Below are 57,671 nucleotides of genomic sequence, written 5' to 3' on the forward strand. Positions count from 1 at the left end.
GGGTGGGTTTTTGTTTATATTTGTTAGAATTTTGAAAAAACTTGTATTTTTTTTAGAGAAACAATTATAGACAAATGGGTTGTTTTTCTATAAAGTATATAAGTACTTTTTTAGGGATAATTACGTTTATTGAAACGAAAGGAGTTTTATTATGGTTTCAAAAGTAGTTAAGGTTACAAACGAGCAGGGTATGCACATGCGTCCAGCTACAGTTTTCAGCGCAGCTGTTACACCATTCGAGTCAGATGTTAAGATTGGTTACAATGGTATGCAGTACGATGGAAAGAGCGTTATGATGCTTATGGCAGCTTGCATCAAGTGTGGTGCTGAGATCGAGATCATCTGCGATGGTTCTGATGAAGAAGCAGCACTTGCTAAGGCTGTTGAGCTCGTTGAGAGCGGTTTAGGAGACTAATCGTTACACTATTCATATTTAGAGGGAGGAACATCTATGTACAAGGGCATAGAAGCATCTAGAGGAATAGGTATTGGAAGTATCTGCCTCATCGTAGAGCGCGACTTATCTTTTGAGTCAAAGCACATTGATGACACAGATGCAGAAAAAGCAAGATTTAACTCAGCTATCGATAAGTTCAAGGCTGAGACAGCCGAGATGGCTGAAAATATTAGAAAGAACATCGGTCCTAAAGAGGCTGAAATTATGGAAGGTCACTTAGCTATGATCAACGATCCAACAATGGCTGGTGAAATGACAAAGATGATTGAGGCTGGTCAGTGTGCAGAAGCTGCAGTTACAGCTGTATGCGACATGTTCATTGGCATGTTCTCTAAGATGGAAGATGATATGATGCGTCAGCGTGCATCAGACATTTCTGATATTAAGATTAGCTTGCTTAAGATTTTACTTGGGGTTGAAGATGTTGATATTAGTAAGGTTGCACCAGGCACAGTTTTAGTTGCCCACGATCTGACACCTTCTATGACATCTCAAATTGTAAAAGAGAATGTTGTTGGTATTATCACAGAGGTTGGAGGTAAGACTTCACATTCTGCTATTCTTGCAAGAGCCTTAGAGATACCTGCTGTTCTTTCAGTTCCTGGTATTACAGAGCTTGTTAAGGACAAGGATACTGCTATCGTCGACGGTACAGAGGGTGATGTATATATCAATCCAGACGGTGACGTAGTTTCGAAGTACGTCATCAAGCGTGAGGAGTTTATCCGCGCACAGGCTGAGCTTAAGAACTTCTTTGGTAAGGAGACAGTTACAGCTGATGGCGACAGAGTAGAGCTCTTCTGCAACATTGGAACACCTAAGGACGCTAAGAAGGCTATCGAATGTGATGGCGAAGGTATCGGCCTTTTCCGTTCAGAGTTCTTATTTATGGACAAGCCACATCTTCCAACAGAGGATGAGCAGTTCGAGGCTTACAAGGAAGCCGTTGAGACAATGAGTGGAAAGACAGTTATCATCCGTACTCTTGATATTGGTGGTGATAAGGATATCCCATATCTCGGTCTCGAGAAAGAGGAGAATCCATTCTTAGGATACAGAGCAGTTCGTTACTGCTTAGCTAATAAGGATATTTACAAGACACAGCTTAGAGGTCTCCTCAGAGCTAGTGCTTATGGAAAAGTTAAGATCATGGTACCACTTGTTACTTGTGTTGATGAGGTTCGTGCTGTTAAGGCTCTCGTTGAGGAGTGCAAGCAGGAGCTTAAGGCAGAGGGTATCAAGTATGATGAGAACATTGAGGTTGGTTGCATGGTAGAGACAGCTGCAGCTTCTCTTATTGCAGATCTTCTTGCAAAGGAAGCAGACTTCTTCTCAATCGGTACAAACGACTTAACTCAGTATACAATGAGTGTTGATAGAGGAAATGCTAACGTTGCATACCTTTACTCAGCATTCCAGCCAGCAGTTCTTCGTTCAATCAAGAACATCATTCAGGCTGGTAACGCAGCTGGTATTCCAGTTGGTATGTGTGGTGAGGCAGCAGCAGATCCACTCATGATTCCACTTCTTATGTCATTCGGTCTTGATGAGTACTCAGTGAACCCAGTTCTCGTACTCACAGCCCGCAGCATTATTTCTAAGTGGTCTAAGGCTGAGGCAGACGCTTTAGCTGAGAAGGCTCTTAGCCTTTCAACAGAGGCTGAGGTTGTAGCTCTTCTTAAGGCTTCAGCAAAATAATGTGAATTAAATCAAGAAATGGTATAATAAACCTTGAGCAATTTAGTTGCTCAAGGTTTTTTTATTATAAAAAGCCTTCCCCTTGAGGGGAAGGTGGCCCATAGGGCCGGATGAGGTGAATATGAAAAATACAAACATGAATGTAGCAGACGCAGTAGATAATCGTAACCATGTTATTGTTAGAACAAGTATCATAGGAATCGTGGCTAATCTTTTATTGGCAGGATTTAAGGCATTGGTAGGATTATTATCTGGTTCGATCGCCATTATTCTTGATGCAGTTAATAACTTATCAGATGCCCTTTCATCTGTAGTTACAATTATAGGAACCAAGCTGGCAGGTAAAATGCCTGACAAGGAACATCCTATGGGGCACGGACGCGCAGAATATTTGAGTGCTCTTTTGGTGTCGGCTATTATTATTTATGCAGGTCTTACATCTTTAAATGAGTCAATTTTGAAAATCATTCATCCTTCAGAGGTTCAGTACGAGACACTTACACTAGTAGTTTTGATAGCTGCTATTTTTGTAAAATTCTTCCTTGGAAGATATGTAAAAGCAACAGGTGAAAAGGTAAATTCTAGTGCACTTATAGCTTCAGGTGCAGATGCAAGCTTTGATGCTATAATTTCTACCTCTGTTTTGGCATCAGCTATAATCTATCTTGTTTTTGGTGTATCTCTAGAAGCATGGGTTGGTGTGCTTATTTCTGTAATCATCGTTAAGGCTGGTTGGGAAATGATGTCAGATACACTTGATGATATTCTTGGACGACGCCCAGACAGAGAGCTTACTGTTGGAATAAAGAGATTAATTTGCGAGGAGCCAGAGGTTCGTGGAGCTTATGATTTAGTTCTAAATAACTATGGTCCTAATAAGTTTTTTGGTTCTGTTCATGTAGAGCTTCCTGATACCATGACGGTAGAAGAGGTAGATGTCATAACACGTCGAATTCAGGCAAAGGTTTTCAAGGAGACAGGAGTAGTATTGTCTGGTGTAGGTGTTTATTCATATAATACAAAGGATGATGAGGCTGCCAGAATCAGAAATCGTGTGCTAGAGATTGTAAAACAGCATGATTGGGCGCTACAGCTTCATGGCTTTTATGTAAATACAGAGACAAAAGAAATGCGTTTTGACGTAGTACTTAGCTTTGAAATCAATCACACAGAAGGTGTTGAAATAATACATAACCAGGTATTGGTAGAATATCCAGAATACGATATCCAGATTGCCGCTGATGTAGATGTGGCAGACTAGGATAGGACAGGAGAATGGCGTAATGAAACAGACACAGGATAAAGAAAGAAATCTTACCATGATGATGGATGAGTATGAGCTTACCATGGCTAATGCTTATTTTAATGATCCATCTATCGACCCTAATACAAAGGTAAGCTTTGATGTATTTTACAGAAAGAATCCTGATGGAGGCGGTTTTGCAATCTTTGCAGGACTTCAGCAGATTAAGGATTATCTTTTAAATATGCACTTCACTGATGAGGATATTGCATATCTTAGAAGTGTAGGTCATTTTACAGAGGACTTTTTAAAGTACCTTAAGAATTTCAAATTTACAGGTGATGTGGATGCATTCCCAGAGGGAACTATCATGTATCCAAACGAGCCAATTATTACAGTTACAGCCCCTATTATTGAGGCTCAGCTTGTGGAAACAGAGATTCTCGCTCAGGTAAATCATCAGTCCCTTATAGCTACAAAGACCAGCCGTATCGTAAGAGCTGCAGCAGGTCGCCCTGTTTCAGATTTCGGAGCAAGACGTGCCCACAATAATGATGCAGCTATTTACGGCGCAAGAGCAGCTTACATCGGTGGTGCAGCAGGTACAGCTACAGTTTCAGCTGGACAGTATTTTGATATTCCTATTGGCGGAACAATGGCCCACAGCTATGTAATGTATTTTACAAGTGATAATAATGATTATAGTAAGTCTGAGCTTCAGGCATTCCGAAGCTTTGCAAAGAGCTATCCTAACAACTGTATTCTTCTAGTGGATACTTACAATGTTCTTAAGTGTGGTGTGCCAAACGCTATAAAAGTATTCCAGGAGATGAAGGATGCTGGTATCCAGTCAAAGAGCTTTGGAATCAGAATCGATTCAGGTGACTTGGCATATCTTACAAAGAAGTCCCGTCAGATGCTTGATGCAGCAGGGTTTACAGATGCAAAGATTATCGTAAGTAACTCACTTGATGAGTACACAATCACATCTATCCTTCAGCAGGGAGGACAGGTTAATTCATTCGGCGTTGGTGAGCGTCTTATTACAGCTAAGTCTGAGCCTGTATTTGGTGCGGTTTACAAGCTTTGCGCTGTCACTGATGCAAAGACAGGAAAGACTATTCCAAAGATTAAGATTTCTGAGACAGTGGAAAAGATTACAAATCCAGGCCTCAAGGATGTATATCGAATCAAGGATGAGCACGGTAGAGCTGTTGCAGATATGCTTGCAATCAAAGGCGAGCAGGTAGATATGTCTGTGGCAGGTGGATATAAGTTTGTAGATCCAGAGCAGCCATGGAAGAGTACACATGTATTTGATAATTGCACTGCAGAGCTTCTTCAGAAGCCTCTTATCAGAGGTGGTAAGGCCGCATGTGAGGATGAGGATATTCAGATAATTCGTGCTAGAGTAAAGGAACAGCTGGAGACCAGTGTATGGCCTGAAGAGCAGCGTTTCGAGAATCCTCATAAGCACTATTTGGATATGACTCCAGCATATTACAACATGAAGATGGAACTCTTACGTGAAGAGGATAAATAATATTGATATCAGATTTACAGATTAAAGAATATAATAAAAAGCTTGCGCAGCATGATTTAGCCCTTGTGTTTTCGGACCAAGGGCTTTGCCTTACTGATGGCAAGCTTCAAATAATGGCAGATTTCAGGGAAATGCTTCCTAGATTAAAACAGAGTAATCTTCAAAGAGAAATGCTTGTGAAGGCTGCAAGGATAAAGGGGCAGGAGATGCCTCAGACTCTAGTGGATGCCACGGCAGGCTTTGGAGAGGATTCCCTTATATTGGCGGCCGCTGGATTTCAGGTTCGTCTATATGAATTTGATGAAATAATCGCAGTGTTGCTGCAGGATTGCATGGAAAGAGCAGCGGAAATTCCAGAGCTAAAGGCGGCAGTAGGTCGCATGGAGCTTATTTGTGGAGACAGTGTGGAGGGCATGAAGAATCTGGATTATACGCCGGATATTGTTCTTCTTGACCCAATGTTTCCAGCACGTCAGAAGAGCGGGCTGATTAAAAAGAAATTCCAGCTGATTCAAAGGCTTGAAAGTCCATGTAGCACTGAAAATGAGCTGTTAGAAGCAGCTGAGATGGCTGGACCTAAGCGAATAGTAATCAAACGTCCTCTCAAGGGACCATATCTGGCTGACAGAAAGCCAAGCTACAGTTTAGAGGGGAAAGCTATTAGGTACGATTGCATGGTTTACGCAAGATAAAGGGCCGTTGAGTATAATTCATCAAATGGCATTTTTTGTTCACGGAATACCCTTATTTTTATACTAAAATCAATGATATATAACACAAGTAGTGTGCGTGTCTTTAAAAAGAGGGTAAAAATGAAAAAGAATAAGCGTACAACAGTCAGAAGAAGAATAACTAGGCATGTAGTAATTGCAATTGCAATTACTATCACGGTTATGACTATTGTTAATCTTATATATTTGTCTCGACGAATTATCGAGCAGCAGGAGATGAAGCTGGAGCTTGCTACTCAAATGAGTGCTAGCGAAGTGCAGAATTGGATTAGGGACATGTCTACTGTTACAGAAGATATGGCAAGTTCTCTTACTGCTTTAGGTGATTTGAATGAGGTTACCGTGCGAGCCGTCGTAGACAGAGTGGCATTGAATCATCCTGAGTTCTATTATGTATATTTCTCAGACAGACTGGGTAATGCGACTATGGCTAGAGGAGTTCAGTTTGTTGAAGGGGTAGACCCTAGAGAACGAGTTTGGTATAAGACTGCAGAAGCGCTAGGCCATACGGTAGTAATAGATCCTTATTCCAGCGCATCGCGACCAGACATTATGATGGTAACAGTTGCCACCCCTGTTTATTGGGGAACAATGCTAGTTGGAGTTGTTGCTGTTGATGCAGATATTGCAACTGTTCAGGATTTTATTAATTCGATAGATTTTGAAAATGGTTCCTATGGGTTCCTTTTAGATAGCAAAAATAATATAATCGCTCATCCAAACGCCGATTTTAATCCAAAGAAAGGAAACATAACATCAGCAGTAGATGTTATGCCTGAACTGGATGATATTTTATCCACTTCAAAGCAGGATAAATATATAACAGCTCCTGACTATACAGGTAAAAGAATGGTATATTCAGCTCAAACGCTTGAGGGTAGCAGGTGGACAGTGGCTGTGGCCTATCCAGAGTCTAACTTTCTTTCGCATGTGGATCGAGGAATTCGAATTAGTTTGTTTGTGGCAATACTGTGTGCAATTCTAGCAGTTGGTGATATTACAGTTACAGTTAGAAGAGTACTGAAGCCTCTAGGTAAGATTAATCCGGCAATGCAAAAAATCGTGGAAGGCGATTTCTCTACCAAGCTAAATTTCGCTGAAGCAAATGATGAGATTGGTGATTTACAGGATGAACTAGCTGTTGTGTTAGAGGCTTTGTCAAAGGTAATTGACAAGCAGGCTTATGTGCTTTCTGAGATGGAAAATGGAAATCTTATTGTGGAGGATATTGAGAACTTCCCAGGAGAATTGAATCAGATTGCCAAGTCAGTTAATTCAATCAAGGAAACCTTCAACGATATTATTTCAGATATTCAGTTCTCAGCAATCAATTTACAAAGCTATGCTATGGGTATTAATGAGACAACTGATATGGATGAAATGAGGATGATATTTGAGGAGCTTTCTGCGGAAGCAAACGCATTAATGGATAAGACATCAAAGTTCATCACAATGCCAGGTGGACCAAAGACTACAGACTATGATTCAACTGGTGCATATAGCAGTCAGAATGATTTTCGTGATGATTTTTAATTATTGACAGAAATGGAATAAGAAACAGATTTAGAGTCTCTGACGAAAATCAGAGGCTCTTTTTGTGTTGTTTTTACAAAAATAGCGCAACCGATTGCAACGTGGAGTTTGATGTGCTAAGGTGTGTACTGAGGTGGAAAATATATGGGACATACATTAGATTCAATAGCAAAAGAGCTTGGACTTTCTAAAACAACAGTAAGCCGAGCAATATCTGGAAAAGGTCGTATTTCTGAGGAAACAAGACAAAAGGTTAATGCGTATATCAATGAGATAAACTACAGACCAAGCGCTGTAGCGCGCTCTCTAGCGGCTAATCGCACCTTCAATGTGGGGCTTGTTGTGCCTGCAGATTCGGCTTTGGGAGAAATGCCATATTTCCAAACACTTATGACAGGTGTTTGCGATAGAGCTATGGAATATGATTATGATGTCCTTATTTTGCTTGCAGATAACGACGGGATTACTCCATTAAAACATGCGGTAGAGAACAAGAAAATAGATGCTGTAATTGTCAGTCGATGTGAGAAGGATTCTAAGGTTATAGGCTTTTTGAGGGAGTCTAATATTCCCTATGTAGTAGTGGGAGACCCTATAGATGAATCAGTTTTACACGTGGACCATGACAATCAAGGAGCAGCAGCTAGAATGATTGAAACCCTTATAGATAAAGGGATTAATCGCATGGCACTTATCGGTGGTGGTGAGAATATTAACGTTACTCACAGTCGTTTAGCAGGCTTCAGAGAAGGGTTTAAAAACAAAGGCCTTAAAGCAGACGAAAGTCTGATTTTCTTAAATATGCACAAGAGCGCAAGAATGGATTCAGTGCTGAGGGAAGCAATTTCAGAAGGAGCAGAGTGTATTGTTTGTATGGACGATATGCTTTGTAATTCTGCGTTAAATTGCCTTCACAATGACGGAATTGCTGTCCCAGATGACGTAAAGCTGTGCTCTTTCTACGATTCAAATTTATTGTCTACATCAAAACCATCTATTACTAGTCTTTATTTTGATGCAAAGAAACTAGGAGCAGAGTGTATAGAGCTTCTTATGCGCAACTTAGATGGAAAAAGTGTCACAAATTTATTGCTCACAGATTTTAATATCCAAATGCGTGATAGCACAACTTAGTAAAAATTCATAAATATTTCGCACAATACTCGTACAAATTGCTGTGTTGACGAAAAACGCCACAAGGGATAGGATTATGTATGTAGAACAACCGGTTGCACAATGACGACAACCTGGGAGTATAAATAACATGTAAAAAATGGAGGAATAATCATGAAGAAAAAGTTAGTTTCAGCACTTCTTGTTTCTACAATGGCAGTTTCTGCATTCGTAGGATGTGGTGCAGCAGCTGAGGAAACACCAGCAGCAGATTCAACAGAGACTACAGAGGAGACAGCAGAGGCATCTACAGAGGATGCAATCGCAAATCTTATTGCAGCAACAGAGGGAACAGTAAACATTGACCTTTGGTGCTCAGAGACAGAAGAATATCAGACAGTTATGAAGAAGCTTTGCGATGATTTCGCAGCTCAGTATCCAGATGTAGATTTCAACATCACACTTGGTGCTGTTTCAGAAGCTGATATGAAAGATAGAGTTTTAGAGGATGTTGAGGCAGCAGCTGATGTATTCATATTCCCAGATGATCAGCTTGAGGCACTTGTTAAGGCAGGCGCTCTTAACGAGGTAGCTGCTCAGTATACTTATGATATGAACGAGACAGATACTCCAGCAACAGTTGAGGCTGCTCAGTACGATGGAAAGCAGTATGGCTATCCATTCACAGCTTCTAATGGATATTTCTTATACTATGATAAGAACCAGTTATCTGATGAGGATGTAGCTTCTTGGGAAGCACTTACAGCTAAGGCTGAGGAGCTTGGCAAGGAAGTTGGTTGTGAGACAGCAAACGGCTGGTACTTATATGGATTCTTCAAGGGCGCTGGTTGCAACCTTACAGAGAACGAAGATCAGTCAAACAACTGTGATTGGAACAATGAGACAGGTCTTGCAGCAGCAGAGGCACTTCAGGAAATCGCTTCTTCTAAGGCATACAAGAGCTACGGAAACGATGACCTTCTTGCAAACCTTAACGATGGCAAGGTTGTAGCTTATGTATCTGGTACATGGAATGTAAACGCATTCTCAGAGGCTTATGGTGATGGCTATGCAGCTACAAAGCTACCTACATTCAAGGTAAATGGTGAAGACAAGCAGATGGCTTCTTACTCAGGATACAAGTTCGTAGGTGTTAACGCATACGCAGAGAACACAGGTTGGTCAATGCTTCTTGCTGAGTACCTTACAAACGCAACATCTCAGGAAGCTGTTTACGAAGCAACAGGTGAGGGTCCTTCAAACACAGAGGCACTTGCAAAGGCTTCTTCTCCAGCACTTGATGCTCTTGCAGCACAGTCTGAGTTCGCAGAGCTTCAGAGAGTTGGTGGCAACTACTGGACACCAGCAGAGTCACTTGGAAAGAACATCCTTGAGGGCAAGGTAAGCCAGCAGGTACTTGATGATGCTGTAGCAGGTATTACACAGCCTGTTGAGTAAGCAAATATTTTGTCTAGCGGAGCGAAGGCAAAATGTTTGCCACGACGCAGCCTCTTTGCCGAAGGCAATCATAATGGCTGCGTCTTCCCGCTAGTATGATGTAGACTTCCCCCTGATAAGGGGGAAGCCTTTTATATGAAGAGGACTATGTATGAAGAAAATCGGTAATTACTTTAAAGACTTTGGGCAAGCAATAGCCCACGGCGACATCTGGGTCAAGTTATCATTAATCATAATGGGCGCAGGCTACTTTGGTAGAAAGCAGATTATGCGCGGTATTTTAATGACATTACTTCAGGTTGGAGTGTTAGCATCAATCTTTGGTGTATTCGCACCTTATATGTCAAAGCTCAATACTCTTGGAACGGTTCAGAGAGAAGAGATTTTTGATATTGTAACTATGAAAAAAACTGTAAATAATTACGATAATTCCCTTTTGATTCTTCTTTATGGAATCATTGGAATTCTTGTAATTATTGCATTTATCGCATTATATATTGGTAATATTAAAGCAACATATCGCCTTCAGAAGATGCAGGAGAATGGTGAAAAGCTAAATACATTTGTAGATGATATTGTTTCATTCAAAAATGAAAGATTCCACATCACCCTCCTTACTCTTCCAAGCTTAGGCGTAATTCTTATCAACATCATACCTATTTTATTTATGGTATGTATCGCATTTACGAATTATGATGAAAATCATCAGCCACCTACATATTTGTTTACATGGGTTGGTATTAAAAACTTCGTAAATCTTTTTACAACAAGCCAGACAATCACATTTGGTTACGCTTTTGTAAGAGTATTAATTTGGACATTGATTTGGGCTGTTCTTGCAACAGCAACAACCTTCCTTGGCGGTATCTTACTTGCCCAGTTTATCAACCATGAGGACACTAAATTCAAGGGAATGTGGAGAACACTTTTTGTAATCACAATCGGTATTCCACAGTTCGTTACACTTCTTCTTATCAGTAAGATGTTTGGTGATAATGGTATCGTAAATACGTTTTGTTCAAATGTAGGAATCCTTGATTTCTTCAAGAATATTGGATTGCTTAATGCGGCAGATTCCTTCATTCCATTTTTATCGCGTCCAGGCTGGGCACACGTAACAATTATTCTTGTTAATATTTGGGTAGGTATTCCATATCAGATGCTTGTTGCCACAGGTATCCTTATGAATATCCCTTCAGATCAGATTGAATCTGCAAAGATTGATGGTGCCAACAAGTTCCAGATTTTCTGGAAGATAACAATGCCTTATGTATTGTTCATTACAGGTCCATCACTTATTCAGTCAGTTATTGCTAATATCAATAACTTTAACGTTATTTACTTACTTACATACAACTACAAGACAACAAACATGGCCATGGCTAATTCACACGCCAACGAGGTTGACTTGCTTATTACTTGGTTATTCAGACTGACAAATGAGTACAGTAACTTCAAGATGGCATCAGTAATTGGTATTGTAACATTCGTAGTTTGTGCAGCCCTTTCACTTCTTACTTTCTCAAGAATGATAGGTGGAGATAAAGAGGGGGTATACAGATAATGAAAAAAACATGGAAAATAGTCGGAAGACATATCTTTCTTGCAGTACTTGCATTTATATGGTTGATACCAGTTTTTTGGTTGGTAGTAACAACATTTGGAGTAGAAAAGGGAATTAATACAAATCATTTCTTCCCAGAACAGTGGACACTTGCAAACTATCATCAGCTTTTCTTTAAGCCAGATGCAGCAGCAAACTTCCCTGCATGGTTCAAGAATTCAATGATTATTGGTGTCTTTAGCTGTCTTGTTTCATCAATATTTGTAATCATGACAGCTTACGCATTTTCATTTATTGAATTTAAGGGTAGAAAGAAGCTTATGAGCTTTTCTCTCATCCTTGGTATGTTCCCAGGCGTACTTTCAATGATTGCGATGTATTTCATTTTGAAGATGCTGGGACTTACTGATAGTGTAGTAGGACTCATTATCCTTTATTCAGGTGCATCTGGTCTTGGCTACCTGATTTTGAAGGGATTCTTTGATACAATTCCTACATCACTTCACGAAGCAGCAAAGCTTGAGGGAGCATCAGAGGCAACAATTTTTGCCAAGATTGTAGTGCCACTTTCAAAGCCAATGATTGTTTATACAGTAATCAATTCATTCCTTAATCCTTGGATGGATTTCGTAATGGTTCGTCTGATGATTAAGTCAAAGGATGCAGCAGACTGGACAATGGCTTTAGGTCTTTTCAACTTACTTCAGAGAGCTCTTGTTAACCAGTACTTCGCATACTTCTGTTGCGGTGGATTAATGATTGCAGTGCCAATCTCTATCCTCTTTATCATCATGCAGAAGTTCTACGTAGAAGGTGTTACTGGCGGAGCCGTGAAGGGATAAGGAAATTTTTTGTCGAGTCGACTTTGAGATAATTATATGTAATATATGTGAAATGCGCCCCACCGAGGGGCGCTTTTCTATAATATTTCATATTTTTTGTATACTCTTTACACAATTATAATGTAGTATAATGTCCATAAAACGGGGGGATTTACAATCCTGAAATTTTAAGGAGGAACCCGCAATGGACAATGAATTTAGAGAGTATATTACTTTTGTAGTAAAGACCAAGGATGGCAATGAAGTAGAAATGGCTGTCATTGACCAGTTTGAGTTCGAGAACAAAGGTTATGTAGCCGCAGCAATAGTTGATGGTGATACAGTTAGTGATGAGGGTTGTTTTATCTATCGAGTAAAAGTTGGAGAAGAGGATTTTAAGGTAGAGAAAATCACTAACCAAATCGACTACAACAGAATTGCAGAAGCGTATATGGAGATGATATGATGATTAAAATGGCCAGCTTGAAAGAGCTGGTCATTTAATTTTTTAAGTAATTAATTTATAATCGAAGTCGGTGGAACAATTATTTGAACTGCTGGGATTTATAGATTGGTGGATAAATATTTTTAATGAAGAAAAGATTTAGTTTTGCAAAATTAAGAAAAATAATCGTAGTAATACTTATTTGGATTGTTTTTATAGTAAAAGCAACCCTTGTTTTTCAGACTGCTTACGAGGCGTCAGACAGAGCTCTTGAATACATAGATAACCCTGCTGATGGGGTTACTGTTATTGATAAGATTAAGCTATTAGAATTTACACCTGAAAATCCAGAGATTGGTTTTATTTTTTATCCAGGTGCTCTTGTTGAGCCGGATGCATATGCTCCATTGATGGAACAGCTAGCAGAACATGGGATTAAATGCATTATAGTAAGAATGCCTCAATACATGGCACTTTTGGATGCGAACGGTGCTCGTGGAATCAGAGAAATGTACCCTGAGATTAAGCATTGGTATTTAGGTGGACATAGTCTTGGTGGTGCCATGGCTTCTATGTATGGAAACATTCACAGTGATGAATTTGATGGGCTTATCTTTTTGGCTGCATACGCCACAGATGATTTAACAGATGATGATATAAAGGTTCTTTTAGTTCGTGGAGATCAGGATAAGGTTTTAAATATGGACAGATATAATGAATGTCTTAAGAACCTTCCTTCTGATTATCAGGAATGTGTTATCAAGGGTGGATGTCATGCATACTTTGGCGACTATGGCCCACAGCAGGGTGATGGTAAACCATCTATCACTGTGGAGGAGCAGACAGCGATAACCGTAGAAAAACTAGTAGAATTTATGGAATAATCACGAAATTTTTGTGAAAGCAATTGTACAATTAAGTTTTTCTTTATATTCTTTAAGTGGGAGCATATTGTTTTGTGATAGGAGGCAATATGGAACTTAAGGATAGACACGTATACGAAAGAAATAAACTTGCATTTAAGTTTGGAACCATAATAATGGTGTTTGAAGTTTTATCGACTATCGTCTACCAGGCAAGTCGAGTAGGCTTTTTGACCACCAATGTTATGTTAGTTATTCAGGCTTTAATTGCAGGTTTTTTTATTTATAGTTATCTTCGTTACAGCAAAAGAAACCGCGGAAAATATCTGATGATGGCATCTCTTATAGGCAGCTACTTTGTAGTAATGCTGGGAAGTGTTCACATCACCTATATTTGGGCTTTTGGACCAGCTCTTCTGATTGAGGTTTTGTTGTTCGCGGATAATACGTTGACGTTGGCCACAGCAGCATTGGTAGTAGCAATTAACGCCGGATATCTTCCTCTTTTCTACAAGTATTCAGTAGAAGTTGAAGATAGAAGGCATGCAGTTTCGACGGATTTAGTATTTTCGATTTTGATTAGTTTGATGGCAATTTTCTATGTACGCCTTAACAGTAAGCATAATGGGGAGTCCTTGGAAGAGATTGAAGAAGGTGCAAGACTGCAGGAAGAAAATGCAAGAGTAATGAAGGAGATTGGTGAGCAGATTGCATCAAAGCTTGAGGATGCCAATGAGGCAATGGAAGGCTTGGCTGCAAAGGTCACATCTTCTGCAGAAAGTGCTCAGCAGATTTCTGCCTCTGTTACCATGACAGCTGAGGCTATCCAGACTCAGACAGAGATGAATTCCAATATTACAGAGTCACTTGAGAATATCGCACATCAGTCGAGAGCCATGCGACGTAATGCTGATGAGGTTACAGACAATATCAGTGATGGTAATTCGTTGGTACAGGAGCTTAGAAAGAAGTCAGAAGAATCATCAGCAATAAATGCTGAAACAGCCACTATGACAGCTGATTTGCAGCAGTCTGCTGATACAGTTAAGGATATCGTAAGCACGATTCTTGATATCAGTGGACAGACAAACCTGTTAGCTCTTAATGCATCTATTGAGGCAGCTCGCGCTGGTGAGGCTGGTAAGGGATTTGCAGTTGTAGCTGATGAAATCAGAGCTCTATCAGAGCACACAAAAGAGTCAGCAGAAGAGATCGCAAATACGATAGATGAGCTTATTAAGAAGGTAAATATCGCATCTGATAATATGCAGCGTTCAGTCGATTCTGCATATCAACAGGGTGAGATGATTGTTGAGACAGGGGATAAATTCAAGGAGATTCTTGAAAAGGTATCAGATTTAACAAGGCGTGCGGCAGTTATTTCCGATGATGTTGATTCCTGCGTAGATGCAAACACAAAGGTAATGGATGCAATCAGCAATCTTTCAGCTACATCTGAAGAGGTGGCTGCATCAGCAGAATCAAGTATTACAATTAGTGAGGATTGCGAGAATGATATGAAGAGTACAGAAGATATACTTCATGCAATCCTTGAGATTAGTAGAGCGAATAATTAATAATGGAAAAATAGTGGGGCCTGAGGCATTTGCTTCGGGCTCTTTTTCATTGCGTACAAGCAAACAAATGTTTGAATTATTTATAGTCTGTGCTATAATGATTCATGTACAGTTGGCTTATATTTTAGGTGACGATATGGATTTTAAATTACATTCAAATTTTAAGCCTACAGGCGATCAGCCTCAGGCTATAGAGGATTTGGTCCGTGGTTTCAAAGAGGGAAATCAGATGCAGACACTTCTCGGTGTCACTGGTTCTGGAAAGACCTTCACCATGGCCAATGTTATAGAACAGCTGAATAAACCTACACTTATTATTGCACACAATAAGACATTGGCAGGGCAGCTTTATTCTGAGTTCAAGGAATTTTTCCCAGAAAATGCAGTTGAATATTTTGTATCATACTATGATTACTATCAGCCAGAGGCGTATGTGCCTAGCACTGATACCTACATCGCGAAGGATTCTTCCATTAATGATGAGATAGATAAGCTGCGTCTTTCTGCTACAGCATCCTTGTCGGAAAGAAGAGATGTTATTATCGTATCTTCTGTTTCTTGCATCTACGGCATTGGTGAGCCAGACGATTTCCAAAATATGATGGTTTCTCTGCGCCCTGGAGATTTTAAAGATAGGGACGATGTCATTCATGAACTTATCAACATTCAGTACATGCGAAATGACATGGATTTTGCTCGTGGTACATTTCGTGTTCGTGGAGACACCCTCGAGGTTATTCCAGCAAATACCAGCGATTATGGTATACGCATAGAGTTCTTTGGTGATGAGATAGACCGTATATGCGAAACAGAAATCATGACAGGTCAGGTGAAGCGAGAGCTGGAGCATGTGGCCATCTTCCCAGCCAGTCATTATGTTATTCCACAGGATAAGATTAATTCAGCCTGCGCCAGCATTGAGGCAGAGCTGGATGAGAGAATCAAATATTTTAAATCAGAGGATAAGTTAATCGAGGCTCAGCGAATTGGTGAGCGTACTAACTTTGATATAGAGATGCTTCGTGAGACAGGCTTCTGTTCCGGTATCGAAAATTATAGCCGTCACATGACTAATCAACAGCCAGGGGAGCCACCAAAGTGTCTTATAGATTACTTCGGCGATGATTTCCTTATCATCGTGGACGAGAGTCACATTACATTGCCACAGGTTCGTGGTATGTTTGCGGGAGATCAGGCCAGAAAGCGTACTCTTGTGGAGTATGGTTTCCGCCTTCCATCAGCCCTTGATAACAGGCCACTTAACTTCGGTGAGTTTGAATCAAAGCTGGATCAGATTATGTTTGTTTCAGCTACTCCTGGAGATTACGAGGAAGAGCACGAAATGCTTCGTACTGAGCAGGTTATCCGCCCTACAGGCTTGCTTGATCCAGAGGTGGAGGTTCGCCCTGTAGAAGGCCAGATTGACGACCTGTTCAATGAAATCAAGAAAGAAACAGCAAAGAAAAATAAGGTTATGATTACCACCCTTACAAAGCGTATGGCAGAGGACCTTACAGATTATCTGGCAGAGCTTGGCGTCAGGGTTAAATACATGCATTCCGACATCGACACCATGGAGCGTGCGGAAATCATCCGTGACCTGCGACTGGATGTGTTTGATGTACTTGTTGGAATCAATCTTCTTCGAGAGGGTCTGGATATACCAGAGATTACTTTGGTTGCTATTTTAGATGCGGATAAGGAAGGCTTCCTTCGAAGTGAGCGTTCATTGATTCAGACTATTGGTCGTGCTGCTCGTAATTCAGAGGGCCATGTTATTATGTACGCCGATACCATGACAGAATCAATGGAGAAGGCCATCTCAGAGACCGAACGTCGTCGCGAGATTCAGAAAGCTTACAACGAGGCAAATGGAATCACGCCTACAACAATCCAAAAATCTGTCCGAGAGCTTATCTCCATTTCCAAGGATATTGCAAAGAAGGAGATGCAGTTTAAGAAGGACCCAGAAGAGATGGATAAGCAGGAGCTTGAAAAGCTTATTGCAGATATTCAGAAGAAGATGCAGAAGGCTGCTGCAGAGCTCAACTTCGAGGCTGCCGCAGAGTATCGTGACAAGATGGTTGAACTTAAAAACATGTTGAGGGAACTATGAAAGAAAAGAAATATATAAAAATTAAAGGGGCCAACGAGCACAACCTTAAGAACATCAGCATAGATATTCCACGTGATGAGTTTGTAGTGCTTACAGGCCTTTCCGGCTCAGGAAAATCATCCTTAGCCTTTGATACAATCTTTGCCGAGGGTCAGCGCCGCTACATGGAGTCATTATCCAGCTATGCCCGCCAGTTCTTAGGCCAGATGGAAAAACCAAATGTGGAGCACATGGAAGGTATGCCTCCTGCTATCTCTATTGATCAGAAGAGCACAAACCACAACCCACGTTCTACAGTTGGAACAGTTACAGAGATTTACGATTACATGCGACTTCTCTATGCCCGTTGTGGTGTGCCACACTGTCCAAACTGTGGCAAGCCTATCAGCAAGCAGACAGTTGACCAGATGGTAGATGTGATAATGGCATTGCCTGAGCGTACTAAGATTCAGCTTCTTGCTCCAGTTGTAAGAGGCCGAAAGGGTACTCATGAAAAGCTTTTTGAGAAGGCAAAGAAGTCTGGCTATGTTCGTGTAAACGTTGATGGAAATGTTTACGATTTATCCGAGGAAATCTTATTAGATAAGAATATAAAGCATAATATCGAGATAGTTGTTGACCGTCTTGTTATCAAGGAAGGCATCGAGAAACGTCTTACAGATTCTATCGAGGCAGTGCTAAAGCTGGCAGAGGGACTGATGATTGTAGATGTTATTGATGGTGAGCCTATCAGGTTTTCTGAAGGATTTTCATGTCCTGATTGTGGAATCAGCATCGATGAGGTAGAGCCACGAAGCTTCTCATTCAATAATCCATTCGGTGCGTGCCCAGAGTGTTTTGGTTTGGGATATAAGATGGAATTTGATGAGGATTTGATGATTCCTGATAAGAGTCTTTCTTTCAATGGTGGCTGTGTTCAAGTTATGGGATGGCAGTCATCTAATAAGAAGGGCAGCTTTGCCCATGCTTTGCTTGAGGCACTGGCGTCTGAATATGACTTCTCACTGGATACACCATATAAGGATCTACCAGAGAAGATTCGTCACATGTTTATTCATGGATTTGATAAGTCAGTGGATGTTCACTATGAAGGGCAGCGTGGACGAGGTGTATATCCTACAGTATTTGAGGGATTAATTGAAAACGTTAATCGCCGATATAAGGAGACATTCTCGGAGTCTGCCAAGAGAGAGTACGAGGAGTTCATGTTCTACAGTGAGTGTCCTTGCTGTCATGGACAGCGATTAAAGAAGGAGTCACTGGCTGTTACTATCGACGATAAAAATATTTTTGAAATGACTCAGTATCCTATCCACGAGCTTTATGATTTGATTGAGAATCTTCAGCTTACAGAACAGCAGAAGAAGATAGGTGCAGTGGTACTTAAAGAGATTAGAAATAGATTGAAATTCATGGTGGATGTGGGATTGGATTATCTCACCCTTGCCAGAGCTACAGCTTCTCTTTCAGGTGGAGAGGCTCAGCGAATCCGCCTTGCTACGCAGATTGGTTCGGGCCTGGTTGGCGTAGCCTACATTTTGGATGAGCCATCTATTGGCCTTCACCAAAAGGATAATGACAAGTTATTAGCATCCCTTAAGGGATTGAGAGACCTTGGAAATACGCTGATTGTTGTAGAACATGATGCGGATACCATGAAGGCGGCGGATTATCTTGTGGATATCGGACCTCGCGCAGGCAAGGATGGTGGAGAAGTGGTTGCTGCCGGCACACCTGCAGAGATTATGGCGAACCCTAATTCCATCACAGGTCAGTATCTTAGTGGAAAGCTTTGCATCCCTGTCCCTTCTGAGAGAAGAGAGCCAAAGGGCTGGCTCACAATCAAAGGTGCTAGAGAGCACAACCTTAAAAATATCGACGTAGATATTCCACTTGGAATAATGACTGTTGTTACTGGTGTATCAGGTTCTGGAAAGAGTTCCCTTATCAACGAGATTCTTTACAAGGATTTGGCTAAGCGCCTTAACAGAGCAAGAAAGATTTCTGGAAAGCATGATGATATCCTTGGTGTTGAGGCCTTGGATAAGGTTATCGATATTGACCAGTCACCAATTGGACGTACACCTCGTTCAAATCCTGCCACTTACACTGGTGTATTTGATCTGATTCGTGACTTGTTTGCAGGTACTACCGAGGCAAAGGAGCGTGGTTATAGCAAGGGAAGATTCTCATTCAATGTGAAGGGCGGCCGCTGTGAGGCCTGCGCAGGTGATGGTATCATCAAAATCGAGATGCATTTCCTTCCTGATGTGTATGTGCCTTGTGAGGTCTGCGGTGGAAAGAGATATAATCGCGAGACTCTAGAAGTTCATTACAAGGGTAAGACAATATACGATGTATTGGATATGACAGTGGAGGAGGCTTGCGAGTTCTTCAAGAACGTACCAAGCATCTACAACAAGATTCAATGCCTATATGATGTAGGACTGGGCTATATCAAGCTTGGTCAGCCATCTACTACACTTTCAGGTGGAGAGGCTCAGCGAATCAAGCTTGCTACAGAGCTTTCACGCCGTGCTACTGGAAAGACAATTTACATATTAGATGAGCCTACTACAGGATTACACTTTGATGATGTAAATAAGCTTGTGGAGATTATGCGCAAGCTTTCTGATTCTGGAAACACTGTTGTTGTAATTGAACACAATCTTGATGTTATTAAGTGTGCAGATTACATCATTGATATGGGTCCTGATGGTGGCGACCGAGGTGGCACAGTCATTGCAAAGGGTACTCCGGAGGAGATTGTGAAGGTTAAGAAGAGCTATACAGGACAGTATTTGAAAGAGTACTTGAATCCTTAAAGATTTCGTATATAATAGAAAAGTAAAAATGCGTAAATCTGTCCAAATCGGACAGTTCTAGAATATACAGAAATTAGAAAGGAATAAGAAAATGGCAGGTTCAGATATCGGAATTGATTTAGGTACAGCTAGCGTTCTTGTATATGCAAAGGGCAAGGGCGTTGTTTTAAAAGAGCCTTCAGTAGTGGCTTTTGATAGAGATACTAACAAGATTAAGGAAATCGGTGAGGAGGCACGTCTTATGATTGGACGTACTCCTGGTAATATTGTGGCAGTTCGTCCACTTCGTCAGGGTGTTATCTCTGATTACACAGTTACAGAAAAGATGATTAAGTACTTCGTACAGAAGGCAATGGGCAAGAAGAGCTACCGCAAGCCTCGTATTGCTGTTTGCGTACCTTCTGGTGCTACAGAAGTAGAGAAGCGTGCCGTTGAGGATGCAGCTTTTGCAGCAGGCGCACGTGAGGTATCTATCATCGAGGAGCCTATCGCAGCAGCTATCGGTGCTGGTATCGATATTTCACTTCCAATGGGTAACATGATTGTAGATATCGGTGGTGGTACAGCAGATATCGCTGTTATCTCACTTGGTAGCTCAGTTGTCAGCACATCTATCAAGGTTGCTGGTGATGATTTCGACGAGGCTATCGTTCGTTACATGAGAAAGAAGCACAATCTTCTTATCGGTGAGCGTACAGCCGAGGATATTAAGATTAAGATTGGTCGTTGCTTCCCACTTGGCGAGGCAGAGACTATGGATGTTAGAGGAAGAAACCTTGTTTCAGGTCTTCCAAAGACTATTACAGTATCTTCAGAGGAGACAGAGGAAGCTCTTAAGGAATCCACAATGCAGATCGTTGAGGCTATTCATTCTGTTCTCGAGAAGACTCCACCAGAGCTTGCAGCTGACGTTGCCGACAGAGGTATCGTACTTACAGGTGGTGGTGCACTTCTTCGTGGTCTTGAGGAGCTTATCGAGGACCGCACAGGGATTAACACAATGACTGCTGATGAAGCTATGACTTGCGTAGCTATCGGAACAGGTCGTTATGTAGAGCTTTTATCAGATTAATTTTATACGGGTAAATATTTATAACCCCAATTGTTAAAATTTTTAACAGTTGGGGTTATTTTTATTTTAAAGTCTCCGATAACCTAGATGTAGAATATTGTAAAGGTATGACTTCTTGTGGGCTACTTAAGGAAAAAGCCCACAAGAACTTGGCTTTGCCAAGCAATATTTTCTTTCAGAAAATATTGGTCCATGTCCGGTTCTTGATTTTCTGAAGAAAATCAAAAACCTTTGCTTTTTAGTAGGGGGCTCACATGGTAAAAGGACTCTATACAGGCTATACCGGAATGGTAAACGAGCAGAGAAGAATGGATGTTATGACTAACAATCTTGCCAACTCTGCTACCACAGGATATAAGAAGGAAGCTATGATTGCCCAGGCTTTCGATGAGCGTTTAGCAATCAAAATCAAAGATACATCCCATTTACACAATGCACCAGAGGGAATCGGATACATTTCACTTGGAACAAAAGTAGGTGAGACTTATACAAACTGGGACCAAGGCGCATTCCAGATTACTGATAAGGATTCTGATGTGGCGCTGGCAGGAAAAGGCTTCTTTGCTATTGAGTTCACAAACAAGGCTGGCGAAACATCTATCAAATACACAAGAGATGGTGCATTTGTAGTAGATGTGGACGGCTACCTAAGAACAGTTGATGGTGATTATGTTCTCACACAGGATGGAGCGATGAATTCACAGGGTGGAGAGGACAATTACGTACAGATTGATCCTAATCTCAAATATCAGATATCTCCAGACGGAACCATTCGACAGAATGGAGAAGAAGTTACCACTATAGGTGTTATAGATATCGAGAATTACGATTATATAAATAAATATGGTGAGAACCTCTACGATTTAATCGACGGTGGAACCATCATTGAAAGTGAAGCATCAGTTCAGCAGGGTATGCTGGAAGCTTCAAATGTAAACGTAATTGATGAAATGGTTAGCATGATTACAATAGCCCGTGCATATGAGGCAGGTCAGAAGATGATTCAGACTGAGGACTCAACGTTGGAAAAGACATGTAATCAGGTTGGCAATGTATAGGAGGTAGCTAGATGGTAAGATCGCTTTGGTCCGGTGCTTCCGGAATGAAAGGTCAGCAGATTCAGGTTGATACAATAGCTAACAACTTAGCCAATGTTAATACCACAGCCTATAAGGCACAGTCGGCACAGTTCAAGACATTGCTTTATCAGACGCTGGAAGCTACCAGTACAAACGCTCAGGGTGAATCAAAGCCTACAAGTGCACAGGTTGGTTTGGGAACAAGAGTAGCATCTTTGAATGCTAACTTCACCCAGGGTGCTCAGATGGCTAACGATAGCAAGACTGCAATGTGTATCATAGGCGAGGGCTTCTTCGCAGTTCAGGATGGAGATGAAACCCACTATACACGTAATGGTAACTTCACATGGGCAATAGGTCCAAATGGTGATAAGGTCCTTACAACAGCTGAGGGCTATCAGGTTCTTGATCAGGCTGGACAGGTAGTAACACTTCCAGCAACAGCAGGTGAGCTTGGTTTTGCAGTAAATATTGATGATGGTTCTTTATCTTACAAGGACGCAGCAGGTAATATCATTCAGACAGGCCAGTCTATTGCTTTATATCAGTTTACTAACCGAGTAGGACTTAATAAGATTGGCGAGAATCTTTACGACGAGTCAGATGCTTCTGGCGAACCTATCAGCGAGTGGAACACTCAGGGAGTTATTCGAAGCCAGATAGCACAGTGCTATTTGGAAGGTTCAAATGTAAATGTAGCTGATGAAATGGTAAATCTTATCATTGCGCAGCGTGCATATGAAATGAATTCAAAGGCTATTACCACTTCAGATACCATGCTGGAGCAGGCTAATAATTTGAAGAGATAATGTTACTGAATAGCAGCATTATTAGAAAATAAAAAGGGATAGTAGCTGTTGTTTGTCACGAAAGGGGACGAAAAAATGGATGTAACAGGAATGAGCACGTATTTGCAAACACAATACGCGAATCAAACTAAGGCAAATGCTGAGGCAACTGCCAAATCTGTCAATGGAATTTCAAAGGATTCCAGTAAAGAAGAAATCACCAAGGCGGTAAAGGATTTCGAGACCTACATGATGGAACAGGTTATCAAGCAGATGAAGGAGACCTTCGTAAACGAAGACGAGGATGAGGACACTACAATGTCCCAGTACAAGGACCTTTATCTTGACCAAGCCATAACCCATATCGCATCACAGCTGGTAGATCAGATAGGTGGTTCTGTAACAGATGACTTCGTAGAGCAGATTATGAGAAACTACGGCATCACAGGAACATCTAGTCAGGCTGTCGAGAACACAGGTCTCAACAATGAAGATGTATCTGACGATATAGCGAAGGCTAATTCTTCTACAGTGCAGTCAGTTCAAAGTTAATATGATCTTGATTACATGCCACCCAGAGATTCTGGGTGGTATTTTTGTGTCAGTAATCTATGTGAAAATAGATATTATTAATCTGAAATTGAATTCCATATATATGAGTATCGCAAATCAATGGTAAAGCGCTATTTCACAAGCTCTAAGTGATAAAATAGAAGCAGATTTAAAAAGTGATTATCGCAAACCAGCTGATTTAACGGCTTTGCTAAATGTCTTGTGATAGAAATCTATGTAAATTCATAAAAAATCCTCATGAAATGATTGGAAAAATGCAAATATCTATCACTAATGATCGAGAAAGCATTATCACTTCGTGGGTTTGCGATAAGGATAAGAAGAAAAAAGGGTGTTGAGTATCACTGGATTGACTATTATGGTTGAAACTCCGTAAATTTGCGATAGCGAATAAAGGTAATATGAGAAAGAATATTATTAAGACACTTGCAATGGTAACAGTAGTAGGTACACTTCTTGGTACTACAGGACTTACAGCATTTGCTGCAGAAACAGCAGGCATAACTTTAACTTGGGAAGATTAAAAAACAGATTATTTAAAGGCTGTCATTAAATTGATAGTCTTTTTGCAGAAATAAAAATAATGTCCTATATATATTATGTGAAGCTAGAGTTATTAAAAGTTGGGGACAAGACGATTAGTTGCAATAATATAACTTTCTGTTGACGCAGAAATAAATCTATGTTATCTTAATCTAAATCATTAATTTCTAAAATATTTCTTCAAGAAAATCAGATTTTTCCCATTGTAAAATTTACAAATTAAAACAAAATAACAGGAGGCGATAAGCTATAGAAAAATATTTTGAAAACCAAATAGAGTCGATAAATCAAGAACTATCAGCAATAGATGACGAGATACAAAAACTTCCATCAGGGGAATTAAAGGTGTATCCCAATAATTATTCATATAGATGGTATTTAGTTGATGGGGAGGCAAGACAGTATCTTCCGCGAAAAGAGAATAAGATAGCAGAAGACTTAGCATTAAAGAAATATTATCAATTGAAAAAGAATGCCTTGCTCGAAAAGCGAGAGAACATTATGAAAAGGCAGTGTGAATCATATGACGATAACGAAAAGTTACATAAGTTCTTAAACAATGAAGGCTATATTCAATTGATTGGGCATTTGCTTAGTGGAGATAGCTTTACCGAAAAAACTAAGTCTGTTTGGGCAAATGAAGAGTATCATACCAATCTCAAATACTCTGAACAGCTAACACATTTAGGTCCATCAGGGACGTATCTTAGATCAAAATCAGAAGTCTTCATAGATATGGCATTGACACAGCATGGAATTCCGTTTAGATATGAGTGCGAGCTGGCAATTGATAATCATATATTCTATCCAGATTTTACAGTATTCAATCCTGCTAATGGAGAAATCATCTATTGGGAGCATTTTGGAATGATGGATGATGAGGATTATGCTAGAAATGCATTCAGTAAATTAAAGATATTTTATGAACATGGGTTGATTCCAGGGGAAAATCTTATTATGACCTTTGAAACAAAGTCGAAACCTTTCACATATTTTGATGCAGAAACGGCTTTGAAGCAGCTGAAAATGTAATTGATTAAATTGAAGTTTTGTGTATCGCAAATTAACGAGCCTTAGCTATCTAATGAGTGCCACGCGATAGAAAACCACTTCATATTGAACAAGATACTATCGCAAATCAACAAGAACATAGGACCTTCAGGATACATAGTGATAAAAAATTGATGAAATCTTTATAAAAATACTAAAAAGCGCATGCTAAATAGAAAGAATCTATCACTAAGAAGTCTATAAGAAACATAGTGTCGTGCTCTTGCGATAAAATATTTTAGAAAAAGAACTTCAAAGTATCGCAAGAAGTAGGTAGATGCTAGATTCTTTGTTGGTTTGCGATAATAGAAGATGCTAGAAATATAAGAGAAAGGTAACTATAAAAAATCAATAAGGATTATGGTAATATATATCCCATGGAAGAAATAACAGGATACGTAGAAAATATAATATATAGAAATGCCGATAACGGCTATACAGTGCTGGATTTTGTGGTAGATGAATTCCTGATTACCTGCACGGGAATATTCCCCACTGTAGGTGAAGGAGAAAATCTCCTACTCAGAGGTGATTATGTAGATCATCCTACCTATGGTAAGCAGTTCAAGGCTGTAAGCTATGAGGCGGTGGCGCCTACAGATGCTGCATCAATGGAAAGATATCTTGGTTCTGGTGCAATCAGAGGAATTGGTCCGAAGCTGGCAGCCAGAATCATAAAGATGTTTGGTGATGATACTTTCAGAATCATAGAGGAAGAACCAGAGCGCCTAGCAGAGGTAAAAGGAATTTCCATCAACAAAGCTATGGAGATTTCAGATCAGATTGTAGGTGCCAAGGATATCAGAAATGCCATGATTTTCCTTGATAGATTTGGACTTCATGGAAATAAGGCTATCAAGATTTATAACCGATTTGGAAATGATATCTACAATATAATCCAAAGTAATCCATATAAGTTGGCAGATGAGGTGGCAGGAATAGGTTTTAAGACTGCTGACGAGATAGCAAGCCAGGTAGGAATCAAGGTTGATTCAGAGTTCAGAATTAAGGGCGGCATTATTTACGTTCTCACTCAGGGCGCCAGCTTTGGTCATACATATCTACCAGAAGATGTCCTTGTAGATAAGTCAGTGGAATTGCTTAAGGTGGACGGAGAATCAGTTTCAGCGCAGATTATGAATCTGGCAATGGATAAGAAGCTGATTATCAAGCGTGATCCAGAGGGTAATCGACAGATTTATTCCAGAGCATTTTACCGTATGGAGGAATCCATTGCAGGAATGCTGAAGGATTTGAATGTGACCTACAAGGTAGATAAGGAGGATTTGGAGAAGGTCATCCGCCGCATTGAAAAGGAAGGCGAGTTTCAGCTGGATGAGCTGCAGAAGGATGCAGTGCTTGCAGCAGTAGAAAGAGGTTTCTTCGTTCTTACTGGTGGTCCTGGTACAGGAAAGACTACCACTATCACTACCATGATTCATATATTTGAGGAAGAAGGTTACAACATCTTTCTTGGTGCACCAACTGGCCGAGCTGCAAAACGAATGAGTGAAGCTACAGGCTATGAGGCTCGAACTATCCACAGAATGCTTGAGGTTTCAGGAAGAGTGGGCGATGACGATGATGACGTAACAAGCTTTGCCAAGTTTGAGAGAAACGAGGACAATCCTTTGGAATGCGACGTCATTATCATTGATGAGATGTCAATGGTGGATGTGTCTCTTATGTTTGCGTTGCTTAAGGCTATTTCTCCAGGCACCAGACTCATTCTTGTCGGTGATGAGCATCAGCTACCAAGTGTTGGTCCTGGAAATGTTTTAAAGGATATTCTGGCATCTGGTGAATTCACATCAGTAACTTTAGAGAAGATTTTCCGACAGGCTCAGGAGAGCGATATTGTCATGAATGCCCACAAGATTCACCAGGGAGAGCATGTGGTACTGGACAATAAATCAAAGGATTTCTTCTTCCTGAAAAGAGATGAGGCAGATACCATCATCAACGTTATGCTTACTCTTGTAAGGGACAAGATGCCAAAGTATGTTGATGCTGGTATCAGTGAGATTCAGGTGCTTACTCCTACCAGAAAGGGACTTATCGGTGTAGAGCGTCTGAACACAATTTTACAGCGTTTCCTTAATCCAGAATCTCCTGAAAAGAAGGAGTGGAAGGGTGACACCAGGCTTTTCCGAGAAGGTGATAAGGTTATGCAGATTAAGAATAACTATCAGCTTGAATGGGAGGTCACAGGCAATTACAACATCACTTTGGAAAAGGGCGTTGGTGTTTTTAATGGCGATGTGGGAATAATTAAGGATATCAATGACTGGGCAAAAACTGTTACGGTAGAGTTTGAAGAAGGCAGAAAGGTTGTATATCCGTTTGCTAATCTGGATGAACTGGAGCTTGCTTACGCTATCACTATCCATAAGTCCCAGGGTTCGGAGTATCCAGCAGTGGTTATGCCTATTATGGAAGGGCCAAGGATGCTGATGAATAGAAACATTCTATATACTGCCATTACCCGAGCAAAAAAATGCGTCACCATGGTAGGCGACGCAGATGTTTTGTATTCTATGATTGATAATGTTTCTCAGGCTAAACGCTATTCTGGTCTCAAGGACAGAATAGAAGAAGCTTTTAGAGAATCGATTTTATAAACTTATCGCTATAAGCACTATCAGCTAAATTGATGATTTCACCTTCATCCAGCTGAACTACAGGTCGTGAAAGGTTTGATTTATTGATATAAACCACACGGCCTGTTTTTGCGTCGTTAAGCATTACACGGCTATTGTTATAGGTGTTTGCAATATGCTCAAGGAAGGTAAGGATGAATTTTGTATTAAATTTCTGTAAGCCTTCCTTTTCGAATTCACTGATTACCTGGAATGAGCACAGAGGATCACGATGAGCTCGTGCTGAGGTCATGGCATCATAAACATCAGCGATAGCAACAATGCTTGCAAAATCATCTATTTCATCTTCCTCCAAGCCTCTTGGATAGCCGCTGCCGTCACATCTTTCGTGGTGCTGCAAAGCCGCATACAAAATTCTTGGGTCAAAGCCTTTATCATTAAGAATCTTTTTGCCTAGAGTGGTGTGAGTCTTCATAACAGCAAACTCTTCTGCTGTTAATTTTTCAGGCTTATCAATTATATTCTTTGGAATCTGAGTCTTACCAATATCATGAAGGAGACCTGCAAGAGTTAAAAGATTAACGTCCGCAAGAGGCCATTTCAGCCATTTTCCAATAACACGGGAAATAAGCCCAACGTTTAATGAATGAGAATAGATTGGGTCCTCAAGATTTCTCATATTGCTGAGCATATTTAATAGCTCAATTGTTGTCTTGGATTTAAAAAGAGACTCACAATTCTTAAGCATTTCCTCTGTGGAACATTTATTGCCATTTAAAATGTCGTCAAAATTCTTCTGAAGAAACGCTATATTAATGGCATAATCCGACTGGAATTTTTGGAAAGCCGGAGAAGCCTTTAATCTTTGTGTGTAAGGGATTTGCGTGTTTGATTGTTTTACTGTTTCTTTTGGTTGAGATAGGCTGGATGTCTTTTTCTTTTCTTTTGGAGCGGCCTTTGGGTTTTCTGGTTCTGGCTCTGGCTCGGGTGCTACCTCAACAGGAGCTTCCTCTTCTACATCCTCCACGGTGGCAGACTCTATCTTATAGAAAGTGAGCTTGGCAATCATTTGAGGCGTAAGCTTTTCCCCAGCCTTAATAATGGTCTGCCCTCTTTTTGTAACCACTGGTTCAGCTACAATCATATTAGGTTCAAGTTTGTCTACTGTTAAAGTTGTCATCTTAAGACCTCACCTATTGTATATACAATTTAATTATAATAATAGAAAAATCTAAAGACAATATAGTTCACAGTACTTACAAATTTTAAACTTGTGAATTGTCCGTGAAATAAGACAAAAACAGCAATATAGTTGTTGTTAAAGGATGATTTGGGGAGTATACTATCTTTACCTAAGTATGTGCTTAGGTTAGTTTCATTTTTTAAAATTTCATAGAAAGAGAGTCGAAAATGGAAAAGTTACTTTTTACTTCAGAGTCAGTAACAGAAGGCCATCCAGATAAGGTATGTGATGCCATATCTGATGCCATCCTCGATGCTTGCTTAGCTGAAGATCCAATGAGTAGAGTAGCTTGTGAGTCATGCTCATGTACAGGTTTCGTACTTGTTACAGGTGAGATTACCACTAAGGCTACACTCGATGTTCCAGCTATTGTTCGCAAGACTCTTCTTGAAATCGGTTATGACGATGGAAAGAAAGGCATTGATGGAAACTCTTGCGCTGTTATGGTCGCTCTTGATCAACAATCCGCAGACATTGCAATGGGTGTTGACAAGGCTCTTGAGGCAAAGGAAGGCTCACTTACAGACGACCTGGATACAGGCGCCGGTGACCAGGGTATGATGTTCGGTTACGCTACTAACGAAACAGAAGAGCTCATGCCTTATCCTATTTCTCTTGCTCATAGACTTGCTCTACAGCTTGCAAATGTTCGCAAAGACGGTACTTTAAAGTACCTCAGACCAGATGGAAAGACACAGGTATCTGTAGAGTATGACGAAGCTGGCAAGCCAGTTAGACTTGAAGCAGTAGTTTTATCTACTCAGCATGACGAAGACGTTACTCAGGAACAGATTCACGAAGACATTAAGAAATATGTCTTTGATCCAGTCCTTCCAAAGGACATGATTGATGATAAGACAAAGTTCTACATCAATCCAACAGGCCGCTTTGTTATCGGTGGCCCACACGGTGATGCAGGTCTTACAGGCCGCAAAATCATCGTTGACACTTATGGTGGATATGCTCGTCACGGCGGCGGTGCTTTCTCAGGAAAGGACTGCACAAAGGTAGACCGCTCAGGTGCTTATGCAGCACGTTACGTTGCAAAGAACATCGTTGCAGCAGGCCTCGCTGACAAGTGCGAGATTCAGCTTTCATACGCTATCGGCGTTGCAGAGCCAACATCAGTTATGGTAGATACATTCGGAACAGGAAAGGTATCAGATACAAAGCTTGTTGACATTGTTCGTGAGAACTTTGATCTTCGTCCAGCTGGTATTATCAAGATGCTCGACCTTCGTCGTCCAATCTACCGTCCAACAGCAGCGTATGGTCACTTTGGTCGTACAGATGTTAAGCTTCCATGGGAGCAGACAGACAAAGCTGCGGTATTAAAGAAATATCTTTAATATTTTACTTATGTTATAATTTAGACAGTCCTAAGAAATTGGGGCTGTCTATTTTTTTGAGGTGTATTCCATGAAACTAAAACACAGACTTATAATTTCATTTTTCATAATCGCCATCGTTCCTATCATCATGTATGTGTTACTGCTATTGAGTGGTAGGTTTGATCGCACTTTACTGAAATTCGTAATTGCGGAAATGCTCATTATGGCATTCACTGCGTTTATGATGGTTACATGGGTATATGGTGGTGTGGTTATTCAGCTGAAAAAGCTGATACGAGCTGCCAATAATATCAAAGAGGGCAATCTGGATTACAGTGTTGCCAGCACAGGCACAGATGAAATGAGCGAGCTTTGTAATTCATTCGAGGATATGCGTGTTCGCCTTAAAAACAATGCCAAGGATAGGCTGGAGGATGAGGCAGAGCAGAGGGCATTGATTTCTAACATCGCTCATGATCTTAAGACTCCTATCACTGCTATAAAGGGCTATGCAGAGGGTATGCTTGATGGGGTGGCAGACACTCCGGAGAAGCAGGAGAAATACATCAGAACTATCTACAATAAAGCAAACGAGATGAACACTCTTATCAACGAGCTTACATTATATTCAAATATTGATACAAACAAGATTCCATATAATTTCCAAAAGCTAAACCTAAGCGCATATTTTACAGATTGCATTGAGGAGCTTGGAATGGATTTGGAGAATCAGCATATCCGCCTGGATTACTCTAATTTTGTTGACCCTGATGTGCAGATTATTGCAGATCCGGAGCAGCTGGGTCGAATTATTCATAACATCGTCAGCAATTCGGTGAAGTACATGCGTGCTGATGTACCATCGAGAATTGGCATCGTTATTAAGGATGTAGGAGATTTTGTTCAAATCGAAATTGCTGATAATGGCAAGGGAATCGCTACCCGGGATTTGCCATATGTCTTTGATAGATTTTATCGTGCAGATACATCGCGGAATTCTGCAGCCGGTGGAAGCGGCATAGGTCTTTCTATTGTTAAGAAAATAATAGAGGATCATGGTGGCAAGATTTGGGTTACAAGCAAGGAAAACGAAGGCACTACCATGTACTTCGTAATTCGTAAATATATAGAGGAGGTCTATAATGAGTAGAATACTTATTATTGAAGATGAGGAAGCAATTGCTGAGCTTGAGAAGGACTACCTGGAGCTTTCAAACTTTGAGGTAGATATAGAGGGCGACGGTGAGAAGGGCTTACAGAAGGCACTGGCCGGAAATTACGATATGTACATCCTGGATTTGATGCTTCCAGGAATTGATGGCTTCGAGCTTTGCAAACGAATCCGCGAGGTAAAGAATGTGCCTATTCTCATGGTTACAGCAAAGAAGGAAGAAATCGACAAGATTCGTGGACTTGGGCTTGGCGCAGATGATTACATCACAAAGCCATTTTCACCAAGTGAGCTTGTTGCCCGTGTAAAGGCACATTTATCAAGATACGAGAGACTGGTTCAGTCGCCAAATATCCAAAAGGATGAAATCAGCATCCGCGGTCTTAGAATCGACAAGGCCAGCCGTAGGGTATGGATTAACGGTGAGGAGAAGATTTTCACTGCCAAGGAGTTTGATTTGCTTGCATTCCTGGCAGAAAATCCTAACGTTATCTACTCTAAGGAGCAGCTTTTCGAAACACTTTGGGGAGAGGAATCTATCGGTGATATCTCCACAGTTACTGTGCATGTTAATAAAATAAGAGAAAAAATCGAGCTGAATACTTCAAAACCTCAATATATCGAAACAATCTGGGGTGTTGGTTATAGATTCAAAGTCTGATAAAATATAATTATCACTTGAGGGGGTGTAATGATATGGAAGTTTTATTTGAAGATGACAGCATCGTAGTGTGCTATAAACCAGCAGGTCTTGCAACACAGACTAGAAATATAGGTGAAAAAGATATGGAAAGTGAGCTTTCCAACTATCTCAAGGCAAAGGGGGAGAGCCCTGAGATTCACGTGGTTCACCGTTTGGATCAGCCTGTTGAAGGCGTTATGGTTTTTGCAAAGACAAAGACCGCAGCTAACAATCTTACAAGACAGATTGCTGAGCATCAGTTTAAAAAGCATTATTATGCAATCATTACAAGAGAGTCATTCCCTGATGAAGGGGATTTAGTGGATTATCTGGTTAAAGATAATCGCACTAATCTTTCAAAGGTCGTTTCTGAGAACGACCCTAGAGCAAAGAAGGCATCTCTTCGTTATCATACAGTTGATGAGTGGGATGACAGAAAGCTACTTGATATAGAGCTTCAAACAGGCCGCCATCATCAGATTAGAATACAGCTTGCCAGCAGGACAGCACCAATTTTGGGGGATGTTAAATATGGTGGAGTTTCTACTGGACATAATTTGGCTTTGTGTTCTTATTCAATTGGATTTACACATCCTACATCTGGCAAACCTGTGGAGTTTCAGGTCAAGCCAAAGGGAGAAGATTTTCTTGACAGTAAAATAGCAAACTAGTTGATATAACGGGGGGTTACAATTGATTAAGCTATATGTATCGGTTTTTTTGCTAACAGCATTTATTATGCTGGTGTGCGGAGTCTACATAGCTACCAAGCACACAATAAAGCAAAATAAACTCAATATTTCCATAATGCAGCTGCTGGCTGTTGGAATTGTTGCGTGTCTGACATACAGTCATGCTATTTCCGTGCGTACAGAATTGGCAGCTGAGTTTGGCTATGCGTTTTATTTCATAAGCATAGACTGGATTCTTATTACATTTCTTTTTTATTCCAGACAATACACGAGAATATGGATAGATCGGTATGCATCAGGGTTGATTACGGCTACCATTGCTGTTCTTGACTCAATCAGCTTATTCTTCAACTACAAATGGCATCATGCATTTTATTTGGAGAAGAAAGAATTTGATGGAGAATGGTTCTACGCATTTAGAATAAATGATTATTATGTGGTACATCTTGTATTCTGTTACATTCTTGTAGCCATGATAATAATGATTTTTATTCAGAAATCATATTTGACTAGTGGTTTCCACAGAAACAGATATCTTTCAATTTTGGTTATCTTTGTGGGAATTATTTTACTTGATATCGTGTATTTATTTTTTAACTACCCTGTAGATATTTCTATCTGCCTGTATTCTATTGCATCGATTTTTGTTAGCTATTACACGCTTTTGTATAATCCAAAAACCTTCGTTGAATACATGCTTAGCACCATTACTGAGAGGATGGAATGTGCTCTTGTTTCTTTTGATGAAAACGACAACTGCATTTATTCCAACCAGCAGGCAAACAGAATGTTTTCTCCAGGGGGAGATACAAAGCTTATAGAGGATAGATTTAAGAGATGGCGAGAGGGCAGAGAAACAAATTCCATCTCTAATACCAACTGGAACGAGATATACAATTTTAATGGAGATGAATATCGTTTTGATATCCATTTTAATAAAATTTACGATAAGAGAGGTTTCTATTGCGGATGCTACTTCTCCTTCTATGATGTGACAGGTGATTTCCTTGCGTATGAGGAGGAGAAATACCGTTCTACTCATGATGCATTGACAGGTGCCCTTAACAGGGAAAGCTTCTATGAAGAAGTTAGAAATATTCTGGATGAAAATCCTGAAATAGACTATGTAATGGTATGCTGCGATATCAAAGGCTTTAAGCTAATCAATGATGTCTTTGGCGTGGATAAGGGTGATGAGCTTTTGGTACGTTGCGCTGATACTATTCGTGAAAGGATTTCAGTTGGTGCAACCTTTGCAAGACTTGAGGCAGATCGATTCGCTGTGTTGGTTCCAAAGAGTCGCTACAGTGAAGAAATCTTTATGACCGGAATGAATCAGATTAGCCATTCTCTGGATAATTCTCAGTATAGAATGGTCATCCTTGCCGGTGTTTATGATATCTTTGACAGAGAGGCTCCTGTTGTTTCTATGTGTGACGGTGCATTCCTTGCAATTGAATCAATTAAGGACAGCTTCAAGAATGCCATTGCATATTATGGCGACATGCTTCGCCATGAATATATGACCGAGCAGAAGATTTTGGCAGAGTTCGAGACAGCCCTTCAGACAGGTCAGTTTGCCATGTTCCTGCAGCCTGTAGTTACTGTGGATGGTAGAACTACAATGGCAGAGGCGTTGGTTCGTTGGATACATCCGGACAGAGGCATTATTGCACCACCATCCTTCATTCCACTTTTGGAAAAGACAGGATATATCTACAAGCTTGACCAGTTTATTTGGGAGCAGGCGGCTAAGAGACTTGCATACTGGTCATCCTTGGGACATGAGGAGCTTTCTATTTCAGTAAATATCTCTGTAAAGGATTTTTATTACATGGATATTTATGAGACGCTGGTATCAATTGTTGAGAAATACCATATTGAACCATCTAGATTAAAGCTGGAAATAACAGAGACTATCTTCATGACTGAGAAGGAACGTCAGATAGATATTATGGCTTCCCTTAAGGAGTATGGTTTCCTTATTGAGATTGATGATTTCGGAAGTGGATATTCTTCTTTGAACATGTTGAAGGAAGTACCTGCAGATATTCTTAAGATGGATATGGCATTCCTTGCGATGGATAAAAATATCACAAGGGGTCGCAAGATTGTTAACACAATTATTACCCTTGCAAAGGCTCTGGGGATGATGGTTACAATTGAAGGTGTGGAAAATGAGGAGCAGCTGAATTACCTAAAGGGAACAGGTGCTGATTATCTTCAGGGCTACTATTTCAATAAACCACTTCCAGTTAAGAAGTTTGAGGAGTTATATTTATAAAAAACATGAAAATACTTACAGGTCCACTCCATCTAAGGGGTGGACTTGTTTTGTATAATCCTTTATAATAGTGAAGCTTGAAAAGATTTTTAAAGAATTGAAAAGGAGAAAAAAATGGCACAGGAAAAAAAGCTGGTAGAAGCGATTACCTCTATGTCAGAGGATTTCGCACAGTGGTATACCGATGTAGTTGTTAAGGCTGATTTGATTGCATATTCATCAGTAAAGGGATGCATGATTATCAAGCCCGATGGGTATGCTATTTGGGAAAACATCCAGCACGAGTTAGACAGAAGATTCAAAGAGACAGGAGTACAGAATGTGTACATGCCGATGTTTATTCCTGAGAGTCTTCTTCAGGTTGAGAAGGACCATGTAGAGGGATTTGCACCAGAAGTAGCTTGGGTTACACACGGTGGTCTTAGCCCGCTTCAGGAGCGTCTTTGCGTTCGTCCTACTTCAGAGACTCTTTTCTGTGATTTCTATAAGGATATTATTCACTCTCACAGAGATTTACCAAAGGTTTACAATCAGTGGTGCTCAGTAGTTCGTTGGGAAAAGGAGACACGTCCATTCCTTCGTTCTAGAGAGTTCTTATGGCAGGAGGGCCACACAGCTCACGCTACAGCAGAGGAAGCAGAGGCACGTACAGTTCAGATGCTTAATCTTTACGCAGACTTCTGTGAGGAAGTTCTTGCTATGCCAGTAGTTCGCGGACAGAAGACTGAAAAAGAAAAGTTCGCAGGAGCAGAGGCTACTTACACAATCGAGGCACTTATGCACGATGGTAAGGCTTTACAGTCTGGTACATCACACAACTTTGGCCAGAACTTCTCAAAGCCATTTGGTATTCAGTACTCAGATAAGAACAATCAGCTTCAGTATGTACATCAGACATCATGGGGTATGACAACACGTCTTATCGGTGCTATCATTATGGTACATGGTGATGATTCAGGTCTTGTACTTCCACCACGTATCGCACCTACACAGGTTATCGTTATTCCTATTCAGCAGAAGAAGGAAGGCGTACTTGAGAAGGCAGCAGAGGTTACAGAGCGCCTTGGCAAGACAATGCGTGCTAAGCTTGATGATTCAGATAAGTCACCAGGTTGGAAGTTCAACGAGGCAGAGATGCGTGGTATCCCTGTTCGTGTAGAGCTTGGACCAAAGGATATTGAGGCAGGCAAGTGCGTACTTGTTCGCCGTGATACACGTGAGAAGATTGAGTGCCCACTTGATCAGGTAGAGACAAAGGTTGCAGAGCTTCTTGAGACAATCCAGAAGGATATGTTCGAAAGAGCAAAGGCTCACCGCGACAGCCACATTTGGGATGCTCACAATTATGCAGAGTTTACTGAGATTGCTAATAACAAGCCAGGATTCATCCGTGCTATGTGGTGCGAGGATGAGGCTTGCGAGAACAAGATAAAAGAAGATTTAGCTGTTACTTCACGTTGTATGCCATTCAATGATCAGGAGCATATTTCTGATGTTTGTGCATGCTGCGGCAAGCCAGCTAAGAAATTAGTATATTGGGGTAAAGCTTATTAATATGAATTTACCAGCAGACGTTCAAAATATTATATCGGTATTAGAATCTAACGGACACGAAGCCTATGCAGTAGGCGGCTGTGTCCGTGACTGCATTCTAGGGAAAGTTCCACATGATTGGGACATTACCACATCGGCCTTGCCAGAACAGGTGAAGGCCTTATTTGAGCGCACTTTTGACACAGGAATTGAGCACGGCACTGTCACTGTTTTGATGCATGGCGTGGGTTACGAGGTGACTACTTATCGAGTAGACGGTAAGTACGAGGATGGCCGTCATCCTAAGGAGGTTACCTTCACAGCCTCCCTTGAGGAGGATTTAAAACGCCGTGATTTTACCATCAATGCCATGGCCTACAATGACATAAGAGGTCTTGTGGATTTGTTTGGCGGCGAGGAAGACTTGGAAGCTGGCATTATCAGAGCAGTAGGTAATCCAACTGAGCGTTTTACAGAGGATGCACTTCGTATGCTTAGAGCCCTTCGTTTTTCAGCTCAGCTTGGCTTTGAAATAGAGCAGGGTACTTATGATGCAATTAAGACTCTTGCTCCTACTTTGGGAAAAATCAGTGCAGAGCGAATTCAGGTGGAGATGGTAAAGCTTGTGACATCAGCTCACCCAGAACGTATCAGGGATGTTTATGCAACTGGTCTTACAAAGATATTTTTCCCAGAGTTTGATGACATGATGGAGTGCCAGCAGGTAAATAAGCATCACATGTATTCAGTAGGTGAGCATACTATTGTATCTATGGGGCTTGCACCAGATGATAAGGTTATTCGACTTACAATGATGCTCCATGATATTGCAAAACCGGTATGCAAGACTACTGATGAAAACGGGCAGAACCATTTCAAGATGCATCCTGTTAAGGGGGCTGAGATGGCACGCACAGTATTACGTCGCTTAAAGTTTGATAATGACACTACCGATAAGGTTTGCAACCTTGTAAAGAATCACGATGACAGACCAGAGATTAACCCTCGAAACGTTCGTCGTATGATTATAAGAGTAGGTCAGGAGAATTTTAACGATTTGTTGGCCGTTAAAAGAGCGGATTGCCTGGCTCAGAGCATGTATCATCGAGAAGAAAAGCTTTCTTATATAGATGAGCTTGAAAAAGTCTTTAATGAAGTGGTTGCTGCAGGTGATTGCCTGCGAATCAAGGATTTACAGATAAACGGCAAGGATTTAATTGCCATGGGTGTTCCACAGGGACAGCGTATAGGAGCGGTTTTATCCACCATTTTTGACGCTGTTGTGGAAAATCCCGAACTGAATCAGAGAGAAACTCTGTTAAACATGGTTAAAAGTATGATAAAATAATCCCATGAGAGGGATTTTTACGAAAAAATGGTTTAATTTAATAGTATTATCAGTTATTTGCACAGGGGCATTGCTGGGATGTGGACATCGAAACAATGCCACTGTCACTAACTATACTGGTTCGGCGCTGCAGAATGTAAATCAGGATACTGAAGATGTGGAGAACCAGGAGGCAGAGGCTGAATCAGAAACACAGGAGCCAGAGCTTTATATCGTTGAAAATCTGGATATGACCGATGAGACAATAGCTCTATATTCTATCAAATCCGACCAACAGCTTCGCTATAAATACAATATGACCACTAAATTCTTAAATAAATATGGCACTACCGATACCTGGGCCGAATTCACAACTGGCACAGTAGTTTCTATCGGAGATTTTCTGCCAGCTTCTGGAGCACTTAGTCAGGTGCAGAAATCAGCAGATGTGTGGATGTATGAGGATATTAAAAAGTATTCCATAGATGCATCGAAAAACTTAATAGCTATTGATGGAAAGAATTACAAGATTACGGATAAAACAAAGGTTTATTCTGACAGTGCAAAGATTCTTTTGGAGAATATTGGTAATGATGACGCTATTACTGTAACAGGTAAAGATAAAGAGGTGCTTTCTATAGCAATAACAACAGGACATGGTTTTATTAGTCTTGTAAATACGTCAGTATTTGATGGAAGCCTGATATTTATCGGAAACAAAATTGTTTCTATGGTAAATGGGAATGAAACTATAGAAGTGCCAGAGGGAACCTATCTTGTAACTGTGGCAAATAATGGATGGGGAGGCTCACAGGAAATAACGGTTAACCGTGATGAAAATATTTTGGTTGATCTTGATTTGATGAAAGGCGATGGGCCATCTTATTGCCTGATGACGTTTCTTGTGACAGTACCGGAAACCTACGTATATATAGATGGTAAGATTGTGGATACAAACGAGCCACAGTATATTCAGTACGGAACACATAAGCTTGTAGTTAAATGTTCAGGCTATAAAGCATGGAAAAAGACTTTGGTGGTTAATTCTGAGACGGCAGAGATCACCCTGACTATGGAAGCAGAAACTGACAGCGGAACAACTACAAATGAGACTTCAAATGAAACTTCAAATGAAACTGCTGGAGAGGCGTCTGAACAGGCTCAGGAAATTATTGACGAAACTGTTTCAAATGGTCGAGAAGAGGAGACTGCAGGCAGTTCAATTAAGAGTGATTACGACTACGAAGTTGACTATTTATCAACGATTTCCGACCTTATAAGCAACTTAATGAACTAATTTGTGTGAAAAAGATGTGAACATCCTAGAAAATCAAGGGTTTGTAAATGGTAATTATAGTTAAAAATCACGTTAGAAATTTGTAATATTTCATAAAACCCTTATAAAATCGGGATTTTTTGGGGTTTTTGTGTTGACACTGTTATATAAAACAATTATAAAGGATATTGTAGTTATTAAGGATTTTGGTCCTAAAATAAAAATAACAATTCTCGAGGAGGAATAAGTAATGAACAAGACAGAATTAGTAGCAGCTATCGCTAGCAAGGCTAACATTTCAAAGAAGGATGCTGAGGCTTCTGTAAAGGCTTTCACAGAGGTTGTAGCTGAAGAGCTTAAGAAGGGGGAGAAGATTCAGCTTGTTGGCTTCGGTACATTCGAAGTTTCTAAGAGAGCAGCTCGTACAGGTAGAAATCCACAGACAGGCGCTGAGATGAAGATTCCTGCATCTAAGGCTCCTAAGTTCAAGGCTGGTAAGGCTCTTAAGGATTCTATCAACTAATTAATTTCTTGATTTTTAGAATCATTATGGGGTTCGGGGTTCCGAGCCCCTTTATTTATTCTAAACCCTACTAGCTTATGTTGTGAGAGAATGAGGTTGAATTAACGACAATGAGATTAGATAAATATTTAAAAGTAAGTAGATTGATAAAACGTCGTACTGTTGCTAACGAAGCTTGTGACAGCGGTCGTGTACAAATTAATGGAAAAATTGCGAAAGCTTCCACTGATGTTAAAGTTGGTGATATAATAGAGATAGCATTTGGAAATAAAAATGTGAAGGTTGAGGTCCTTGATATTCAGGACACTACAAAGAAGGATGCAGCTGCAGATCTTTTTAAATATTTATAATTATGGCAAAGAAAAAAAGAAAACAGGTTAGAAGACGAAAGAAAACCTCCACAGGTAGAATATACGTTGCGGTTATTATGCTTTTTATGATAGGTGTAATGACTGTTCAGATTGTGCGCCTCTATGATAAAAATGAGGAGCTCAAAAAGAAGGAGGAGACTTTACAGACTCAGCTGGATGCAGCCAACGAAAAGAGCCAGCAGCTTAAAGAACAGGAAGATTACGTCGGTAGTGACGAATACATAGAAAATGAGGCTTCACAGAAGCTTGGATTGACACATGACAATTGGATCATTTTTAGACAAAAAGAAGATTAGAGATTATATTCAAAAAAATAATATGTTAAACAAAGGCGACAGGGTGGTCTTAGGTTTATCCGGAGGACCTGATTCTGTATGCCTTTTTTTTGTACTACTTGCCTTAAAAGAGGAGTACGATTTAGAGATTCATGCCCTTCACGTAAATCACTGCATAAGGGAAGGGGATGCTGATGAGGATCAGGCGTATGTAGAGAGTCTTTGTAGAGATTTTGAGGTGCCTTTAAAGGTCGTTAGAGTGGATATTCCTGCCATGGTAGCAGAATCGGGTCGTTCCACTGAGGAAGAGGCTAGAATGGCGCGATATGAGGCCTTTGAAGCCTATGCAAAGGAGCTAGAGGGCAATAGTGCAGAGAGGACTGTGAAGATTGCTATAGCCCATAATGCAGACGATAACGCCGAGACTGTACTTTTTCATATGGCAAGAGGTACAGGATTGGATGGAATGTGTGGAATAGCCCCAACCAGAGGAAGAATTATACGTCCATTGCTGGAGATTCCAAAGGCAGAAATAATGGAATTCATTCAGGATAATGAGATTGCTTATTGCGTGGATGAAACCAATTCCGAGGTTACTTACGATAGAAATAGAATAAGACACAATATCTTACCAGAACTTTCAGAAATTAATTCTAAGGCGTTAGAGCATATTACCGATATGACTAACAGATTGATGGAAGTTGCGGATTATATCTCACTTGAGGCGAAAGGGCTTTTGGCTATAGCCAAGGATGATGGAGATAAACTTAGAAAAAGGGCTTTTGTCACCGCTCCTAGGGTCATTGCCAGTCAGGCTTTAAAAGAGTATCTCAGTGGTTTTATGCCGAACCAGAAGGACGTAAGTGCTGTTCATATTGAAAGCATTATGGGACTTCTTTCGGAGGAGGGAGAGCGACAGGTACAGCTTCCATATAAAAAGACTCTTATCATTTCCTACGAGCATTTATATGTGATAGATGAGGAGGAAGAAGAGGATCCAAAAGGTACAATTTCCTACCGTGAATTCGACCTTGAGCCGGGCATGAAATACCCTACGTCAACCTATACTAAATGGTTTGATTGTGATAGAATAACGGATAATGTTGTTATACGAACCCGAGCTGAAGGGGATTATCTTACTATCGATTCGGCTGGAAATCACAAGTCCATTCAGGACTATTTTGTGGATGAAAAAATACCTCGTCACATGAGAGATAAAATCATCCTGGTATGTGATGGTAGCCATGTAATGTGGGTGGTAGGCTATAGAATCAGCGAATATTACAAAATCTCTAATAATACCACTCGTGTATTAGAGATAGTTTACGGAGGAATAGGAAATGAGTGAGAACATCAGAGTCCTTTTACCAGAGGATGAATTAGCAGCACGTATTGCTGAACTTGGAGCACAGATTAGTAAGGACTATGAGGGTGAGACAGTATTTTTAGTTTGCATCCTTAAGGGAGCTTCATTCTTTGCATGTGAGCTTGCTAAGAGAATTACAGTGCCAGTTATCATCGATTTCATGGCTACATCAAGCTATGACGGAGGCACAGTTTCTTCTGGAGTAGTTAAGATTAAGAAGGACCTTGATTTAGATCCAACAGGTCAGAATGTAATCATCGTTGAGGATATTATCGACAGCGGTAACACACTTAACTATCTCGGCCAGCTCTTTAAGGACCGTGGAGCAAAGTCAGTACGTATGGTTACAATGCTTGATAAGCCTGACCGCAGAGAAGTTGATGTTCACGTTGATTATACAGGCTTCACAATCCCAGATCAGTTTGTTGTTGGATACGGTCTTGATTATGACCAGAAATATCGTAACCTTCCATACATCGGTATTGTTGAGCTAGATTAGGAGGACATTTTGAAGAAAAACAGAGCTTCAGGATTGATAATCTATGCCCTATTTGTAGTAGTTGTTTTAGCTATTCTTTATAGCAGTATGGGCAACAAAACTACCACCTATTCTATGGCGGAGTTTAAAGGTGCAATTAAAAGAGAACAGGTCAAATCTGTTACGATTACTCAGAATGAGGAAGTTCCTACTGGTGCAGCTAGTATTAAGCTCACAACAGGGGATACAGTTACATTATATGTATCTGATGTAAATGATTTGCAGAAGATGCTTACAGAAGCGGATATTGCATACAGTCTTAGCGATATTCCACACGATAGCTGGCTCTCTGAACTGTTACCAATGCTTATTGTGCTTGGAGCAGTATTCATTCTCTTTATGATTATGATGAATGCTCAGGGTGCAGGCGGAGGGAGTGCCAATGCCAAGATGATGAATTTTGGCAAGAGCCGCGCCAAAATGTCTACAAAAGAGGATATTCACACTAGATTTAATGATGTGGCCGGCCTTAAGGAAGAAAAGGAAGAGGTTGAGGAGCTTGTCGACTTCCTCAAGGATCCTAAGAAATACACAAAGCTTGGAGCCCGTATCCCTAAGGGTGTTATTCTTGTAGGCCCTCCGGGAACAGGTAAGACACTTCTGGCTAAGGCTATTGCTGGTGAAGCAGGAGTTCCATTCTTCTCAATTTCCGGCTCGGACTTTGTGGAGATGTTCGTTGGTGTAGGTGCATCCCGAGTAAGAGATCTTTTTGCTGAAGCAAAGCAGAATGCACCATGTATAGTGTTTATTGATGAGATTGATGCTGTTGCAAGACGCCGTGGTACAGGTATGGGCGGCGGCCATGATGAGCGTGAGCAGACACTTAACCAGCTCCTTGTAGAGATGGATGGTTTTGGTGTGAACGAAGGTATTATCGTTATGGCAGCTACAAACCGTGTTGATATTTTAGATCATGCTATCATGCGTCCAGGACGTTTTGATAGAAAGGTATTTGTTGGACGTCCAGATGTTCAGGGACGTGAAGAAATTCTTAAGGTACACGCTAGCAATAAGTGTTTGGGCGACGATGTTGATCTTCGACAGATTGCTCAGACTACAGTTGGATTCACAGGTGCAGATTTGGAGAACCTTCTTAATGAGGCAGCCATTCTTGCAGCAGGTGAGGACAGACAATATATTACAAATGATGATATTAAGAAGTCGTTTGTAAAGGTTGGTATTGGTAAGGAAAAGAAGAGCCGTGTGGTTTCTGATAAGGAAAAGAAGATTACAGCTTACCATGAGAGTGGACATGCGATTTTATTCCATGTGCTTCCGGATGTAGGTCCTGTATATTCTGTTTCTATTATTCCTACTGGCGCCAGCGCAGCAGGCTACACTATGCCTATTAATGAAAACGATGAAATGTTCAATACCAAGGGCAAGATGCTTCAGGATATTGTGGTTTCATTAGGTGGTAGAGTTGCGGAAGAGCTTATATTCGATGATGTGACAACAGGTGCATCTCAAGATATTAAGCAGGCTACTCAGGCAGCCAGAAATATGGTTACCAAGTATGGTTTCTCAAAGAATATTGGTATGGTTAATTATGGAGACGACGAAGAAGAGGTCTTCATTGGACGAGATTTGGCTCATACTAAGGGATTCTCAGATGCAACAGCTAAGGCCATCGATGATGAGGTTAAGGCGATTATCGATGAATGTTATGAAAAAGCTGTGAAACTTTTGAAAGAGAATGAACCTATTTTACACAAATGTGCTAATCTATTATTAGAGAAAGAAAAGATTAGCCGATCAGAATTCGAAGCTTTATTTGGGAATGAAGTGAAGGATGAAAATACCGAAGAAAGCCTCGAGGGAGTCGCTGTAGAAGGTATTAACTGGGATAATTAGTGCAATATGCACAAAAAATATTGAGAGGTTTTGGTATGTTTGTGCACACTTAAGTGTTGCACCGCCATATAATAAACATCGTAAAAACCCCCCAATACATTATATAATTTTTACTAACCCCATAGTAAAAATACCTTCTCCTAAAAAGACAGCGATCGTTGCTGTCTTTTTTACTATCTAAAAATATTGCTAGTCAGCTAGGGGGATTCACATGAATATCCATGCAATATACTCAGATGGAACAGCTGAATACAGATATCCAATGGAACCAGATGAGAATTCCCTGGTTACTATTAGTATTCGAGTTTATCACCAGGAAGATGTTGATGTTTTTTTGATGTCTAAGACAGACAATCTTACCCAGCGTATGCACCTGGACAGAACTCGTGGTGAGTTTGATTTTTATTCCTGTACAGTACAACTGGGCGAAAAGGAATTCAGATATTATTTTGAGCTCGTAGTGGGTCTTGATCACTATTACTATGACCGTGTAGGTCTGTGGAGAGATTACAGGGAGCACTATGAGTTTTCTATTATGCCTGGCTTTTCCACACCGGCGTGGTCTAAAGGTGCAGTTATGTACCAAATTCTTGTGGATAGATTCTATAATGGTGACCCATCAAATGACGTAGAAACAAATGAGTATCATTATGTTGGTGCACCAGTCGAGGGAGTAAAGGACTGGAATTCTATGCCAGCAAATCTTGATATAGGCAGATTTTACGGCGGAGATTTAGAGGGTGTTCGTCAGAAGCTTCATTATCTGAAGAGTCTTGGAGTAGAGGTAATCTATTTTAACCCGCTGTTTGTGTCTCCTTCTAATCATAAGTACGACACTTCAGACTACGATTATATTGATCCTCATTTTACAGTAATTAAAAATGATGGCGGAGAGTGCCTTGAACCAGGCGATTACGATAATACTCACGCCACTAAGTATAAGCTTCGTGTTACAAACAAGGAGAATCTTGAAGCCAGCAATAAATTTTTCGCTGACTTTGTTAATGAGGCTCATCAGAAGGGTATCCGTGTAATTATTGATGGTGTATTTAACCATTGCGGTTCCTTCAACAAGTGGCTCAATAGAGAGAAGATTTATTCAAAGGCAGAGGGCTACGCCCCAGGCGCTTATGAGAGCAAGGATAGCCCTTATAACAGCTTCTTTAAGTTCTATGAGGATAGTTGGCCGGATAACAAGAGCTATGACGGCTGGTGGAGCCATGATACGCTCCCTAAGCTGAATTACGAGGATTCTCCTAAGCTCTATGAATATATTCTAAATATAGGCAAAAAATGGGTTAGCGAGCCATATAACTGTGATGGCTGGCGCCTTGATGTTGCGGCAGATTTGGGACACTCTGAGGAGTTTAACCATAAATTCTGGCGTGATTTTAGAGATGCTGTTAAGTCGGCTAATCCAAATGCCATAATTTTGGCTGAACACTATGGAAATCCTTCAGCTTGGCTGGCAGGTGACCAGTGGGATACCATTATGAATTATGACGCTTTTATGGAGCCCCTTACTTATTTCCTTACAGGCATGGAAAAGCATTCTGATGAATTTCAGCCTAGTGCCCTGGGAGATGGTGACCGCTTCAAAAACACAATGCTTCATTTTATGGCTAGGCTCAAGACCCCATCCTTGTATTGTGCAATGAATCAGCTTTCAAATCATGATCATTCACGCTTCCTAACACGTACTAATCATACCGTAGGAAGAATAGCAACAAAGGGCACGAAGGCTGCTGAAGATGGTGTAAGCATTCCTGTGATGAAGCTTGCAGAGATGATTCAGTTCACATGGCCTGGAGCACCTACACTTTATTATGGCGATGAGGCAGGTGTATGTGGATTTACTGACCCGGATAGTCGTCGTACTTATCCATGGGGAAGTGCGAATTACGATTTGATTGATTACACCCGTGACATGATTATGATTCACAAACAGAGTCATGCAATAAAGGAAGGATCCTTCACATTTTTGAATTGCGGGCAGGGATTTATTAGCTACGGAAGATTTACCAGCAATGAGCAAATTATAGTTTTGATCAATTCAAACGGTAACGAAATCAATGTAGATGTGCCGGTTTGGATGGCCGGTGTACCATTAAATTGTCAACTTGAGAGATTGATTTTAAGTAATGAGGTTGGGTATTCCATCATGCCGACCGATATAACTGTTGAGGGTGGAAATCTTCATATTTCACTTGGACCAAATTCGGGCATAGTGTACAAAAGAATTTAAAAATAATAGACCATTGTTCTAATTTACAATGCTTAAGTTACCGTGTTAGAATAAAACAAACCAATGAAAAATGGTAATTTAAGCGGGAGAAATATTATGGCGAAAGATCTCACATGTCAGGACAAGATCGACATGCAAGCACTTGAGAAGCGACATAAAGAGTTAGAAAAAGCATGGAACGATTTATTAAAAGAAAAAAGAGAAGTCGAGGCTAGGATACATACCCTCGAGCAGCAGGAAAAGCAGTTTGAGATGAAATGGGAAATGCTCATTAGAGAGACTCAACAGCTTGCTGATGATAAAAAGCAGTTTGAGCGCAAGAAAAAGTTTTATGACCACGTTCAGGCGAACAATGCGCAGCAGGAATATGGTGTTACAACATCTGACAACATAGTCCACGGCGAAATGTTCTTCTCGGGCGTATCCACCCAGAAAGCACTTAAAAAGCGCTACAAGGATCTTATTAAGATTTATCATCCAGATGGGGATGCAGGTGATACAGCTACAGTAGCTGAAATCAACAGAGAGTACGAGGACCTTAAGTCTCAGATGAACTAAATATTGTAGACATATCATCAGGTAATGGAGCCACAAACTCCATTACCTTTTTTGTTATTGGATGGGTAAAGGCAATCTTACGAGAGTGCAGTGCCTGTCTTTGCATATACTCGAAATCAGGGTTGTATAAATGATCCCCGATAAGAGGATGACCAATATATTTAAAGTGAACGCGAATCTGATGGGTGCGGCCTGTCTCAAGATGAATTGAGATGAGGCTGTGCCCATTTTTTTCGTCCATAACTTTGTAGTGGGTGACAGCTCTTTCACCATTTTCGAAATCCACCTGTCTTGTGATGATTGAGTCGCTAACACGTCCAATAGGAGCATCTATAGTGCCTTCCTGCTCATCTAGTGTGCCACGAACGATGGCATAGTATTCCCTGTGAAACTCTCTGTTCTTTACCATTGTGGAAAGAATGTTGGCACTGACAAGATGCTTGGAAATAACCGTTAGCCCAGAAGTGTTTTTATCTAATCTATTAGCACATCTGAATATAAATGGTTTGCCCTGCTGCTCATAGTAATATGCCAGTCCATTTGCAAGGGAATCCTCGTAGTGATTTAGACTAGGATGAATTGAAAGCCCAGCAGGCTTATTTATCACAATAATATCTTCATCCTCATAAACAATATCTAAAGGGATTTCTACTGCTGGAATCTTTTCAGAAGAATCTTCCTCAGAAATATTTACAGTTAAAACCTCTCCAGCCTTAAGCTTTCTATTCATGTGAACCCACTCGCTATCTATAACCACATTGTTTGGCATTTTCTTAATGGCGGTAATGTTGGCAGATGAGTAGCCCTGGGCTTTGAGGAATTTATCTATTTGAAATCCGTCATATTCAGTTGGGATTGTGTAAGTAAGTGTTCGATTCATACTCATCATTAAACAGCAAAAGAGCCGAACGGTCAACGTCGGCTCTTTTTTCGAAGGAGAATAAATTAATATATATGAAGAAAATGAAAAGAAACTATTTCATTGTAGCAACAACATTTACTGTCTTCTTGCTACCGTCGAATGGAATGATGTTTCCTTCGATTTCCTTACCATCAACAAGCAAGCTTGCTACGCCCTTCTGTACCTTGTTAGGGTTCTTGATTTCGATGTTGTATGTAACACCACGGTAAACACGAGTTACATTGAAATCACCGAATTCAGCAGGTGTACATGGATTTACTGAAAGTCCCTCAAGTGTTGGGTAAATACCTAAGATGTACTGAGAGATATTTGTAAAGGTCCATGCTGCTGTACCTGTAAGCCAGCTGTTCTTGGCCTCACCGTGGAACTTAGCGTCTGCACCAGCAACCATCTGTGAGTAAACATATGGCTCAGTTCTATGAATCTCAGAAATGTCCTCGATGTATGATGGACAAGTCTTCTTGTAAACTTCAAATGCTCTGTCGCCACGACCAATGCAAGTCTCAGCGATAGAAATCCAAGGATTGTTGTGGCAGAAGATACCTGCATTCTCCTTGTATCCTGGTGGATATGATGTGATTTCACCAAGCTCGAGATGATATCTTGTGTAAGCTGGCTGAAGAATCATAACACCATACTTTGTATCAAGCTTCTCTTTAACTGAATCAAGGGCCTTCTTAGCGTTGCCATCTTCAACACCAACACCAGCCATTACGCACATACCCTGTGGCTCGATGTAAATCTGTCCCTCGTCACATTCCTTAGAACCAACTTTATGGCTGTAAGCATCGTAAGCACGTACGAACCACTCGCCGTCCCAACCATCCTTTTCGATGGCCTTAATCATCTTATCAACCTCAGCAAGAGCTCTGTCTGCCTCTGCATTGTCTCCCATAAGCTTGCAAAGATCTGCATACTCGCGACCATATTTTACAAACATACCAGCGATGAATACTGACTCAGCAACAGGACCTTCTGAAGGACCAAAGCACTGGAAGCTTTCACCAGGATGCTCTGAGAAGCAGTTAAGGTTCAAGCAGTCATTCCAATCGGCACGACCGATAAGTGGAAGATCGTGTGGACCCTTGTGATTTACGATGTAATCAAATGAACGCTTTAAGTGCTCCATAAGAGATGTTGCAACTGACATATCATTGTCATATGGAACAGTCTCGTTAAGGATTGATGTATCACCTGTCTCACGGATGTAAGCTGAAGTTCCTGCAATGAGCCAAAGTGGATCGTCGTTAAATCCAGAACCGATATCAGAATTGCCCTTCTTTGTAAGTGGCTGATACTGATGATAAGCTGAACCATCCTGGAACTGTGTAGAAGCGATATCAATGATACGCTCTCTTGCACGGTCTGGAATAAGGTGAACGAATCCGAGAAGATCCTGGCAAGAATCTCTGAATCCCATTCCACGACCAATACCTGTCTCGTAGTAAGAAGCAGAACGTGACATGTTGAATGTAACCATACACTGATACTGATTCCAGATGTTAACCATACGGTTTACATGCTCGTCCTTAGACTCGATATGGAATTTGCTAAGGAGGTCATTCCAGTAAGCATTAAGAGCTGCAAAAGCCTTATCGAAATCCTCTGTAGTCTGGTATTTAGAAAGAAGAGCAGTAGCCTTCTTCTTATTGATTACGCCTGGCTTCTCCCACTTGTCATCCTCAGCGTTTTCTACATAACCAAGTGCGAATACAAATGTCTTTGACTCGCCTGGGTTTAAGCTAACGTTGAGCTGGTGTGAAGCGATTGGATACCAACCAGAAGCTATTGTGTTATGAAGCTTTCCTTCAATAACAGCTGCTGGCTTATCAGGACCATTGTAAGCTCCTCTGAACTCATCACGGCTTGTTTCGAAACCATCAATCTTTGCATTTACAGAGTAAACAGCGTAGTGATTACGACGCTCTCTGTATTCAGTTTTGTGATAGATTGTAGAATCAATAACCTCAACCTCACCGATTGAAAGGTTACGCTGATAGTTCTTCATGTCATCATCAGCGTTCCAGAGGCACCACTCTACATATGAGAAAAGAGTAATATCTTTCTTTGTATTTCCTTTATTTGTAAGAGTAACCTTAGTAAGCTCTACAGGATCATCAAAAGGTACGAAAGTAACAAGAGCAGCTTCGATATCATTTTTAACGCCTGTGAACTTGCTATAGCCAATACCGTGGCGGCACTCATAAGAGTCAAGCTCAGTCTTTGTTGGCTGCCAACCTGGATTCCATATTGTATCGCCATCCTTAATATAGAAATACTTACCATTTGTATCTGGTGTAGTATCGTTGTAACGATATCTAGTCATGCGAAGAAGCTTTGCATCTTTATAGAAGGTATAACCTCCGCAAGTGTTTGATAATAATGTAAAGAAATCCTTGCAGCCCAGATAGTTAATCCATGGCAAAGGAGTCTTTGGAGTTGTGATAACATATTCCTTATTGTTATCATCGAAAAATCCGTATTTCATGTTTTCCTCCCTTTTAGTAATCTAATTTATATTATCTCAAAGCACGGCTTATATAAATTAAAGTAAACGATTAAGTAGCTGAGAGCCTATACATAAGCCGTTTTCGAGATATAATAACCTAAAACGTTTAAGTAAATAAACATGGTTATTCCACTTAAAGAATATCATAACGGGCTAAAAAAGCAAATACATATTGAATTTTTGTGCAAAATGCACTAAACTGAAGTAGTAAAATCTAACGAAAATCCAAATTTTCGAAAAAGACTTGTTTATCTACTTAAATCGAGCTATATTTAAGTTGCGAAAACGATTAAGGGAGAAACAAAATATACAGCTGGGAGAGAGCAATGGTTTCACTGAAAGACATTGCATCTGAGTGTGGCGTATCAATAGCTACTGTTAGTAAGGCTTTGAACGACCATAGCGATATTGGTGCAGAAACAAAGACCAGAATTCGAAAAGCTGCTAAAGATATGGGATATGTACCTAATGCAGCTGCGAAATCAATGAAAACAAATCGCACCCATAATATAGGAGTTCTTTTTATGGATGATGCGAACAGCGGATTGACACATGATTTCTTTGCAGGAGTTCTGGAAAGCTTTAAGAGGGAAGTAGAACGAGAGGGGTACGATATAACATTTATATCGAATGATAGAAGTAGACCGGGAAGAGCATCTTATCTTGAGCATGCAAGATACAGACGATTTGATGGAGTAATTATAGCAAATGTACATTTTGATGATCCGGAGGTAGTTGAACTGGTAAAGAGCAACATTCCGGTGGTCACAATTGATCATATCTATAATGAAACAACTACAATTCTTTCCGATAATGTTGGTGGAATGTCAGATTTGGTCGATTTTGTAGTGCAGAATGGACATAACAGAATAGCATATATTCACGGCGCTGAATCTGCTACAACAAATTTAAGACTAGTTACATTTAATAGAAAACTTGAAGAATACGGGATAGAAGTTCCTGAAGAATACATCAAGGAATCTCCTTATAGAGATACACATGGTGCATATGAAAGAACGCTAGAGCTTCTTAAGCTTAGAACTAGACCAACCTGTATTTTTTATCCAGACGATTATGCTACATACGGCGGCATGAGAGCTATAGCAGAACGAGGACTTAAAATTCCGGATGACATTTCGGTTATCGGATTCGATGGAATTAAGGTCGCAAGACACATCAGACCTCGTTTAACAACCTACAGACAGAACACTGAGGAGCTTGGCACTCTGGCAGCTAAGAGTCTGGTAGCTTTAATTGAAAAGCCTAAGACTACATTAATCCAACAGATTACAGTCAAAGGCTGGTTGCTCGAGGGTGATACTCTTAAGAAACTAAACTAGGCATTTAGTTGAGAAATCAACTTATATAGAATGCAGAAACTAAAAAATATACGTGAAGAACACGTAAAAAATTTGGGAGGAACACAAAATGAAAAAAAGAATTGTTAGTTTGCTTGTATTAGCAACAATGACAGCAACAATGTTTGCTGGTTGTGGCGGCTCTGATTCAGCTAACACAGAAGCACCAGCAGACACAGCAGCTACTGAGACAGAGGCTACAGAAGCTGCAGCAGAGTTACCTGCAGATACAGGTAAAGTTCTTAATATCCAGTGTTGGAATGATGAGTTCCAGTCAAGACTTAAGTCTCACTATCCTGGATACGAAGAGGTTGACGCTACTCACGGTAAGATTGGTGATGTTGAGGTAGTTTGGACAATTACTCCTTCTACAGACAATGCATACCAGAACAACCTTGATGAGGCTCTTCTTGCACAGGAGTCAGCAGCAGCTGATGATAAGGTAGATTTATTCTTAGTAGAAGCTGATTACGCTCTTAAGTATGTTGACACAGATTATGCGATGGCATTAGCAGATCTTGGTATCACAGATGCAGATCTTGCTGATCAGTATACATATACACAGTCTATCGTTACAGATAGCAATGGTAAGTTAAAGGGTTCTTCATGGCAGGCTTGCTCAGCTGGTTTCATCTACAACAGAGAAGCAGCTAAGGAAGTTCTTGGAACAGATGATCCTGATGAAGTACAGGCAGCTGTAGCAGATTGGGATAAGTACAACGAGACAGCAGCTAAGGTAGCTGAGGCTGGTTACACAATGTGCTCAGTAAACGATACATTCCGTGTATATTCTAACAACGTTTCTGGCAAGTGGGTACAGGACGGCAAGGTTGTTATGGATAAGAACATTGAGAAGTGGATTGATGATTCTAAGGCTCTTGTAGATGCAAAGGCTGAGGATACAGATGACCTTTGGGGTGATGACTGGGCAAAGGGTAAGAACCCAGAAGGAAAGGTATTCTGCTACTTTGGACCAGCTTGGTTCTTCAACTTCTGCCTTAACGCAGATGATCCTGCTTCAATCGCTAGCCAGGGTGGCTGGGGATACTGTGTAGGACCACAGTCTTACTACTGGGGTGGTACATGGATCTGCGCTGCAACAGGTACAGACAATGCTAACCTTGTAAAGGATATCATCCTTAAGATGACAACAGACAAGGCTATCCTTAAGGATATTGCTACACAGGATCAGGATTGCGTAAACAGCAAGTCAGTTCTTGCAGAACTTGCTTCTACAGATGATGGAAACATTGCTCTTCTTGGCGGACAGAACCCATACAAGCAGCTCGCTGATGGTGCTGAGAAGGTAGACCTTTCAAACATTTCTGCATATGATCAGGGATGTAACGAAGAACTCCAGAAGGCAGCAAAGAACTACTTCCAGGGTAATGCTACAAAGGAAGAGGCTCTTGATATGTTCAAGAAGGCAATCGTTGAGAAGTATCCAGAGCTTACAGCCGAGTAATTCGTAATTTTACAATTACAATTTGCGGGAAATAAAATAATTGGGGGGCGCATGGGTATTAGTCCTGTGCGCCCTATATTAAAGAAATACAAAAGGGAGCACTTATGAACAAGAAGAGCAAAGTAGTAAGCTACAACAAATGGGGCTACATATTTTTAATTCCATTTACAGTAATCTTTTTAATTTTCCAGTTGGTGCCATTGGCAACAACTATTTACAATTCGTTCTTTGAGAATTACCGTTCAGGTCTTACTCAGATTGGTCCTAACTTCGTAGGGCTTCAGAACTATGGCACAATTATCGCAAATGGTGATTTGCCTACATATTTTATAAACACAATGATAATGTGGCTTATGGGCTTTATTCCACAGATTTTACTTTCGCTTCTGTTGGGAGCTTGGTTTACAGACCCATCGCTTAGACTTAAATGTCAAACATTCTTTAAAACAGTAATTTACTTACCAAACTTAATTATGGCATCTGCTTTTGCGATGTTATTCTTTACATTATTCTCAGATAGTGGCCCTATTAACTCTATGCTTATGCAGATTGGAGTTTTTAAAGAGGCATATCAATTTATGAGTCACGTCTGGACAGTTCGTACTCTTGTAGCAACAATGAACTGCCTTATGTGGTTTGGAAATACGACAATTCTTCTGATGGCCGGAATGTTGGGTATCGATCCATCACTTTTTGAGGCTGCACAGGTAGATGGAGCTACATCTACTCAGATTTTCTATAAAATTACATTACCACTACTTAGACCTATTCTAATCTTCGTTATGATTACATCACTTATTGGTGGTTTGCAGATGTTCGATGTTCCACAGATTTTAACAAACGGAACAGGTGATCCAATGCGTTCATCAATGACACTTATCATGTATCTGAACAAGCATCTGTTCAGCAAGAACTATGGTTTAGCTGGTGCGCTTTCAGTATTCCTGTTTGTAATAACTGGTATCTTAAGCTTGATCGTATTCAAGTTTACAAATTCTGATAAGGTGAAGTAATTCTATAGTTATTTAAATAGAAACGAGGTAAAATATTATGGATATGGCAGCTAACACTACTATAGCAGGCAAGCAGGACACTGGTGCCTCTGTACATGCTAGAAGAGTAGTATCATATGTAGTATTGATTATAATTTCATTCTTGTGCCTGTTTTGGTTCTATGTATTGTTTATCAATGCCACAAGAAGTAACTCAGAGCTCAGCTTGGGATTTACAGCAGTTCCAAGTACTCACTTTGTTGAGAACTGGACAAACCTTAAAAACGGAACACTTCCTATTCTTAATGGTTTGATTAATTCACTTGTAATTGCATTCTTAACAGCTGGTCTTGCAACATACTTCTCTGCAATGACAGCTTATGCAATTCACGCCTACGATTTTAAGGGTAAGAAGTTTATGTTTACATTCATTCTTATGATTATGATGATTCCAACACAGGTTACTGTACTTGGTTTCTTACAGTTAATCGATAAGATGGGACTGGATAACAACCCTGCAGCACTTATTGTGCCAGCAATTGCATCTCCAGCTGTATTCTTCTATATGAAGCAGTACATGGATTCAACACTTCCTCTTTCGCTTGTAGAGGCAGCCAGAATCGATGGCTCTGGAGAGTTTAGAACATTTAATCAGATTGTAGTACCTCTTATGAAGCCAGCTATTGCTGTACAGGCAATCTTCAGCTTCGTAAACAGCTGGAATAATTACTTCACTCCAGCGCTTGTGCTTCATGATGATACAAAGAAGACACTTCCTATTCTTATTGCTCAGCTTCGTTCAGCTGACTGGCTTAAGTTTGATATGGGACAGGTTTATATGATGATTGCATTCTCAATTTTCCCTGTAATCATTGTTTACCTTATCCTTTCTAAGCACATCGTAGGTGGTGTAACTCTTGGTGGCGTGAAGGGATAGGTTTTCCCGTTGACAGGATTTAACATAACATGTATAAAATAAAGGGGGCTAAAATTTAGTCCCCTTAATATTTGCGAAAGACTTGACAGACTTGACTAGCTGTGATATATTTTGCTAGCGACTAAGAAAAGCAGGTCTTTTTTTTATGCTCTTTTTTCGCCTCATCAAATTGTTCGCTATGATGAGTGAGTGTAAGTAAGACCAAAGTAGAATTTTAACGGAGGTGGAAGTTGTGCGCACAAAGATAACATTGGCATGTACAGAATGCCAGCAGCGTAATTACAACATGACAAAAGACAAGAAGACACACCCTGACAGAATGGAAACAAAGAAGTACTGCAGATTTTGCAAGAAACACACAATGCACAAGGAGACTAAATAGTCCAACGGGGGTGCTATTATGGCAGAAGAGAAGAAAACAAAGTCAGGACGTTTCGCAGGTCTCAAGGCAGAATTTAACAAGATTGTCTGGGCAGACCCAACAGACGTGTCAAAGCAGACAACAGCAGTTGTTGCTGTGTCAGTAGTTGTAGCAGTGATCATCATCGTATTAGATGCAGTGATCAACAAAGGTGTAAATATCCTAGTTAATTTATAATGGAGGCATCGGATATGGCAGAGGCAAAGTGGTATGTAGTTCATACTTACTCAGGCTATGAGAACAAAGTCAAGACAAACATTGAAAAGGCTATCGAGACACAACATCTCGAGGAGCAGATTCTTGATGTACGCGTACCTATGGTTGAGGTAACAGAAACTAAGGATGGCGTTAAAAAGCAAGTTTCAAAGAAGATGTACCCTGGTTACGTTCTTATTGAGATGATTATGAATGACGAGACCTGGTACGTTGTCAGAAATACCAGAGGTGTTACAGGCTTCGTAGGACCAGGAAGCAAGCCAGTGCCATTGTCAGAGGCAGAAGTTAAGGCTTACTTACTAGGTGATAACACTGAGAAAGTCAGCGTTGAGGTTGACTTCGAGGTCGGAGATACACTTAGCGTCATTGATGGTACTTGGAAAGATACTGTCGGCGTTGTTAAGTCTATCAATGCTAAGAAGCAGACAGTTACAATCAGCGTTGAGATGTTCGGACGTGAGACTCCAGTAGAGATTGATTTCACGGACGTACGCAAATTAGATTAAGAGGGAAGTGCCCTATGGCGCAGCCATAATTTCAAATGGCACTGACCGACCTCTCAGGATTGCGGAGCAATCGTGAGGTTACATTAGATTTTTTGCAGGAGGAATAGGATAATGGCAAAGAAAATCGAAGGCTATATCAAGTTACAGATTCCAGCAGGCAAGGCTACACCAGCCCCACCTGTAGGTCCAGCACTTGGTCAGCACGGTGTAAATATCGTGGAGTTTACAAAGCAGTTTAACGCAAAGACAGCAGATATGGGAGATACAATCGTTCCTACTATCATCACTGTTTATGCAGATAGAAGCTTCAGCTTCATTACAAAGACTCCACCAGCAGCAGTTCTTATTAAGAAGGCTTGCAAGATCCAGAAGGCATCTGGCACACCTAATAAGACAAAGGTTGCAAAGATCACAAAGGCTCAGGTTCAGGAAATCGCAGAGACAAAGATGCCTGATCTTAACGCAGCTTCACTTGAGGCAGCTATGAGCATGATCGAGGGAACATGTAGATCAATGGGCGTTGAGGTTGTAGAGTAATTACAGCTTAGCGAAAACAACGTTCTTACTATTAATTTATTGAGTGGGAGAGCTTAGGGCTCGATTAACCACAGGAGGTAAACATGAAAAGAGGAAAGAAATACGTTGCAGCTGTAGCTACATATGATAAGTCAGTTGCATACGATCCAGCAGAAGCAATCGCTCAGGTTAAGAAGAATGCTACTGCTAAATTTGATGAGACAATTGAGGCTCATATCAGAACTGGTTGTGACGGACGTCACGCAGAGCAGCAGATCCGTGGTGCTGTTGTACTTCCACACGGAACTGGTAAGTCAGTTAGAGTTTTAGTATTCGCTAAGGGTACAAAGCTTGACGAGGCTCAGGCTGCTGGTGCTGATTTCGTTGGTGGCGAGGAGCTTATTCCAAAGATCCAGAACGAAGGATGGAATGAGTTCGATGCAGTAGTTGCTACACCAGACATGATGGGTGTTGTTGGTCGTCTTGGTCGTGTACTTGGACCTAGAGGACTTATGCCAAACCCAAAGGCTGGTACAGTTACTATGGATGTTGCTAAGGCTGTTGAGGAAATCAAGGCAGGTAAGATTGAGTATAGACTTGATAAGACAAACATTATCCATGTACCTATCGGAAAGGCTTCTTTCTCAGAGGAGCAGTTAGCGGACAACTTCCAGACTCTTATGGATGCAATCAACAAGGCTAAGCCATCAAGCTTAAAGGGTCAGTACATTAAGAGCATTTCACTTGCTCCTACAATGGGACCTGGCGTTAAGCTTAATGTTGCAAAGGTTTCAAACTAATTGTTGACAATCCAATATACATAATGATATAATGCACAAAGTTGTTGCCGAAGACAGCAGGTGGCGTT

The 57,671-nt window shown here is 40.6% G+C and carries 50 protein-coding genes and 1 other annotated feature (1 of these 51 cut by a window edge); of the genes, 47 read left to right on the forward strand and 3 right to left on the reverse strand.

Annotation, left to right across the window (positions count from 1 at the left end):
* Window positions 1-151 precede the first annotated feature (151 nt).
* The 22 genes from BUA88_RS04640 to recD2 all read left to right on the forward strand — a co-directional run bounded on the left by BUA88_RS04640 (window position 152) and on the right by recD2 (window position 27,713).
* Window positions 152-415: an HPr family phosphocarrier protein gene (locus tag BUA88_RS04640; RefSeq protein WP_028247563.1), complete on the forward strand. Its 264-nt coding sequence runs from the start codon at window positions 152-154 to the stop codon at window positions 413-415.
* Between the two features lie 36 nt (window positions 416-451).
* The gene (ptsP, locus tag BUA88_RS04645) at window positions 452-2,155 is read left to right on the forward strand and encodes a phosphoenolpyruvate--protein phosphotransferase (protein WP_072913365.1); all 1,704 of its coding nucleotides are present in this window, start codon (window positions 452-454) and stop codon (window positions 2,153-2,155) included.
* 121 nt (window positions 2,156-2,276) lie between these two features.
* The gene (locus BUA88_RS04650; RefSeq protein ID WP_083572394.1) at window positions 2,277-3,416 is read left to right on the forward strand and encodes a cation diffusion facilitator family transporter; all 1,140 of its coding nucleotides are present in this window, start codon (window positions 2,277-2,279) and stop codon (window positions 3,414-3,416) included.
* Between the two features lie 22 nt (window positions 3,417-3,438).
* A complete protein-coding gene (locus BUA88_RS04655; RefSeq protein ID WP_072913369.1) occupies window positions 3,439-4,941 on the forward strand; it encodes a nicotinate phosphoribosyltransferase in 1,503 nt (500 codons plus the stop codon).
* Window positions 4,942-4,943: 2 nt separating this feature from the next.
* Window positions 4,944-5,633 carry a class I SAM-dependent methyltransferase gene (locus BUA88_RS04660; RefSeq protein ID WP_242830160.1) on the forward strand — a complete coding sequence of 230 codons (690 nt, stop codon included), beginning with the start codon at window positions 4,944-4,946 and terminating at the stop codon, window positions 5,631-5,633.
* A 120-nt stretch (window positions 5,634-5,753) separates the two neighbouring features.
* Window positions 5,754-7,205, forward strand: coding sequence for a cache domain-containing protein (locus BUA88_RS04665; protein ID WP_072913372.1), 1,452 nt, complete (start codon window positions 5,754-5,756; stop codon window positions 7,203-7,205).
* Window positions 7,206-7,349: 144 nt separating this feature from the next.
* Window positions 7,350-8,339 (forward strand): LacI family DNA-binding transcriptional regulator, encoded by a 990-nt coding sequence (locus BUA88_RS04670; RefSeq protein WP_072913375.1) that lies wholly within the window; start codon window positions 7,350-7,352, stop codon window positions 8,337-8,339.
* A 153-nt stretch (window positions 8,340-8,492) separates the two neighbouring features.
* Entirely contained in the window at window positions 8,493-9,776 is a 1,284-nt protein-coding gene (locus BUA88_RS04675) for an extracellular solute-binding protein (protein ID WP_072913378.1), read from the forward strand.
* 151 nt (window positions 9,777-9,927) lie between these two features.
* Entirely contained in the window at window positions 9,928-11,340 is a 1,413-nt protein-coding gene (locus BUA88_RS04680) for a carbohydrate ABC transporter permease (protein WP_072913381.1), read from the forward strand.
* Window positions 11,340-12,182 (forward strand): sugar ABC transporter permease, encoded by an 843-nt coding sequence (locus tag BUA88_RS04685; RefSeq protein WP_072913385.1) that lies wholly within the window; start codon window positions 11,340-11,342, stop codon window positions 12,180-12,182. Before BUA88_RS04680 ends, BUA88_RS04685 begins: the two co-directional genes overlap by 1 nt.
* 184 nt (window positions 12,183-12,366) lie before the next feature.
* On the forward strand, window positions 12,367-12,627 hold the full coding sequence (locus BUA88_RS04690) for a DUF1292 domain-containing protein (protein WP_072913388.1): 261 nt from the start codon (window positions 12,367-12,369) through the stop codon (window positions 12,625-12,627).
* Window positions 12,628-12,752: 125 nt separating this feature from the next.
* Entirely contained in the window at window positions 12,753-13,490 is a 738-nt protein-coding gene (locus tag BUA88_RS04695) for an alpha/beta hydrolase (protein WP_072913392.1), read from the forward strand.
* Window positions 13,491-13,579: 89 nt separating this feature from the next.
* Window positions 13,580-15,046, forward strand: a complete 1,467-nt coding sequence (locus tag BUA88_RS04700) for a methyl-accepting chemotaxis protein (RefSeq protein WP_072913395.1) — start codon at window positions 13,580-13,582, stop codon at window positions 15,044-15,046.
* Window positions 15,047-15,182: 136 nt separating this feature from the next.
* Window positions 15,183-17,162: an excinuclease ABC subunit UvrB gene (gene uvrB / locus BUA88_RS04705; protein WP_072913496.1), complete on the forward strand. Its 1,980-nt coding sequence runs from the start codon at window positions 15,183-15,185 to the stop codon at window positions 17,160-17,162.
* Entirely contained in the window at window positions 17,159-19,987 is a 2,829-nt protein-coding gene (gene uvrA, locus BUA88_RS04710; protein WP_072913399.1) for an excinuclease ABC subunit UvrA, read from the forward strand. The genes uvrB and uvrA overlap by 4 nt, the downstream gene beginning before the upstream one ends.
* A 91-nt stretch (window positions 19,988-20,078) precedes the next feature.
* Window positions 20,079-21,059 carry a rod shape-determining protein gene (gene mreB / locus BUA88_RS04715; protein ID WP_028247576.1) on the forward strand — a complete coding sequence of 327 codons (981 nt, stop codon included), beginning with the start codon at window positions 20,079-20,081 and terminating at the stop codon, window positions 21,057-21,059.
* A gap of 254 nt (window positions 21,060-21,313) precedes the next feature.
* A complete protein-coding gene (locus tag BUA88_RS04720; protein ID WP_072913402.1) occupies window positions 21,314-22,117 on the forward strand; it encodes a flagellar hook-basal body protein in 804 nt (267 codons plus the stop codon).
* An 11-nt stretch (window positions 22,118-22,128) separates the two neighbouring features.
* Window positions 22,129-22,947: a flagellar hook-basal body protein gene (locus BUA88_RS04725; protein ID WP_072913405.1), complete on the forward strand. Its 819-nt coding sequence runs from the start codon at window positions 22,129-22,131 to the stop codon at window positions 22,945-22,947.
* Window positions 22,948-23,022: 75 nt separating this feature from the next.
* A complete protein-coding gene (locus BUA88_RS04730) occupies window positions 23,023-23,478 on the forward strand; it encodes a hypothetical protein (protein ID WP_072913408.1) in 456 nt (151 codons plus the stop codon).
* A 422-nt stretch (window positions 23,479-23,900) separates the two neighbouring features.
* Entirely contained in the window at window positions 23,901-24,023 is a 123-nt protein-coding gene (locus BUA88_RS16595; protein ID WP_278335516.1) for a hypothetical protein, read from the forward strand.
* Between the two features lie 364 nt (window positions 24,024-24,387).
* Complete coding sequence (locus tag BUA88_RS04735) at window positions 24,388-25,074, forward strand: hypothetical protein (protein ID WP_083572397.1); 687 nt, start codon at window positions 24,388-24,390, stop codon at window positions 25,072-25,074.
* A 395-nt stretch (window positions 25,075-25,469) separates the two neighbouring features.
* Complete coding sequence (recD2, locus tag BUA88_RS04740; RefSeq protein WP_072913414.1) at window positions 25,470-27,713, forward strand: SF1B family DNA helicase RecD2; 2,244 nt, start codon at window positions 25,470-25,472, stop codon at window positions 27,711-27,713.
* Here recD2 and BUA88_RS04745 read toward each other — a convergent pair.
* Window positions 27,694-28,872, reverse strand: a complete 1,179-nt coding sequence (locus tag BUA88_RS04745; protein ID WP_072913417.1) for an HD-GYP domain-containing protein — start codon at window positions 28,870-28,872, stop codon at window positions 27,694-27,696. The two genes, recD2 and BUA88_RS04745, sit on opposite strands and share 20 nt — an antisense overlap.
* 230 nt (window positions 28,873-29,102) lie before the next feature.
* Between BUA88_RS04745 and metK the strand changes: the two genes are divergently transcribed.
* The 16 genes from metK (at window position 29,103) to BUA88_RS04825 (ending at window position 46,961) form a co-directional block, all read left to right on the forward strand.
* On the forward strand, window positions 29,103-30,284 hold the full coding sequence (gene metK, locus BUA88_RS04750) for a methionine adenosyltransferase (protein WP_072913420.1): 1,182 nt from the start codon (window positions 29,103-29,105) through the stop codon (window positions 30,282-30,284).
* Between the two features lie 70 nt (window positions 30,285-30,354).
* Window positions 30,355-31,416: a sensor histidine kinase gene (locus tag BUA88_RS04755; protein WP_072913423.1), complete on the forward strand. Its 1,062-nt coding sequence runs from the start codon at window positions 30,355-30,357 to the stop codon at window positions 31,414-31,416.
* Window positions 31,409-32,098, forward strand: a complete 690-nt coding sequence (locus tag BUA88_RS04760; RefSeq protein ID WP_072913425.1) for a response regulator transcription factor — start codon at window positions 31,409-31,411, stop codon at window positions 32,096-32,098. Before BUA88_RS04755 ends, BUA88_RS04760 begins: the two co-directional genes overlap by 8 nt.
* A 35-nt stretch (window positions 32,099-32,133) precedes the next feature.
* Window positions 32,134-32,790 (forward strand): RluA family pseudouridine synthase, encoded by a 657-nt coding sequence (locus BUA88_RS04765; RefSeq protein ID WP_072913427.1) that lies wholly within the window; start codon window positions 32,134-32,136, stop codon window positions 32,788-32,790.
* A gap of 22 nt (window positions 32,791-32,812) precedes the next feature.
* The gene (locus BUA88_RS04770; protein WP_072913429.1) at window positions 32,813-35,095 is read left to right on the forward strand and encodes a GGDEF and EAL domain-containing protein; all 2,283 of its coding nucleotides are present in this window, start codon (window positions 32,813-32,815) and stop codon (window positions 35,093-35,095) included.
* Between the two features lie 114 nt (window positions 35,096-35,209).
* Window positions 35,210-36,649 carry a proline--tRNA ligase gene (gene proS / locus BUA88_RS04775; protein ID WP_072913431.1) on the forward strand — a complete coding sequence of 480 codons (1,440 nt, stop codon included), beginning with the start codon at window positions 35,210-35,212 and terminating at the stop codon, window positions 36,647-36,649.
* Window positions 36,645-37,976, forward strand: a complete 1,332-nt coding sequence (locus tag BUA88_RS04780) for a CCA tRNA nucleotidyltransferase (RefSeq protein WP_072913433.1) — start codon at window positions 36,645-36,647, stop codon at window positions 37,974-37,976. Before proS ends, BUA88_RS04780 begins: the two co-directional genes overlap by 5 nt.
* Before the next feature lie 4 nt (window positions 37,977-37,980).
* Window positions 37,981-39,252, forward strand: coding sequence for a hypothetical protein (locus tag BUA88_RS04785; RefSeq protein WP_143151399.1), 1,272 nt, complete (start codon window positions 37,981-37,983; stop codon window positions 39,250-39,252).
* A 229-nt stretch (window positions 39,253-39,481) separates the two neighbouring features.
* Window positions 39,482-39,754, forward strand: a complete 273-nt coding sequence (locus tag BUA88_RS04790) for an HU family DNA-binding protein (protein WP_015548570.1) — start codon at window positions 39,482-39,484, stop codon at window positions 39,752-39,754.
* Window positions 39,755-39,864: 110 nt separating this feature from the next.
* On the forward strand, window positions 39,865-40,104 hold the full coding sequence (locus BUA88_RS04795) for an RNA-binding S4 domain-containing protein (protein WP_015548569.1): 240 nt from the start codon (window positions 39,865-39,867) through the stop codon (window positions 40,102-40,104).
* A gap of 2 nt (window positions 40,105-40,106) precedes the next feature.
* Window positions 40,107-40,421, forward strand: a complete 315-nt coding sequence (locus BUA88_RS04800) for a septum formation initiator family protein (protein WP_072913437.1) — start codon at window positions 40,107-40,109, stop codon at window positions 40,419-40,421.
* Window positions 40,384-41,748 (forward strand): tRNA lysidine(34) synthetase TilS, encoded by a 1,365-nt coding sequence (gene tilS, locus BUA88_RS04805; RefSeq protein WP_072913440.1) that lies wholly within the window; start codon window positions 40,384-40,386, stop codon window positions 41,746-41,748. The genes BUA88_RS04800 and tilS overlap by 38 nt, the downstream gene beginning before the upstream one ends.
* Window positions 41,741-42,265, forward strand: coding sequence for a hypoxanthine phosphoribosyltransferase (gene hpt / locus BUA88_RS04810; RefSeq protein WP_028247590.1), 525 nt, complete (start codon window positions 41,741-41,743; stop codon window positions 42,263-42,265). The genes tilS and hpt overlap by 8 nt, the downstream gene beginning before the upstream one ends.
* Window positions 42,266-42,274: 9 nt before the next feature.
* Entirely contained in the window at window positions 42,275-44,158 is a 1,884-nt protein-coding gene (gene ftsH, locus BUA88_RS04815) for an ATP-dependent zinc metalloprotease FtsH (RefSeq protein WP_083572398.1), read from the forward strand.
* 211 nt (window positions 44,159-44,369) lie between these two features.
* Window positions 44,370-46,403 (forward strand): glycoside hydrolase family 13 protein, encoded by a 2,034-nt coding sequence (locus BUA88_RS04820; protein ID WP_072913446.1) that lies wholly within the window; start codon window positions 44,370-44,372, stop codon window positions 46,401-46,403.
* 96 nt (window positions 46,404-46,499) lie between these two features.
* Window positions 46,500-46,961, forward strand: coding sequence for a J domain-containing protein (locus BUA88_RS04825; RefSeq protein WP_072913448.1), 462 nt, complete (start codon window positions 46,500-46,502; stop codon window positions 46,959-46,961).
* Here the strand turns inward: BUA88_RS04825 and BUA88_RS04830 are convergent.
* Window positions 46,942-47,841, reverse strand: a complete 900-nt coding sequence (locus tag BUA88_RS04830) for an RluA family pseudouridine synthase (RefSeq protein WP_072913498.1) — start codon at window positions 47,839-47,841, stop codon at window positions 46,942-46,944. The genes BUA88_RS04825 and BUA88_RS04830 overlap by 20 nt on opposite strands.
* A 94-nt stretch (window positions 47,842-47,935) precedes the next feature.
* Window positions 47,936-50,371, reverse strand: coding sequence for a glycoside hydrolase family 94 protein (locus BUA88_RS04835; protein WP_072913451.1), 2,436 nt, complete (start codon window positions 50,369-50,371; stop codon window positions 47,936-47,938).
* A 347-nt stretch (window positions 50,372-50,718) separates the two neighbouring features.
* Here BUA88_RS04835 and BUA88_RS04840 point away from each other — a divergent pair, with 347 nt between their 5' ends.
* From BUA88_RS04840 to rplA, 9 genes are all read left to right on the forward strand, one after another.
* A complete protein-coding gene (locus tag BUA88_RS04840) occupies window positions 50,719-51,732 on the forward strand; it encodes a LacI family DNA-binding transcriptional regulator (RefSeq protein ID WP_028247594.1) in 1,014 nt (337 codons plus the stop codon).
* Between the two features lie 88 nt (window positions 51,733-51,820).
* Window positions 51,821-53,215: an ABC transporter substrate-binding protein gene (locus BUA88_RS04845; protein WP_072913454.1), complete on the forward strand. Its 1,395-nt coding sequence runs from the start codon at window positions 51,821-51,823 to the stop codon at window positions 53,213-53,215.
* 104 nt (window positions 53,216-53,319) lie between these two features.
* Entirely contained in the window at window positions 53,320-54,228 is a 909-nt protein-coding gene (locus BUA88_RS04850) for a carbohydrate ABC transporter permease (RefSeq protein WP_072913458.1), read from the forward strand.
* Window positions 54,229-54,271: 43 nt separating this feature from the next.
* Complete coding sequence (locus tag BUA88_RS04855) at window positions 54,272-55,144, forward strand: carbohydrate ABC transporter permease (protein WP_072913501.1); 873 nt, start codon at window positions 54,272-54,274, stop codon at window positions 55,142-55,144.
* Between the two features lie 232 nt (window positions 55,145-55,376).
* Window positions 55,377-55,526 (forward strand): 50S ribosomal protein L33, encoded by a 150-nt coding sequence (rpmG, locus tag BUA88_RS04860; protein WP_028234592.1) that lies wholly within the window; start codon window positions 55,377-55,379, stop codon window positions 55,524-55,526.
* An 18-nt stretch (window positions 55,527-55,544) separates the two neighbouring features.
* A complete protein-coding gene (gene secE, locus BUA88_RS04865) occupies window positions 55,545-55,742 on the forward strand; it encodes a preprotein translocase subunit SecE (RefSeq protein ID WP_028247598.1) in 198 nt (65 codons plus the stop codon).
* A 14-nt stretch (window positions 55,743-55,756) separates the two neighbouring features.
* The gene (gene nusG / locus BUA88_RS04870) at window positions 55,757-56,287 is read left to right on the forward strand and encodes a transcription termination/antitermination protein NusG (RefSeq protein WP_028247599.1); all 531 of its coding nucleotides are present in this window, start codon (window positions 55,757-55,759) and stop codon (window positions 56,285-56,287) included.
* 111 nt (window positions 56,288-56,398) lie between these two features.
* The gene (rplK, locus tag BUA88_RS04875; protein ID WP_028247600.1) at window positions 56,399-56,824 is read left to right on the forward strand and encodes a 50S ribosomal protein L11; all 426 of its coding nucleotides are present in this window, start codon (window positions 56,399-56,401) and stop codon (window positions 56,822-56,824) included.
* An 83-nt stretch (window positions 56,825-56,907) separates the two neighbouring features.
* Window positions 56,908-57,603 carry a 50S ribosomal protein L1 gene (gene rplA, locus BUA88_RS04880; protein WP_072913461.1) on the forward strand — a complete coding sequence of 232 codons (696 nt, stop codon included), beginning with the start codon at window positions 56,908-56,910 and terminating at the stop codon, window positions 57,601-57,603.
* 29 nt (window positions 57,604-57,632) lie between these two features.
* Window positions 57,633-57,671: a sequence feature (ribosomal protein L10 leader region), on the forward strand (it continues 102 nt past the right edge of the window).

It is taken from the genome of Pseudobutyrivibrio xylanivorans DSM 14809 (genome assembly GCF_900141825.1).
GTDB lineage: Bacteria > Bacillota > Clostridia > Lachnospirales > Lachnospiraceae > Pseudobutyrivibrio > Pseudobutyrivibrio xylanivorans.

Coding starts and splice junctions, on each gene's coding strand:
- metK (WP_072913420.1), top strand. CDS start 29,103: ATGGAAAAGTTACTTTTTACTTCAGAGTCAGTAACAGAAGGCCATCCA.
- BUA88_RS04790 (WP_015548570.1), top strand. CDS start 39,482: ATGAACAAGACAGAATTAGTAGCAGCTATCGCTAGCAAGGCTAACATT.
- BUA88_RS04720 (WP_072913402.1), top strand. CDS start 21,314: ATGGTAAAAGGACTCTATACAGGCTATACCGGAATGGTAAACGAGCAG.
- BUA88_RS04655 (WP_072913369.1), top strand. CDS start 3,439: ATGAAACAGACACAGGATAAAGAAAGAAATCTTACCATGATGATGGAT.
- BUA88_RS04830 (WP_072913498.1), bottom strand. CDS start 47,841: ATGAATCGAACACTTACTTACACAATCCCAACTGAATATGACGGATTT.
- BUA88_RS04685 (WP_072913385.1), top strand. CDS start 11,340: ATGAAAAAAACATGGAAAATAGTCGGAAGACATATCTTTCTTGCAGTA.
- hpt (WP_028247590.1), top strand. CDS start 41,741: ATGAGTGAGAACATCAGAGTCCTTTTACCAGAGGATGAATTAGCAGCA.
- uvrB (WP_072913496.1), top strand. CDS start 15,183: ATGGATTTTAAATTACATTCAAATTTTAAGCCTACAGGCGATCAGCCT.
- mreB (WP_028247576.1), top strand. CDS start 20,079: ATGGCAGGTTCAGATATCGGAATTGATTTAGGTACAGCTAGCGTTCTT.
- BUA88_RS04855 (WP_072913501.1), top strand. CDS start 54,272: ATGGCAGCTAACACTACTATAGCAGGCAAGCAGGACACTGGTGCCTCT.
- proS (WP_072913431.1), top strand. CDS start 35,210: ATGGCACAGGAAAAAAAGCTGGTAGAAGCGATTACCTCTATGTCAGAG.
- BUA88_RS04845 (WP_072913454.1), top strand. CDS start 51,821: ATGAAAAAAAGAATTGTTAGTTTGCTTGTATTAGCAACAATGACAGCA.
- BUA88_RS04765 (WP_072913427.1), top strand. CDS start 32,134: ATGGAAGTTTTATTTGAAGATGACAGCATCGTAGTGTGCTATAAACCA.
- BUA88_RS04800 (WP_072913437.1), top strand. CDS start 40,107: ATGGCAAAGAAAAAAAGAAAACAGGTTAGAAGACGAAAGAAAACCTCC.
- BUA88_RS04640 (WP_028247563.1), top strand. CDS start 152: ATGGTTTCAAAAGTAGTTAAGGTTACAAACGAGCAGGGTATGCACATG.
- BUA88_RS04760 (WP_072913425.1), top strand. CDS start 31,409: ATGAGTAGAATACTTATTATTGAAGATGAGGAAGCAATTGCTGAGCTT.
- BUA88_RS04785 (WP_143151399.1), top strand. CDS start 37,981: ATGAGAGGGATTTTTACGAAAAAATGGTTTAATTTAATAGTATTATCA.
- BUA88_RS04725 (WP_072913405.1), top strand. CDS start 22,129: ATGGTAAGATCGCTTTGGTCCGGTGCTTCCGGAATGAAAGGTCAGCAG.
- BUA88_RS04695 (WP_072913392.1), top strand. CDS start 12,753: ATGAAGAAAAGATTTAGTTTTGCAAAATTAAGAAAAATAATCGTAGTA.
- BUA88_RS16595 (WP_278335516.1), top strand. CDS start 23,901: ATGAGAAAGAATATTATTAAGACACTTGCAATGGTAACAGTAGTAGGT.
- BUA88_RS04850 (WP_072913458.1), top strand. CDS start 53,320: ATGAACAAGAAGAGCAAAGTAGTAAGCTACAACAAATGGGGCTACATA.
- BUA88_RS04675 (WP_072913378.1), top strand. CDS start 8,493: ATGAAGAAAAAGTTAGTTTCAGCACTTCTTGTTTCTACAATGGCAGTT.
- BUA88_RS04680 (WP_072913381.1), top strand. CDS start 9,928: ATGAAGAAAATCGGTAATTACTTTAAAGACTTTGGGCAAGCAATAGCC.
- rplK (WP_028247600.1), top strand. CDS start 56,399: ATGGCAAAGAAAATCGAAGGCTATATCAAGTTACAGATTCCAGCAGGC.
- ptsP (WP_072913365.1), top strand. CDS start 452: ATGTACAAGGGCATAGAAGCATCTAGAGGAATAGGTATTGGAAGTATC.
- BUA88_RS04690 (WP_072913388.1), top strand. CDS start 12,367: ATGGACAATGAATTTAGAGAGTATATTACTTTTGTAGTAAAGACCAAG.
- rplA (WP_072913461.1), top strand. CDS start 56,908: ATGAAAAGAGGAAAGAAATACGTTGCAGCTGTAGCTACATATGATAAG.
- recD2 (WP_072913414.1), top strand. CDS start 25,470: ATGGAAGAAATAACAGGATACGTAGAAAATATAATATATAGAAATGCC.
- BUA88_RS04755 (WP_072913423.1), top strand. CDS start 30,355: ATGAAACTAAAACACAGACTTATAATTTCATTTTTCATAATCGCCATC.
- BUA88_RS04820 (WP_072913446.1), top strand. CDS start 44,370: ATGAATATCCATGCAATATACTCAGATGGAACAGCTGAATACAGATAT.
- BUA88_RS04745 (WP_072913417.1), bottom strand. CDS start 28,872: ATGACAACTTTAACAGTAGACAAACTTGAACCTAATATGATTGTAGCT.
- BUA88_RS04665 (WP_072913372.1), top strand. CDS start 5,754: ATGAAAAAGAATAAGCGTACAACAGTCAGAAGAAGAATAACTAGGCAT.
- secE (WP_028247598.1), top strand. CDS start 55,545: ATGGCAGAAGAGAAGAAAACAAAGTCAGGACGTTTCGCAGGTCTCAAG.
- nusG (WP_028247599.1), top strand. CDS start 55,757: ATGGCAGAGGCAAAGTGGTATGTAGTTCATACTTACTCAGGCTATGAG.
- BUA88_RS04840 (WP_028247594.1), top strand. CDS start 50,719: ATGGTTTCACTGAAAGACATTGCATCTGAGTGTGGCGTATCAATAGCT.
- BUA88_RS04650 (WP_083572394.1), top strand. CDS start 2,277: ATGAAAAATACAAACATGAATGTAGCAGACGCAGTAGATAATCGTAAC.
- BUA88_RS04730 (WP_072913408.1), top strand. CDS start 23,023: ATGGATGTAACAGGAATGAGCACGTATTTGCAAACACAATACGCGAAT.
- uvrA (WP_072913399.1), top strand. CDS start 17,159: ATGAAAGAAAAGAAATATATAAAAATTAAAGGGGCCAACGAGCACAAC.
- tilS (WP_072913440.1), top strand. CDS start 40,384: ATGACAATTGGATCATTTTTAGACAAAAAGAAGATTAGAGATTATATT.
- BUA88_RS04825 (WP_072913448.1), top strand. CDS start 46,500: ATGGCGAAAGATCTCACATGTCAGGACAAGATCGACATGCAAGCACTT.
- BUA88_RS04670 (WP_072913375.1), top strand. CDS start 7,350: ATGGGACATACATTAGATTCAATAGCAAAAGAGCTTGGACTTTCTAAA.
- BUA88_RS04700 (WP_072913395.1), top strand. CDS start 13,580: ATGGAACTTAAGGATAGACACGTATACGAAAGAAATAAACTTGCATTT.
- BUA88_RS04835 (WP_072913451.1), bottom strand. CDS start 50,371: ATGAAATACGGATTTTTCGATGATAACAATAAGGAATATGTTATCACA.
- BUA88_RS04795 (WP_015548569.1), top strand. CDS start 39,865: ATGAGATTAGATAAATATTTAAAAGTAAGTAGATTGATAAAACGTCGT.